We start from the raw sequence: 57,671 nt of genomic DNA on the forward strand, positions 1-57,671 counted from the left end.
ACAAATCCATGTTCAGTTACTGCGCAGTTTATGGATACTGTGTTCTACAGAAAAAACGCATCGGGATTCGGGCATCCGATGCGTTTTACTCTATAACGGTAATTCTTTCTTTTGCTGATGTTCTCGGAACTGGAGATAGGTTTTTGGCTGGATAACCTACCTGAATTTGTCCAACTACTCTTTCATCCTCTTTTAAGCCAATCAATTCTGCTGTTTCTTCACAGAAGGCTAGTTTTCCTGTTTTCCAAAAAGTACTTAATCCTTGTTCCCATGCTAGTAAACTAAAGTTCTGAATTAAGCAACTAGAAGAAGCATAATCCTCTTCTCTTAACTTTTCTTGTGGGTGTATGGTATTAACGACAAAAAAGATAAATGGTACATTCATAATTTTATGATAAGCATTATCGCTTACTATTTTTAACTCTTCATCTGAATTACTAGTTGTTTTGGAGACTGCTACTTGCCGGTTAATGGTTGCCAGTTTTTCTTTAGCCTCTCCTTGAATAAATACAAAGCGCCATGGTTCGGTCATTTTATGATTAGGAACCCAAATAGCTGTTTCTAATAGTTCTTCGATCAAACTTTGTGAAACCTCTTTATCTTGATAAACAGCTATCGATCGACGTCCTTTAATAAGTTGATGTAAGTTCATGGAGATATCCTCCTTGTTATTGATAATCATTTTCAACTAACTTTTATAATATCATACTTATAAGATCAGTCAAGTTATCCCGGACATCTTATACCATTATTTTCAAAATGCACTTGAAATTGGTTTGTCGTTGTTGTAAACTACTAACAAATGTTACTAACTAAATAGCTATTTCTTATCCAGAGAGGTGGAGGGACTGGCCCTACGATACCTCAGCAACCGTCATTCATTGACAAGGTGCTAATTCCAGCAAGCATGATGTGCTTGAAAGATGAGAGTCTTTTTCCAATAAATCTCCGTCTTTCTATAGCCGGAGATTTTTTTATTTTATGCAGAAGAGAGGTGAACGTTTATGTCCAACTTAATTAGTCATTTGCAAAACAAGTTAGTGGTCGCTGATGGAGCAATGGGAACGTTACTATACTCTCATGGTGTAGATCGATGTTTCGAATCTTACAACACTACCCATCCCGATGAAATCCTTCATGTTCATCAAACCTATCTTGATGCTGGAGCAGAAATCATTCAAACCAACACATACGGGGCAAATTATATCAAATTAACACGTTTTGGTTTAGAAGATCAAGTACATCAATTGAATACCAAAGCAGTTCAACTCGCTAATACTGCTGCCAAAGACCGGGCATTTGTGTTGGGAACGATTGGTGGAATTAGAGGAGTTCAAAAAATTGTAGCTTCTAAAAAGGAGATTATCCGTAGCTTTAAAGAACAACTCTTTTCACTATTACTAGAAGGTGTGGATGGCATATTACTAGAAACATACTATGACTTCGAAGAAATCAAACAAGTCTTAGAGATTGCTAGACAAGAAACAGATCTACCTATCATAGCGAATGTATCCATGCATGAACCTGGTGTGATGGAAAACGGCATCCAACTTCCCTTAGCACTCCAAACACTAGAAAATATTGGGGCAGATGTTGTAGGAGTGAATTGTCATTTAGGTCCTCACTATATGATCAAAGCATTAGAATCAGTTCCACTTCTAGAAAAGGCATTTTTGGCAGCCTATCCTAATGCAAGTCTTCCAGCTTATCAAAACGGGAAGCTAGTGTACAACCAGCATAGTCACTATTTCGAACGATGCGCGAAGGAATTCCGTGATCAAGGTGTCCGGTTAATAGGGGGATGTTGTGGTACTACACCGGAGCACATTCGTGCCCTTAAAGAAGGTGTGACAGGCTTAGAACCTATTACGGAAAAAGAAATCAAGCAAGTAACATTTACCAAAAATACCACAGAACAGCAACCCCCACTACGAACAACACTTGCAGATAAGGCTCGAAAACGACATACCGTTATTGTCGAATTAGACGCACCAAAACATTTGGATATAGCTCCCTTCATGAATGGTGTATTTGCTTTAGAAAAGGCTGGGGTTGACGCAATTACATTAGCAGATAATTCCTTAGCTACTCCACGTATTAGCAATCTAGCAATGGCTGTAAAAATGAAGCAAGCAGGTTGTCACGCAACTCCACTTATCCACTTGACATGTCGTGACCGTAACCTAATCGGACTTCAATCCCATCTAATGGGACTGCATACATTAGGACTGCATGAAATTCTAGCTATTACGGGTGATCCAACTCGTATTGGCGGTTTCCCGGGAGCATCATCGGTCTTTGATGTCACATCTTTGGAATTAACAAAACTGATTAAACAGTCTAACCAAGGGCTTTCATTTTCTGGTAGTTCTCTGAAAACAAACACTCATTTTCAGGTAGCTGCTGCATTTAATCCTAATGTAGCTAATCTCGAAAAAGCAGTAAAGAGAATGGAGCGAAAAATAAAGCATGGTGCGGACTACTTTTTGACACAGCCGATATTCAACCATGAGCAAATTATCCTATTACATCGAATGACTAAACATATTGATCAACCTATTTTCATTGGCATCATGCCACTTACCTCTCACCGAAATGCAGAATTTCTTCATCATGAAGTGCCAGGCATGAAGCTGTCTGACGAAGTACGAACAAGAATGCAGCGTCATGATAACCGCCAAGACAGTTTACAAGAGGGAATACAAATCGCCAAGGAGTTAATTACAACGGCTATGAATTATTTTAATGGTATTTATATTATTACGCCGTTTATGCATTATCCGTTAACAGTGGAACTCACGAAGTATGTTCATCAGCAAGCTAAGATAGTAACAAAAATATAAATGAAAAGGAGTTTTTACACAATGACAACAATTCTTAGTGCCAATTTAGGTTATCCGCGGATAGGGGAAAAAAGAGAATGGAAAAAAGCAATCGAAGCATTCTGGCAAGGAGACATTAGTGAACAATCACTAAAAGCACAAACCAAAAATTTACGACTTAACAACTTAAAAAAGCAAAAAGAACAAGGAATTGATCTTATTCCTACTGGGGATTTTTCATTTTATGACCATGTATTAGATACAGCTGTTGCCTTTAACATTATTCCAGAGCGATTTCAGCATCATGACCCAACAGACTTAGCTAGCTATTTTGCGATTGCTCGTGGTGAAACTAATGCTGTGGCAGCAGAAATGACAAAATGGTTCAACACCAATTACCACTATATAGTGCCAGAACTAAGCGGAACATCACCAAAATTAATCGAGAACCGAGCATTATATTATTATCAGGAAGCAAAAGAAGAATTGGACATTGACGGCAAGCCTGTCATTGTCGGACCAGTCACATTTGTCAAATTAGCAAAAGGCTATCAAGAAGATGAATTAGAAAGTTGGCTTAATCGCTTGCTTCCATTATACGAGCAAGTTCTTAACGAATTAGCAGCAGCGGGAGCAAGTTGGGTACAGATAGATGAACCAATTTTGGGTACTAACCTTTCTGAAAAGGAAATACAACTTGTGGAGCAAGTGTATCAATCGATCGACAACAATGTATCAGGAATTCAAATCATTTTACAAACCTACTTTGAGACGGTTCAACATTATCAACGTATTACTGCTCTACCAGTAAAAGGAATTGGATTGGATTTTGTACATGGTGACCACTTAGAGTTGATCCAAAAGTTTGGCTTCCCTTCTGATAAAGTTTTAGGTGCTGGTATTATTAATGGACGAAATGTTTGGCGTGCTAATTTAGAGGAAAAATATCAGTTTTTACAAAATATCCAACAAGCAGCAAACCCAGAAACATTAATTGTGCAACCTTCCTGTTCCTTATTGCATGTGCCTGTCACGAAGCATTTAGAAGAAAAGCTAGATACTGTTGTTAAAGACGGATTAAGCTTTGCTAATGAAAAGTTAGAAGAACTGCAAATCTTAACAACTGCTTTACAAGCAGGAAAACAGTCTGTTGCTGACGCATTTAAAGCAAGCCAACAAGCAATAGCAAAATTGGATCAATCGGAGTACCGCAGTCAAACACCTACTATTGCAAAACATAAAGCGAAACGGGAGATCTCTTTTGCGGAGAGAAAGAAACTTCAACAAGCATCATTAAACCTACCGTTGTTACCGACAACAACAATTGGAAGTTTGCCGCAAACACCTCAAGTAAAGCGAACAAGAACAAAATGGCGTAAAGGTGAAATCTCTGATCAAGCGTATGAAGAATTTATTGGATCAGAGACGAGAAGGTGGATTCAAATTCAGGAAGACTTAGATTTAGATGTACTCGTTCACGGTGAATTTGAACGAAACGATATGGTTGAGTATTTTGGTGAAAAATTAAAAGGCTTCGCGGTAACTGAATTTGGCTGGGTTCAATCCTACGGTTCACGTTGTGTTAAACCACCTTTATTAGCTGGAAATGTTGAGTGGGAAAAAGCGATTACTGTCAAAGAAATAGCCTATGCACAATCTTTAACGGATCGACCTGTCAAAGGTATGCTAACTGGACCTGTTACAATCTTAAATTGGTCATTTGTTCATGAAGAATTACCTCGATTCACCGTACAAGATCAAATTGCTTTAGCATTGGAAAAGGAAGTATTAGCACTTGAAGAAGCAGGAATAAACATCATTCAAGTAGATGAACCTGCATTACGGGAAGGATTACCATTAGATCGTTTAAAATGGCCAGCCTATTTTGATGCAGCTGTCAATGCTTTTCAACTTGCAACGGCAACAGTCAAATCTGAAACTCAAATTCACACGCATATGTGCTATTCTGAATTCGGTGAAATATATGAAGCTATCGATGGATTAGACGTTGATGTGATTTCTATCGAAACTTCTCGGAGTCACGGAGAAATGGTGGAAACTTTTGAGAAAAATGATTATAAGAAGGATATTGGGCTTGGTGTTTATGATATTCATAGCCCACGTGTTCCAACATTACAAGAGCTTGAAGTAAACATTAAACGTGCCTTGGAAACCATTGATGTCGAACAATTCTGGATTAATCCAGACTGCGGGCTGAAAACAAGAAGAGAAACGGAAACCATTGCCGCTCTGGAAAAAATGGTGGAAGCAGCTAAAAAAATAAGAGAGCAGTATACTACTATTAAGCAACAGTAAGATTAAATAAGAAAAACCGGGAAAGCCCACCCGGTCCTGTCCAAAGTAGTTATTTTGACATGAATAATAGGCGTAACAACCGCTGCGGCTTGCCCACTTCGCTTTCCGTGGGGCGGGCCTTCAGCTAACTTTTGTAAAGAAGTTCGCTTTACAAAAGTTAGCTTAGGCGAGAATCCGTGGAAAGGGAAGTGGAAGACAAATACCTGAATTTTATACTTTCTTACCTTACAGGAATAAAGGCTACATTCAAGATGCTGAATGTAGCCTTTTTTCATTTCCTTATAAGTTTAATTTTCTTTTGCGAATCAGCAATAATAACCCTAATGCGATTATGACGACACCTGCTACCACGTAGTTAAACATAGATGTAGCTGTATCTGGCAGCTCATTCTTTTCCGTTGATGTGTCCTCTGATGTCTCTTGATCTTCTGATCCATTGGAGTTCTCATCGTTATCATTTGAATCTCCATCGTTGTTATTGTTTTCACCATCGTCATTATTTCCATCATCGTTATTGGTATCATCATCTTCATTGTTTCCACCATTATTATTGGTATCATCATCTTCATTGTTTCCACCATTGTTATTGGTATCATCATTATCATTATTTTCATCATCTTCACTAGCTTCCATTACAGTAAAGATTGAGAAGTGAGTAGTTGTTGCTGTCACAATACCGTCTTGATACTCACCGCCAATTTCTACCCATTCATCTGTTTCCTCATTTAGGTAGAATACTTTCAAAAGGTCTGAGTTTTCCACATTTTCGTCATGGATGTTAAAGGCTAATTGAACACCTTCTGTTTCAGAAAAGTCACTTATTACAGTTTCACCTTCCACAAGGGTAAAATCATAAACAGCACTTTTCGCACCTTCTACATCTGCAAGCTTTTCGATAATAATTGTAGCATCCTGTTCCCCACTAAACACTGTTGCTGGAAACTCTAGTGTCACATCATTTTTTTTCACAGCTAAAACCGCATCTTTCTCTTTTAATTTAGTTAATTGCGATTTAGTTACTGTAATTTCTAATGGTTGATTTTCGTCAATATCCTCTACTTCAGTAAAGTCAACAATAGCTTTGCCCTTTGCTGCTACATGATCAAAAATAACATCCTTTACTTCCGCCTTATTATTTACAACATCTGGCAATGTCACTTTCGGTACCGTAGAGATACGACCCTCTGTACCATATAACAGTGGGTTGTCCTCTGTTGTTTCTAACGAAATAATATAATTCTCAAGCGCCTCTACATCAACAGGTCCTTCTTCTCGCTCAGAATCGATGGATGCGAATATACCTCTTGATGCTAAATAGCTATTGGTTGTTAAGGTATAGGTATCATTCTTTTTCACTTTCTTGCCGTTTGGAAGTGTTATAGATATCACTTTATTTGCAGCCTTATTATAGCGATATTGGAAACCAGATACACTATAATCAGAACCATTCTCAGAAAGCTGTGCATTTAAAATATCTTCTAATTCAGCACCTGTCACTTCCATTTTCACTAATGTATTGCCATGCGCTAGGATTTTTTCTAACGAAGATGTCGTGATCGGTCCAGCTAATAAGGAAGAACCAATTCCTCCACCATTTGTGACAGCAAAATCACTGTCCATTTCAAATCTCATACTGTCGGTAATTAAATTACCTAAGCCATGATCAATCCCATTCGTGTAAGTCCCAACTAAATCTTGTGCATTATAGCCAATCATTTCTCCTTCATCATCTATATCAGGAATTTCATCTGTTTGCGCAATACGCCCCTCTGGTCCGATCACTAATGGGTTTTCTTCAGACGTATCTAGAAACTTGATATAATCTACCGCAGCATCAACATCGACAGGTCCCATGATTGGATTCTCACCTAGATTTTTAATTGGCCCATCCTGTGTACCAATATAATTGTTCGTTGCCAATACATATGTTTCATCTGGATCAATCGGAGATCCGTCTGGGAAGGTAATATCTACTACATGCTGATAATCATAATTATATGTGTAGTGTAATCCGGACACACTATAATCGGATCCATAACTTGATAAATTGTCATTTAGAATAGGAATTAAATCTTTCCCTTTGATTTCCACCGACATCACATTATTAGCAAAAGGTAGAATATTAAACACTTCACCCCAAGTAATTGGACCCACATTTAAGGAGTCACGGATACCACCACCATTGTGCATCGCAAAGTCAGCATCCATCGCCCATTTCATACCATCTGCAATTAAATTACCTAAACCATGATCGCCATCATTCGTATATTGACCAGTTAATTCCTGTGCATTATAGCCAATTTCTTCATTTACAATGGACTCGATCTCAGCTTCATACTTATTAAGAATACTTTCAACAGCTGGTTCAGGCTGGTAATCGTCTTGCTTCACAAACACGACTTCTGATTCTACATCTACAATATCTTTTGTTTCACGATCAATTTGAATATCGACATCAGCAAAAGCTTTTCCATATTCCGATGCTTGAATAATCCATTTTTCATCTACAACAGCATCTACTACCTGGTGGTTATGGGCTGCAAATATAATGTCTACTGCATCGTCAGTATTTTTGGCTAAATCTGCAGCTGCTCCTGTAGCAGTTGATCCAGATTGTGTCGCTGGCATGTGTGCAAGCACAACAATAGCTTCGACACCTTGTTCCTGTAATTCATCAACTGCATCATTAACTGCTTCTGTTTCATCCGTAAATGCTACATTTTCTAAAGAAGACGGCATAACCATGTTCATTGTTTCTTGTGTATTCACACCGATAAAACCAATTTCTACACCGTCAACTTCCTGAATCGCATATGGTGGTAAATAGGTTTCACCTGTATCTTCTTGAATACAGTTGGCACAAAGCATATCAAAGTTCATTCCTTCGTAACCTTCTGTACCTAGTCCCTCAGGGTGATCGCCACCATTTACCATACGTTTCAATTCGTCTAATCCTTCATCAAATTCATGGTTTCCTACTGTACCTACATCAAAGCCCATTTCATTCATAATTTCTACGGTTGGCTCATCTTGAAGCAATCCAGAGATAGGTGAACTTCCACCAATCATATCCCCAGCATGTACAAGTAAGGTGTTCTCATTTTCTTGTTCTCGTTCTTTAATCGCTTGTGCTGTATAATCCATACGACCATAAACCGCATCTTCGCCATCAACATCTAATACATATTCCTGATCAATCTTACCGTGTAAGTCATTCATACCTAATAGTTGTACTTCCAATATGTCATCAGATGGTTCTTCACCTGTTGTTACTGGCGTATAGCCTTGTTCTTCTGCTTCTTCCGCGCTTGCAAAGAAGATACGTTTCTCTACGGGAACTTCTGCATATTCGGTTGGTTCTACATATTCTTTCGTGTCGGAGTTTCCTACATAACGATGGAAATCTCCACCTTCAGTAATGGCACGGTACGCAAATGGTAACTCTGTTAATGGGTTTTCAGGATTCCAAATACCACGTTCATTATCTATCGCTTCTTTGACTGTATCCTGATAAAGCTGATAATTATCTTCATCACCAATCGGCCAGATAAAATAGGTTGTTGCGAATCCTTCTTTAACTAATTCCAGGTTCGTATTTACGCCATCTTCATTGATGACTTCCGCTAGCAATCTACCATATTGATCAGTAGGTTCTTCACCAATTTTTAATGTTACGGTTGAACCTTCTGGTAATAATTCTTTCAAGCGCTCTGTTGCATATTGACCATGTTCTTTTTGATTTTCCTCATCTACACCATTTGCTCCATTCACATTTGTTTCAGGTGTATCAATATTAACAAAACGTACTCGATCAGACCCTAAAACTGGTGTTGTTAACCGAATGGTGTCACCATCCGAAACATACTCAACAGTGGATGTGTATTCTCCACCAGCATCTGGCGCGTCCGGTTGCTCCTCCGCTAATGATAGATCACTAGCTTTTCTAGGTAATAGTTGATAGCTGTTGTATTGACTTAAAACAGCTGTAATATCATACCATTTTCCTTCTTCTAGATCAGCAACATCCAACGTACCTTCCATCACTCTTAATGTCGTACTATTAAAGTCACTATCGATTAAAGAAATATTATATCCTCCACCAGCTGGATCAGATGGAATACTTTGAATATATCCGGAAACAGAAACTAGTTGACCTTCTAAAGGCTCTGCTACTGCTTCATCGTTTAGGTCTGCTATTGTGATAGCTGTTGGTGATGGTAGCGATTCATCATTAGAAATTACTTCTAGTTCACTAGGGATAATTTCTGTTAAACCGTTATAAGTAGCAATTTCTCCTGTTACTTGAACTCGATCTCCTTCATTTAATGTTGGAAAAGAAGATCCATCAAATGTAAAAAGATTAATACCTGCTGTTTCATCTTGGATGTATGTCGATAATTGACTGCTATTTGGATTTGCAAGATTACTAGAAGTTACCACACCTTCAATGGTTACGACACTTCCATTGCTTTGTTGACGCGCTTCTGAAATCGATAGGTTAGACGGAACCGGGTCTTCATCCTCTATTGCATCACCATCAGCAAATGTAATACTTGTTACATCTTCAATGGATTCCTGATTGGAATAAAGGTCCCTTGTACCTGTCACAATAATTTTCTGTCCTAATGCTGCTTCATTTAACTGTGGACTAAATTGATCACGTTGATCTGATTCCAACTTAACAATAATAGACGTAGCTTCAGCATTATTCTCTTCTGCTACTTTAATGGCATAGTGATTATTAAAAGGGGCTACTATATACCCTTCCATTGTCACTTCTGTATCATGGTCTTCTGCCAATGCATCAGATACAGAAATAGCCTCCGTCTCTTGTTCTTGGGCATTTACTTCTACTATAGGTATAAATGCTGTTGAGAGTTGAGTAAATACAAGTAAAAATGCCAAAAATATGCTAGATATTTTTAAGCTTGAATGTCGCTCCATTCTCTCTCCTCCTCTATTATTTTGACTATCTTCCACCCCTGATTCTATCTAATCAAGATTGATATTAATTAAACTCTGCGTAAAGTGTTTGTTAACTTTTCTAAAGATAACTAATGAGCACTAAGGTTCATTCCAATTTATGTGAAGTCTTTATAAATGACTGTTCACTTCAATCAATTATTTACATTTTTAGTCTTGTATCTGATGATGAAATCACGTACAATATAGTTAATAAATTAATTTAATTAAGTCGACAAAATATTTCAAAGGGTGAAAATGAAAATGGATGTAAACAGATTAGTTGCCAAGTTTCAAGATATGTTCCAAACAACTGAACAGCCAAGAGCATTTTTTGCACCGGGTAGAATTAATTTAATCGGAGAACACACAGATTATAACGGAGGGCATGTCTTCCCTGCTGCAATTTCCTTTGGTACGTATGCGTTAGCAGTACCAAGACAGGATCGAAAAGTACGACTCTATTCGGATAATTTTCCTGATAAAGGAATAATCGACGTTTCACTAGATGACCTTTCCTACAAAAAAGAAGACGATTGGACCAATTTTCCGAAAGGGATGATGCTTTACTTCCAAGAAGAAGGATTTAACATTGATAAAGGATTTGACGTATTATTCTACGGAAATATTCCTAACGGTGCAGGGCTCTCCTCCTCTGCTTCGATTGAACTTGTAACTGGGGTTTTATTGGAAAACCTTTACCGACTCGAGATAGATCGTATTCTGATGGTCCAACTTGGACAAAAAGTTGAAAACGATTATATTGGTGTCAACAGCGGCATTATGGATCAATTTGCAATCGGCATGGGCAAAGCAGATCACGCGATGTTATTAGACTGTGATACATTAAATTATCAATATGCACCAATAAAATTGGAAAATCATGATATCATTATCATTAACACGAACAAAAGACGTGAACTCGCTGATTCCAAATATAATGAGCGTCGCAGCCAATGTGAAGCAGCACTTGCCGACCTGCAAAAAGAACTTTCTATTAACAGTCTTGGCGAATTAACACCGGAACAATTCGAGGAAAGCCGTTCATTAATCAGTGATGAAACAAACCAAAAACGGGCAAAACATGCTGTATATGAAAATGCTAGAACGATCGATGCTTTGAAAAAGTTAAATGCTGGCGACCTCGAAGAATTTGGTCAATTAGTGAACCAATCGCATGTTTCATTACGCGATGATTATGAAGTTACAGGTATGGAGCTTGATACCATTGCCGAAACCGCCTGGCAACAAAAAGGTGTTCTTGGTGCCCGAATGACAGGTGCTGGATTTGGCGGATGTGCGATTGCTATCGTAGAAAAGACAATGGTTGAAGCTGTCAAAGCAGCCATTGGTAAAGCCTATCAAGAAAAAGTAGGTTACGCACCAACCTTTTACGTAGCAGCAATCGGAGACGGCGCTAAGGAAATAGCAATTTAGGATCAGCTGATACAAACTGGGAAGTAGCTTAGTTGCAAAGTTAACAGGACTTCTCTTCCGGGGATATCTCTCGCTGTTCCGAGGATACCTCTTTCCCTTCCCTGGATATCCTTTGCTGTTCCGGGGATATGCCCTTCTCTTCCCTGGAAATAGTCGTTTATCCTCGGAAGAGAAGAACTTTTCCTTGGAAGAGAAGCCTTTTTCCTCGGAACAGATTGGCGCTTCCGGGGATATCTCTTTTCCAAATCTATGTTACTTCACAGTTTATGAATTTTGTGAATGGTTACTATTTTAATATTTTTTAAGTTAGAAAGGATGATGACAAATGCGTATTTTAGTTTTAGGCGGAGCTGGTTATATCGGTTCACACGCTGTATACCAATTAATTGATCAAGGATATGAAGTAGTAGTGATTGATAATTTATTGACAGGACATGCGGGAGCAGTTCACCCTGACGCAACATTTTATAATGGCGATATTCGTGATATCGAATTCTTGCGCGAAGTATTTACACACGAAAAGATTGAAGGAGTACTTCATTTTTCTGCAAACTCTCTAGTAGGAGAATCAATGGAAGACCCTCTCAAATATTTTGATAACAATGTGTACGGAACCCAAGTATTACTGCAAGCAATGACAGAATTCGATATCAAACATATTGTCTTCTCTTCCACTGCAGCAACATACGGTGAACCAGAACAAGTACCAATTACCGAAACAATGCCAACAAAACCTACTAATACCTATGGTGAAACAAAATTAACGATGGAAAAAATGATGAAATGGACCGAAGCAGCTCATGGTATCCGTTTTGTATCACTTCGTTACTTTAATGTTGCCGGCGCACGAAGTACAGGTGAAATTGGTGAGGACCACCGACCTGAAACACACTTAATTCCAATTGTATTGCAAGTAGCGTTAGGTCAAAGAGAGCATATCTCTATTTTTGGTGATGACTACAATACTGCAGATGGAACCTGTATCCGTGACTACATTCATGTTGAAGATTTGATCGATGCTCATATACTAGCACTTAAATATTTAAAAGAAGGCGGAGAAAGCAATGTCTTTAACTTAGGAAGTAGCCAAGGTTTCTCTGTAAAAGAAATCATCGATGCCGCACGCAAAGTAACAAATCATGCGATTCCGGCAGAAGTAGCACCAAGAAGAGCAGGAGATCCTAGTACATTAATTGCTGCATCAGATAAGGCAAAGCGTATTCTTGGTTGGAATCCGACCAGAACTGATATTGATCGCATTATTACCGATGCATGGAATTGGCATCAGGCAAATCCAACAGGCTACAAGGAGGATTAACATGGCCAATATCTCAAGCTTAGTGAACACATTAGTCAACAAAGCTATTGAGAAAGAATTGATTCAGACCAGTGACGGAATTTATGCACGTAATCAAGTGTTAGGCCTGCTTAATGAAGCAAGTTATCAAGATGACGCGGAACTGCTAAATCTGGACATTCCAGATATTTTAGAAGAATTAGCGGAGCTAGCAGTAAACAAAGGATTAATCGAGGGTTTACTTGATGAAAGAGAACAATTAACGGCGAAAATTATGGACGTTTTTATCTCAAAACCTTCAGAAATAAACCAAACCTTTTATTTGAAATATCAAGCGTCACCAGAGCAAGCAACCGACTATTTCTATCAATTGAGTAAAGATAGTAATTACATTCAAACGAAACGGATTGCAAATAACATTCATTTCAAAACAGCATCAGATTATGGAGATTTAGACATTACGATCAACCTGTCAAAACCAGAAAAGGATCCCGAACAAATTAAGCGTGAAAAAGAAATGAAACAGGATATCGCTTATCCAAAATGTTTATTATGTGCGGAAAATGAGGGCTATGTAGGACGGATCGGCCACCCGGCACGTTCTAATCACCGGGTTATTGAAGTTCCCTTAGAAGGGGAGGATTGGTTTCTACAATATTCTCCTTATGTCTATTACAATGAACACAGTATACTCTTCGCAAAAGAACACCGGCCAATGAAAATTAATCGAGATTCTTTTGCTAGACTTACTGCTTTTGTTGAAAAATTTCCTCATTACTTCATTGGATCAAATGCTGACTTACCGATTGTTGGTGGCAGTATTTTATCACATGATCACTATCAAGGTGGTCATTATACCTTTGCGATGACAAATGCTGAAGAGGAATTCAGCTTTACATTGGACGATTTTTCCGATGTGGAAGCGATGGTGGTCAAATGGCCATTATCAGTGATTCGCTTACGCCATACTGATCGCAACACATTAGTGGATGCATCTGATTACATTTTACAAAAATGGCGAGAATATAGTGATCCTGCTGCAGATATTCTTGCTTATACAGATGATACGCCACATAACACGATCACACCAATCGCCCGCAAACGTGGCAAATTATACGAGATCGACTTGGTATTACGTAACAATCGTACAACAGATGAACACCCGATGGGCCTCTTCCATCCACATGAGGATGTTCACCATATTAAGAAAGAAAACATAGGACTTATTGAGGTGATGGGGCTTGCAGTACTTCCTCCCCGTTTAAAAGAGGAAATGGAGACAATCAAAAAACACCTGCTTGGCGAAAAGGTAACGGTTGCAGAATACCATCATGATTGGGTACAATCTATTGAAGATAGATATTCACCTATAACAAAAGACAACGTTAACAAAATTGTAGAAGATGCACTAGGACAAAAATTCGCGCGTGTCTTGGAAAATGCCGGGGTGTATAAAACAAACCAGACCGGAAGAGATGCGTTTAAACGATTTTTGTCACACTTAAATGAAAGATAACTAGGAGGAACGGGTAATGGAAGTAAAAACAGATGTAGTCCAAGTAAAAGACCAGCAATGGAAAGAGTTTACCTTAATCAATGATAATCAAATGGCTGTTTCTATCCTCAATTTTGGTGGTATCATTACAAAAATACTTGCACCAGATCGTGACGGAAAGCTGGAAAATGTCGTAATTGGCTTTGAAAACTATGAAGACTATCTTGACAATCCTGGGTTCTTTGGAGCGTTAATTGGTCGTGTAGCCGGACGAATTGAAAAGGCGCAATTTGAAGTGGATGGTAAGACATTTACACTACCGAAAAATGAAGGAGAACATCACTTGCATGGCGGTGAACCAGGATTTCATAAATCAATTTGGAAGGTCGTTCCTTTTGAAAATAATGATGAAGTAGGACTAACGCTGACATTAAAAAGCGAAGATGGTGAAAACGGCTATCCAGGGAATTTGTGGATGACAGTGACTTATACTTTGAATAATGATAATGCTTTTACGATTACCTATGAAGGTGTAGTTGATCATAAAACGGTTCTAACCAGTACTAACCATTCTTATTTTAACCTTAGCGGTAATTTGAAATCCGATATTCAAAATCATGAGATTACATTGGACAGCAGTCAATTTGTTGAATTAGATGAAGAATTAATTCCAACTGGTAATATTTTGGAAGTAGATAATACTGTCTATGATTTCCGAAATGGCCGTCTGATGAAAGATGGTGTGACATCCGATTATAAGCAAAATTTGGTGGCAAATCATGGCTATGATCACTACTTTATCTTTGACCATTCCAAACAGGAAAGTGCTGTTGTTCGTGAGAAAGAAAGTGGTCGTCAACTAACGGTGATAACCGACCAGCCTGGTGTGGTGATGTATACATCTAATAATCTGCCAGAAGGATTAGGATTACGTGAACGAGAGTCAGTACAATATTTAGGACTCTGCCTTGAAACACAAGGATCACCGGCATCAGTACATCATGAAGGATTCCCTTCCATTTGGTTAGATAAAGATGAAAAATATTTTGCCAAAACTACTTTTATTTTTGATATAATAGACTAAGGAAAAGACACTCTTTTGCCTAAGAGAGTGTCTTTTTTACGCTTTTCAATATATAGTATACATTTTTGTAAAAAAACACTATATATTGAGAAAACGTGTCGATTTTGATACGATATAATAGATTTAATTTAGTTATCATTTTCACATATATAGATAAAGGAGGCGACTACCCAATGCAATCGACGAAAGACCGGTCATTGGCAATCAATGTGGAACAGCTGAATGAGGATATTAAGGAATTTCCTCAAGTTCACCCGATTACACCTGATATGCATACCACACATAAAGGTGTATCACGACTTGTTATGCTCGACCGATACGCATTTAAAGATACAAAGAAAAAGACATTAAAAAAAGGTGACTTTGTCGTTTTAACGATTAAGGAAGACCCGAAATTCCCTGCAAGAGGTACTGGTTTCATCTTAGAAATTAATGAAACAAATGGTAAAGCCCGTATTCAGGTAGAGGAAGATTATGTTCACGTATTAGAGAAAGATGAAGAGCGTGAAACTGGCGTAATCGAACGCTCCTTAAGCACAATCGATAAACCATTAGAAGTATATTACGAACAAATTGCCAAACGTAATGCAACAGGTCTAGCAGCAGTGGAAACAACAAAAGAAAAACAAGATGAATCGTTCGAACATTTTTATCAAGAACTATCTAGCATGAATTTCGTGCCAGCCGGACGTGTCCTTTACGGTGCAGGATCTGATACCGATGTAACATACTTCAACTGTTATGTGATGCCTTTTGTAAAAGATTCACGTGAAGGTATTAGTGATCATCGCAAACAAGTAATGGAAATCATGTCACGCGGTGGTGGTGTTGGTACTAACGGATCGACACTTCGACCTCGAAACGCTCTAGCTAGAGGGGTCAATGGTAAATCATCTGGTTCTGTCTCTTGGTTAGACGATATCGCTAAATTGACACATCTAGTTGAACAAGGTGGGTCAAGACGTGGTGCTCAAATGATTATGCTAAACGATTGGCATCCTGATGTGATTGAATTCATCATCTCGAAGATGCAAAACCCGAGAATTTTACGTTATTTAATGGAAAATACCGAAGACGAAACCATTCAGCAATTAGCTAGTGACAAATTAAAGTTCACACCTCTGTCTGCTGATGAAGTACAACTATACCAAGGTGTAGTTAACTTCAAAAATATGCCTGGTCAAGGTGGATTCACTGACGCCAATATCGAAAAAGCAGAAGCAGAATTACGCGATGGCGGTTCTTACTCTGTTCACAACCCTGACTTTTTAACAGGTGCAAACATTTCGGTTTGTATTACCGATGAATTTATGGAAGCTGTTGAAAATGATCTGGAGTACGATTTACGTTTCCCTGATGTTGAAAATTACAATGCTGAGGAAATGGAATACTACAACAAGCATTGGCATGAAGTTGGCGACGTTAGAGAATGGGAAAAACTAGGTTTCGGTGTAAAAGTTTATAAACGCATCAAAGCAAAGGAATTGTGGGACTTAATTAACGTCTGTGCCACTTACTCTGCTGAACCAGGTATTTTCTTCCTAGACAATGCCAATAAGAAAACAAACGCCACTGCATATGGACAAAAAGTAGTAGCGACAAATCCATGTGGTAAAATAGCATAGTTTGCCTCATGTAAAACACTGCGGAATGAAGCGGGGAGGCTGTGATGCTAACCCGAACCGAAGGCTAAGGTAAAAAATTGGTCAGGGGCAACGCATACTCGGTGATCCTACTTTAGTAGACTATAATCCGGGCAAGAGGCCGCAGCATTGTACACAACTGCCTTATATAATTAAATGAATTTATATAGAGGTAAAAAAATGAATAGAGGGTATGCAGGGTTTTATAAAGGATATTATTTAAGAAGCTCCTATGAATATGCATATGCCAGATACCTTGACTATCAAAAGATAAGCTGGAAATACGAAGTTAGATCCTTTGATATAGGGTACAAAATTTATAAACCAGATTTCTTTTTATACGATCAAAACGGTTTGCTTATAGAAATTGTAGAAATAAAATCCCGAAATAAAGAAGCAAAAGAAACCGCAAATACATCCCTATCTCCACTTTTAAAGGAAATATATGAGCGTTTTGATGTAAAAGACTTTCGGGTAATATCTAAGGCAGTCTTTGGTGAAGATCGTGGAAGAAAAGAATTATTAAAATTCATGAAAAAGGTGTGCAATGAAAAGGTATGCTGAACTTACACGAAAGTGAAGTGTAAGAACTAAAGGATAAAAAGCCTTTAGGATAACAATATTGGAACAACCCCTCGCTCCGTATTCTGTATGCAATTTAGCAGCAGTTAACTTAGCGAATGTAGCGGACAAAGAGAAGAAAGCACCCGACTTTGATAAACTAAAACAAACGGTCGAAATCGGTGTACGGATGCAAGATAATGTGATTGACTCCACACCTTACTTCCTAGAAGAAAACCGTGTACAAGCTCTAGGTGAGCGACGTGTTGGTTTAGGTGTGATGGGACTTCATGACTTACTAATTTACTGTGAATCAGAGTACGGTTCCAAAGAAGGTAATGAATTAGTAGATAAAATATTCGAAACCATTGCGACAACCGCTTATCGCACATCTATCGAATTAGCAAAAGAAAAAGGAAGCTTCCCATTCTTAGTTGGTGAAACAGAAGAAGAAACGAGAAACTTACGTGAAAACTTTGTCTCTACCGGTTATATGCAAGATATGCCGGAAGATATTCGTGAAGGTGTCTTAAAATACGGTATTCGCAACTCACACTTATTAACTGTTGCACCTACAGGATCAACTGGTACGATGGTTGGTGTTTCTACCGGACTTGAACCTTACTTCTCTTTCACCTACTATCGTAGCGGAAGATTAGGGAAATTTATCGAAGTGAACGCAGATATCGTTCAGGAATATTTAGACAACAATCCAGAACAAGATCCAGATCATTTACCGAAGTGGTTCGTAACAGCAATGACCTTATCACCAGAAGCACATGCTGATACGCAATGCGTAATTCAACGTTGGGTAGATAGCTCTATTTCTAAGACGGTCAATGCACCCAAAGGATATAAAGTCGAACAAGTAGAGCAAGTGTATCGTCGTCTATACCGTGGTGGTGCAAAAGGTGGCACGGTTTATGTAGATGGAAGCCGTGATTCCCAAGTCTTAACATTAAAAGCAGAAGAAAATAACTTCTCAGAACAAACCGAACTATTTGAAGATGAAGAAAAGAAAGTAGTTATCGTTGATACAGTAAACGAATTAGACAAAACAGACATGTCCATCGGATCAGAAGTTGGTGACACATGCCCTGTCTGCCGTAAAGGTAGTGTCGAAGATATCGGTGGCTGTAATACATGTACAAACTGTGGTGCTCAACTTAAATGTGGATTGTAAATAGGAAACCCGCTTCGATCTGAAGCGGGTTTTTGTGATAGTGTCCAGTAAACCTCAAAAAGTGTCCAGTAAATGCTTAAAAGTGTCCAATAAACTTCTGAAAGTGTCCAGTAAATGCCCTAAAGTGTCCAATAAATCTCCAAAAGTGTCCAATAAAATTTATAAGCTATTTGACAATATCGTTTTGACTAGATGGCTGGGATCCTCATTAGATGAAAAAGGGATAAAGCGAACAGTAAACGCAAAGTCCTCTGCACGTAATTGATATTTATCTAAAACATCTGGACCACAGCTGGCGGAACCTAAGCCATGCTGTTTATAGTCAATATTTAACGTAAGATTCTCCTGTCTGATCAGCTCATATGTATGTCTTGCTTGATCAATATTTTCCATATCATAACGATGGACACTAAAATCAAAGGTTGGCTTTCCTGTCACCAAAAGTCCACTTCCAGATTCACGATATAGAGACATCCATTTTACTTGATGGCGATTGCCATTCTCTTGTGGGACAGCATAATTCGTAAATAGCTGATCGACTGTACTTTTCCAAACACCGAAACGATTAGCCTCTTTACTATCAACATAAGCTTCACCAGGCCCTCTGCCATCCCATTGCACATGATCAAGCGCGTCTGGCACTTTCATTTGCAAGCCAATTCTGGGGAGAGTATCTGGAGTATCTCCTTCAAATTGGCCAGTAACCGTAACTTGAACATCTCCACTGGCATAGACATCATAGGTATAAGTTGTTAAGATCGCCCATGCTAATTTAGGTGGGGCGATTCTTACTTTTGCTATTATCTGTACTTGTTTATTATCATCTGCAGTTCGATAGCTAAAATCATCAAGTCGATGCTGTAACCAATGTAAACCATATTTCTGCCAGTACGCTTTATTGCTGACAGGCTTCCACTGGTTTGTTTCGTAAATATCATTATCTATTAACGCACGCCAAAAATTTAATTTCGGGGCGCATTCAATAACTTTCTCCCCAAGATAATTCCATCCTTCGACAAGACCTGTAATCTTGCTGAAAGAAACGTCGAATTCATTTCCTTGAACATGTAATTGGTTATGTCCATCCACTATAACAAGTCTACCTGATTGCAGTCGCTCCACTGCTGGCTGTGTTACTTTAACAGGTATCTCAAATTGGGACCAGGCAACCTCATAGCCTACACTCGCCCATTCGGTATCCTTCGCTAATACTGCTTTTACATGAAATATATACTTGGTATGAACGAATACATTTTCAGGTGTAGAAAAATCGATCTGGACCTCTTCCTTAACTTCTGGCATAATTCCAGAAAGAGCTACTGATCCACTTTCGACAATGTTGCCATCTGCTTCAACTGTCCATACTAATTGCAGATGACTTAAATCGATGAAGTCATATCGATTGGTTACGGTTACTGTTTTGCCCAGCCAGTCAACAGCACTTATCTTCACCGGTTCTAATATTTTTTTATACTCATGTAATGCTGGTGATGGTGTATGATCAGACATGACTAAGCCATCGATTACAAAGTTGGAGTCATTCGGCTCGTCTCCAAAATCTCCACCATAAGCAAAATATTCTTCTCCCACTTCCGTTGTTTTGCGGATGCCGTGGTCCATCCATTCCCATACAAAGCCACCTTGGAGTCTAGGATAACGATAGAATGTTTCCCAGTACTCTTTTAGTGCACCAGGACTGTTCCCCATCGCATGGGCATACTCACAAAGAATATGCGGTGTTTGCAGAAAATCCTTTTTTCCTAACCGTTCTAAAATATCGATATCGGTATACATTGTCGTAAAAACGTCAGAAGATACCGGGTCTTTTTCCGGGTCCATATTACTGCCATTCATAATGGTGCGACATTCACCTTCGTAATGGACAAGACGTGACGGATCGCGCTCTTTTGTCCATTGATACATGGCATCATGATTCTGACCGTAGCCTGATTCATTTCCTAACGACCACATAATGATCGATGGATGGTTTTTATCGCGCTCCACCATCCGAATTATCCGATCAAGGTAGGCTTCCTGCCATTCTGGATCATCACTAATCAAATGAGGCTGCCCAATATATTCGAAGCCGTGACACTCTAAATCTGCTTCGTCAATGACATACAATCCATACTGATCACACAATGCGTAAAAACGCGTATCATTTGGATAATGGGCTGTTCTCACAGCATTGATATGATGGCGTTTCATCATTTTAACATCTTCAACCATCCAGTCATATGGGACAGCTTTACCGAAATCAGGATGATGATCATGGCGGTTAACTCCTTTTAATTTAATTGCTCTCCCGTTAACTAGTAACAAACCATCTTTTAATTCAATAGAGCGAAAGCCGACTTTTACCGGAATAACCTCGATGATTTGATCATCTTTTTTTAATATAATGAACAACTGGTATAAGGATGGAGTTTCTGCACTCCATTTCAATGGGGCTTCTACTTCAATTGTTTGTACACTTTTCTGTTGATCAATAGTTGCTTCTGCCTGCTTTACTAATGACCGTTCTGGATGATATAACTGATATTCTATGTTGTAGTTTTCAGTCGGCAACTCATTCAGTACTGTTTCGATGTTTAACTTCGCATGATGGTAGTCTTGATCCAACTCCGTTTCTACAAAAAAGTCTTGCACATAACAGGATGGACGAGCTAGTAAATAAACATCACGGAAAATGCCGCTCAGCCACCACATGTCCTGATCTTCGATGTAGCTGGCATCTGACCATTGGTATACTTTCACGGCAATCGAATTCTGACCAGTTTGGACGTAATCCGTCACATTAAACTCTGCAGGAATACGACTTCCTTGACTGTATCCAACTTCCTTGCCATTGATAAAAAGGTGAAAAGCACTGTCTACTCCTTCAAAGCGGAAAAAGATATGTTGGTTCTCCCAATCTGGATCTATATAAAAATAGCGACGATAAATACCAGTCGGATTTTCCGTCGGAATTCTCGGTGGATCAATCGGGAATGGATACTGCTTGTTCGTATAATGTGGAATCCCATAACCTTTCATTTGCCAGTTAGACGGTACAAATAACTCATCCCAATCACTTGCATCCCTTTCGCAAACATCCTCAGGTACTTGTTGAGTTGTTTCAAAATAGGCGAATTTCCAGGTGCCATTAAGTAGCTGAAAGCGATCGGAATGGCTTCTTTGATTGGTCCAGGCTGATGCTTGATTTGCATAAGGAATATAATATGACCTGGCATTTTCTCGGTTTCGTTGTAAGACGGACAGGGTCTCCCAGTCTTTCGTCATCTTGTTCACTCCATTCCTCTAAACTTTTGCCACAAATTGTTTTGCTCTTTGTGTTAACGCTTGTAAATCCTCTTTAGAATATGTCCGTTGTTTTTTCACTAAGGAACTGCCTAATCCTGCTGCCACTGCGCCTCCCTGAAAATAAGCAGATATATTATTAAGGTTGACCCCACCTGTCGGCATTAACGGAATATGTGGTAATGGCCCTTTTATGTCTTTGATATAGGTTGGCCCTAACACTGTTGCAGGAAAGACTTTGATAAGATCCGCACCATTTTCATAGGCGGTTAAAATTTCTGTTGGGGTCATGGCTCCCGGAATACTGACAATTCCGTACCTTTTCGTTAACTTAATCGTATCTATGTCAACGGTTGGAGAAAAAATGAATTGCGCGCCTGCCATAATTGCTGCCCGAGCCGTTTCCGGATCTAAAACGGTTCCCGCACCAATGATGAGCTCTTGATCAAATTCTTTACTTACCTGTTCTATAGCATCTAATACATTCGGCGTATCGACCGTAATCTCTAATGTTCTAATTCCTCCTTGATGAAGTGCATGTGCTACATCAAGAATATGTTCTGGTGGTACTCCGCGAAGTATTGCGACTAATTTATGCTGATATATACTTTGCAAGACATCCATTAACCATGAACTCCTTTCGTATTACCTGCTCACATCTGCTTTTGTATCCTGAACAAACCGTTCCATTTCTTCGATATCGGGCAATCCTTCTACATCACCATTCACCATCGTTACCATTGCACCTATGGCATTAGCCCTGGCTAGCGTCTTTTCAAGCGGTAGTTTTTCCAGTAGTCCAGAAATCACTCCTGCGGCAAATCCATCCCCTGCGCCAATGGGATCAACGACACGTTCGATCGGATAACCAGGAACAAAACCCTGTTCCTCTTTTGTAAAAAAAGAGGCTCCTTTACTACCTTGTTTAAGGATGACAACCTCCGCACCGTTTTCAAGAAAAAGACTACCATACTGCTCAAGTTCATGTTGACCAAATAAATACGCTGCTTCACTTACTCCAGGTAGAACAATATCGACTTCCGCTGCAATCTCTAATAACACTTGTCTTGCTTTTTCTTTCGATCCCCATAATTTCTCGCGAATATTTGGATCAAATATAATCGTTATGTTATGTTTCTTAGCGTATTCAATCGCTTGTTTGACTGCCTGATAGCAGCTTTCACTCAATGCTGGCGTAATCCCGGTCAAATGAAGATACTTTGCACTGGCAATATAATCTTCATTGATATCAGTTGGACTTAATTTACTGGCAGCAGATCCAGCACGATAGTAATAGACACGGACATCTTGTTCACTTCTTAGTTCTTTAAAATAAAGGCCAGTCTGTGTTTGCGAATCAATTTTCACTTGTGAAGTATCTATCCCTTCTCCTCGAACAAAAGAAATAAGTGCTTTCCCTAATTCATCATCGCCTACACGACTTATCCAACCAGCTTGTAAGCCAAGACGGGTAACACCGATTGCGACATTTGTTTCTGCTCCAGCAAATTTGCGAGAAAATTGCGAAGCATAGCGCATTTTCCCTGTTGTATCAGGTGTAAAAAGAGCCATTGCTTCCCCGATCGTTACAACGTCCATGAGCTCCCTCCTTACCATTCTGCTACCGTTCCATCTTGATGACGCCACACAGGATTTCGCCATCTGTGTCCTTCTTTTGCCATTTCCTTTACTTTTTCTTCATTGATTTCAATACCAAGACCTGGTCCTTGAGGAATTTTGACGTGTCCGTCTTGGTAATCAAATACGGTTTTGTCTGTGATATAATCTAGTAAATCATTCCCTTGGTTATAATGAATGCCTAGACTTTGTTCCTGAATAAACGCGTTGTGAGCGGTTGCATCCATTTGTAAACAAGCAGCTAAAGCAATCGGACCTAGTGGACAATGTGGTGCAACAGCAATATCATACGCTTCTGCCATCGAAGCAATCTTTTTCACTTCTGTAATTCCGCCTGCATGAGATAAATCTGGCTGAATAATATCTGCGTAACCGGATTCAAATAACGGTTTGAAATCCCAACGAGAATACATTCTCTCACCAGTCGCAATCGGAATGCTTGTATGTTTCGTTATTTCTGCTAATGCTTCATTATTTTCTGGCAAAACGGGCTCTTCGATAAACATCGGACGAAATGGCTCCAGTTCTTTTGCCAATATTTTAGCCATTGGTTTATGAACACGCCCATGAAAGTCAATACCGATACCGATATAATCTCCGACCGCCTCACGTACAGATGCAATTCGTTCGATAACGCTATCAATTTTTTCATAACTGTCTACATATTGTAGTTCTTCTGTTCCATTCATTTTTACAGCAGTAAAACCTGCTTCCACTACTTTTTTGGCAGCCGCCCCTACATCACTCGGGCGATCCCCGCCAATCCAGGAATAAACACGAATCGAGTCACGACAGGCACCACCTAACAGTTGATAGGCTGGAGCTTTAAAGTATTTCCCTTTAATATCCCATAATGCTTGATCAAGGCCAGCAATCGCACTCATTAAAATCGGACCACCACGGTAAAAACCAGCGCGGTACATCACATTCCAGTGGTCCTCAATTTTTAGAGGGTCCTTTCCTATGAGAAAGTCAGCCAATTCAAGTACTGCTGCTTCCACTGTTGCAGCCTTTCCCTCAACTACAGGCTCTCCCCAACCTGCAATACCTTCATCTGTTTCCACTTTGACAAAACACCATCTTGGTGCTACAACAAATGTTTCGATATTGGTAATTTTCACTCTCCAACACACCTTTCAGCTATTTTTTTATATAACCTAATTTTGCGGATATCTGTTTACTTTGCGTTAAAATAGCTTGTGCTAAATCCTCTTTAATCCTTTCGTTTGTTACTCGATCAGCAGGTCCTGCAATACTGATAGCAGCAACAACATTACCATCATGATCATAAATCGGAGCTGCAATACAACGAATACCTTTTTCATGTTCCTGTTCATCGATTGCATATCCTCTATCTCGAATTTCCCTTAATTCTTTTTGCAGATTGGCTTTATTGGTAATCGTGGTCTCTGTAAATTTCGCCAGTCTTTTTTCTGCAATTAAATGATCTATTTGCTCTTCTGTGAAGCCTGAAAGTAGTGCTTTTCCTACCCCTGTACAATGCATTAATGCTCTTCTTCCAATTTGGGAATACATTCTTAATGTGTGATCACTTTCCACTTTATCGATGTAAACGACTTCATTACGATCATGAATACATAGGTGCACTACTTCACCTGAACTTTTAGCTAGAATGTGTAATGCTTCTTTCGCAACCTTCCGGATATCCAGTTGATTTAACAAGGAACTCGCTAAAACGAGACATTGAATACCAAGCCTATAATGACCTGTCTGTTCATCTTGTTGTACATAGCCATTTGTCATTAATGTGCTTAACAGGCGATGTACAGTGCTTTTTGCTAGTGATAATTCTTTGGATAGATTCGCGATACTTAAACCTTCCGGATATGCTGATAATATTTCTAAAATAGAAAGCGTTCGTTCAACTGATTGAACTTGGGACATAAATACTTCTCCTTTTAATTTGTTTCGTATTATGGAACGGTATTCTTTCTTGTGGAACACTTTAATTCTACCTGTTTATATGTAGATTCGTCAAGTGGCTAATCGCAAGGGCAAAATGCTGTTCTCATGAATAGTTATTCTTCCGTGCTCCTAATGGTACGTTTAGTCAAAAAATGTTGGAGCTTTTTTAGTTGAAATAATATTGATAGATTTTGTCAAAACACTTATTGCTTCATTGTTTTTAAGGTATGATGAAAACAGTTTCATAATAGGAGGGGAACATTATGTATAAAAAAATAGACGCTGACGAGCACTAAAATAGTAAGCGAATTCATTGCTGATGAAGATTATTTTACCTACCATGGCTGTAAAAAAACAGATGAATAGTATTATCAATTTACCCAAAGAGTTGGTGAACAATGTATAACAGAAAAGTTAGATATGAGTACATTTCAATGGAAGAATCATTCCCTTTATTCGTGGAGAGTATAGGCTACAACCCATATGAACAGGATTTTAATAGACCTGAGGGTTACCCCTACTATCACTGGCTGCAAACAGTTGAGGGCAATGGGCGTTTTTCATTTCATGGTCAAGATTATCTCTTATCTAAAGGCAAAGGAATTTTATTAAAGCCATATACACCTCATATGTATTATTCATTAGGAAAAAAGTGGTCTACCATTTATATTACTTTCGGCGGAAAATCAGCTGGGTCTATATTGGACGCTTTAAATATGAACCATTCTAGTATATATACAGAATTAAGGGAATTACAGGTAGAAATCATGATGCAAGATATGCTACAGAAAATGAAGCTAGATTCAGAGTTTTCTAAGATAGATTTATCAATCTACCTGTATAAATTTTTACTGAATTTAAAAAAGTATGGAAGGATGAATAGCCAATCTTCCTTATCTTATCTTTATGATAAAGTAAGGAAAATTGTAGATTGGCTTGAAATTCACTATGCTGAGGATATTACTTTAGATGAAATGGCAATGCAATTAAATGTAAGCTCCCAATATTTAAACAAATTGTTTCAAAAGACGTTTCAAATAAGTCCCTATACATTTTTAATCCAGCTAAGAATTAGAAAAGCAAAGGAAATATTGCTACAGAACCCTGAAGTACCTGTAAAAAATGTCGCTATCCTTGTGGGATTCAATAATCTTAGTTACTTTATTTCTACCTTCAAAAAGAGAGAAGGCGTCACCCCTAAGAAATATAAAGATATGTACGGAAAAAACAATAGGATGACCGTAAAATAATAAGAAGTAGTTTTTAAATTTATCTGCAATCATTCTAAAAAATAGTATTTAATAGGAGTGTATCGCTCTAAAATATAGTCAGAATGTTAAGTGGATATAGAATAATAAAGAAATGTACCGTATGCCCATATTAAAGGCCAACTTTCGCGAATGGAAAGTTGGTCTTTTTATTGTTTTTCATAAGCCTCATCCGTGCAATAGCAATTAAGTAATTTCGTAAGTTTCATATATTTATATTTCGTGTAGAACATCGTTGTACACCATAATAAAAAAATAATATAGATTAATAACAACTTCTTCTAGTTTTCTATTTTTTTATAAAAGTATAACCTTTTTCTTTGCAGCATAAGCAAAACTACACTACGTCTACCATCTTTCATTAAACTTAATTTGTTACTATGAGAAACTCGCAGGAAAACATTTGCTATTAAAGCTAGTTAAAGAATTCTAGCTTTAATATACCCTAAACAAAGGGAGAAAACATAGTTTCCATTAAAGACGGAAAGGAGGCTGTAGGATCCGTACTTTATGTAATGTCCTGCATTAAAGATGTCAATAACATAGCAGATTATCTCACTTTTGTAGTTTAGCTTTTATGATTCCTTGATAAAAATAGGAGGTTACATGCAATGAAAAAATACTCATTTGTAAAGAAAGCAACGGTACTCACCATGGCTGTAATGCTAGTTGGGTCAATTTTTTTTAGTATGCCCACTGCTGCGTATTATGGAAATGCAGATATTTCACCAGCATATACTAACTTAGCAACGAAGAACTGGGTATCTACTGATTCAGGAACAGGAGATGCTAGTTTAGCTGTTGATCAAGAGGAAGCTACTTATTGGGATGCTGGCTCCGTGTCCGAAGACAGTTGGATACAGATCGATCTAGGTGGAACTTATCCGGGGATGAAAAAAGTGGAGGTTGTTTTCCCAACACTGGCTGGTGAATATAACTATAAGCTTGAAGGATCTAGTGATGGAGAGCAGTGGATTACGCTTTCCGATCATTCTGAAGAGCCAATAACAGGAGGAGAAGACGTTCTTATTCAAAATACTCTAGAAGTAAGATATTTGAAAGCAACACTATTAAATGTTTCAGATGATGCCATTGCGGGAATTTCAGAGATTCGCGCAAATAATTATCTTCTAAAGGACAATTTTACGGTTGGAGCAGATTTATCTTGGGATACGGCTTTTTTAAATAATACGTATACTACAGATAGTAATACAGATGTACCATCATCTGACGGTCGCATGATTGGTACGATGCAGGAAACAGGAATGACATCTGCTAGATTCCGAGTTTGGAATGAACCAAGATCCGAAAATACAGGGGAACCAGTGACACAAGTTGACGGAAGTATGAACCCAGAGGATACACTAAACAAGTCTTTATACGCAGATGAACTTGGTATGAACGTAGGAATTGACTTTCACTATTCGGACAGTTGGGCAGACCCAGGAAAACAGATAAAGCCAAAAGCTTGGAAGGACTTGCCGTTTGATCAGCTAGTAGAAGCAGTGTATGATTTCACCTATGAAGTGACAGCGGATCATGTAGCCGCAGGAGTTACTCCCTATTATGTCCAGGTGGGAAATGAAATTATTAACGGAACACTTTGGGGTGCGGAAAAGGTTCCAACAGGACTTGAACCAAGGTATGCGAAAGAAGACCCTACTTATACTGCTCAACCAGGTGGTGAACTGTTATGGGAGTATTGGGGGTCAGATGATCCAGAAGAACAAGCCGCCTATGATGAGGCGTGGGACCGATTCACAGCAATCGTGGATGCTGGCTTACGCGCTACTCAAGATGCATCTCCTGAATCAAAGACTAAAATCCATGTGATTGTTGGTACAAATCGATTAGCAAAAACACAAGAGTTTTGGCGCCAGCTAACGACAAGACTGAAGGATGATTATCAGAATAATTTTGATATCATGTCCATTTCTTATTATCCTGAATGGCATGGTACGATGGCAGATTTAAGTAATAACTTACATGCGTTTGCAACAGAGTTTCCTTCATATGAATTAGCAGTGTCAGAAACTTCTCATAGAGCGTCTGGAGGTCCTTCAGATTCTGGATATCCTAACTCCATACAAGGTCAAGCAGACTTCATGATCGATGTGATGCGGACTGCCAATGATACGATTAATAATGCCGTGTCCACTATATTAGTGTGGGAACCAGCGATTTGGCAATCCATGTTTACTCCAAAAGGTGATGGGTGGTACGAAGCAAATGATTCAACACGGGTGTTCCATGCAGCATTCAATGATTTTATTTTGAAAACGAATGACTATCTCTTGACCTCACTATACGAGGTGCCAGCATTGCCGGATACTATCGAGGTATTAGATATTGAAAACGACACACTCGTGGATACTGATGTGATATGGGAGGTAGTCGAAGAAGAAGATTATTCCACTCTTGGATCTTTCACTGTTCAAGGTACAACAGAACATGGTGATGTTACTGCACATGTTGCTGTAGTGATGACAGTGGAGGTATTGCAGCGTTTAACAAATGAAAAGATAGAATCAGGCGACCTATCCGGACCATTAGTACAACAATTAGAAAATGCATTAAAGCAAGTAACACATCACTTAGAAAAAGGGTCAAATAAAAAGGCTAGTAAATTCTTAGAAAACTATTTATCTCATCTGAACCGTAAGGCAAATAAAAGAAATGTTTCTCCAGAGGCAAAGCGAGTTCTTACGGAACATGCGGAGTTAATGCTACAAACCTTGAAATAACAGTTACTTCTCTATAAAAATTGTGATGCCAATGGTTCTCCTATAATAAAGAGCCTGGGACAAAAGAGTAATCAAATAGGAGAAGTCCGAACATTGATGTCTGAGTCCACGTAACGCTTCTGCAAAAAGCGGCGCGGACTCAGTTAACTGTGTAAAAAAGGAAACTTCACACGATTGATCTTCTGAGAATTTCACAGGAGTCTGTATATGTTGTCTACACTTTATTTAGGTTGTTCGGATTCTCGTTCTACCTATTTAGCTATGTCTCATCCTCTTTAAACTCGTTTTATTTTTTCAATACTTTAACACCGAACCCATCCAACGAGACAGTTCCTAGTACTTCAGTGTTTGTAAGCAAATCTCGATAAGTCTGACCACTCAAGTTAATATCTTTTATCTGATTTGAAAAGTTCATTAAGAACAAGAATTCGTTTGTACCATCTGTACGAACCTGAGCGCTAACGTCTTTTGGTAATAAGCCACCAGTCGCTCGTTTCAATGATAGCTGATCTGCTAACTTTTCAAAAAAAGCTCGATGGAATGTCTGATCATTTCTCGAAGCAATATAATAGGCTTTTCCATCACCATATTGATTCACTGTAAGTGCAGGTCTTCCTGCATAAAAATCACTGCCATACTGCGCTAATGCTTCCGCGCCTTCTAAATGGATTAAATCACACAATTCTTTTGCTTCAAATTCACCACGTAAGTTTAATTCATTATTGCCTACTACTTTAATGCGATTAGTTTCGCCATCATATAAACCATCGATTTCTTCAGACCAGATTCCTAATGTTTTACGTAATGGACCTGGGAAGCCACCAAGGAAACAAAGGTCATTTTCATCGACAATCCCGGACCAGTAAGTCGTAACAAAAGTCCCGCCATTTTGGACAAATTTTTCAATATTTTCTCCGACTCCAGATCTGACCATATAGAGCATTGGTGCAACCACTAATTTGTATTTAGAAAGATCTTTCGCCGAATCAATGACATCAACGGCGATACCTTGCTCCCAAAATGCCTGGTAATGCTCTGTCACGGTACGTTCATAATGAACACCTGCATTACGTGGTCCTTGGGCATCTTTGACTGCCCAACGATTTTCGGTATCAAAGATAATTGCCACTTCTGCATCAACCGTTGTCCCTACTACTTCATCTAATTTAGCTAGGCCATCGCCAAGCTCTTTCACCTCTTGGAAGACACGAGTATGCTCATGCCCTGCATGGTCGACTACCGCACCGTGGAACTTCTCACTGGAGCCACGGCTTTTACGCCATTGGAAGTATTGAACGGAATCAGAGCCATGTGCTACCGCTTGTAATGATGATAAAACATGCATACCTGGCTTTTTCAGCTTACTGATCGGCTGCCAATTCGTTAAACTTGGCGTGCTCTCCATTAATAAAAATGGCTTGCCATCTTTTAAAGAACGGAACCAGTCATGGTTCATCGCTGTATAAGCAGCAAGATAGGACGCATCTTGCTGATCATGCCATGTTGGATAAGAATCCCATGAGATCACATCGATATCATCAACAAATTTTGCGTAGTTTAATCCTTCAAATGTTTCCATAAAGTTTGCTGTTGCTGGCATATCAGGTTTAACTGCTTTTAATGGCTTTACTTCATGACGATAAAAATCTAATGTTTGATCCGTGACAAAACGTTTCCAATCAAGGTTTTGGCCATGAACCATTGTTTCTCCGTGTGGTGCAGGAGATTCCACTTGAGACCAACTCGAATAAGTATGACTCCAAAACGTTGTCCACCATGCATCATTTAATGCATCTAATGTTTGATACTTTTTCTTGAGCCATTCACGAAACGCATCTTGACAATAATCACAATGGCACTCCCCACCATATTCGTTGGACACATGCCAGCCGATTACTGCTGGGTGATCAGCATAGCGTTCTGCCAATTTACTATTCATTACCTCTACTTTTTCTCGATATACAGGTGATGTAAAGCAATGATTATGGCGCATTCCGTGCAGATTTCGTACACGGTTAGCCCCTACTCGTAATACTTCTGGATACTTTTCCGACATCCATGCTGGTCTTGCACCACTCGGTGTCGCTAAAAATGCATAAATCCCATTTTCGTGAAAAGTATCCAGTAATTTATCCATCCACTCAAACGTAAATCTTCCTTCTTCAGGCTCTAATTTCGCCCAGGAAAAGATCCCAACGGACATCACGTTACAATTAGCAAGCTTCATTAAGCGAATGTCTTCTGCTAATACTTCAGGATATTTCTCCCATTGCTCCGGATTATAATCTGCACCATGGAGCATTTTTGGTATTTTGTCGCTTACCGGGTTAAATTTCATTTGTTCTCACCTAACTTTCTATGTTGTTAATACCATTAGTCATTTTTATGAAATTTTACATTATCAATATTCATCCAATTGCCAGCATTTGCATACGAGATTATGCCAATTTCACACTGGCCATTTGTAACTGTAATGTTTTCTATTTCCACTTTCACCCATTCATCAGTACTAACGGGTAAATTCTGTTGAAGTTCATTATCTCCATAATTCTTTGCATAAATATATACATCATCTTGACCACCACTATTTAATATCCATGCTGAAAAAGTATACTCTCCATCTTCAAGTTCATTTAGGGTTTGATATGTTGAAACAGTGTAGTCATTATCACTCCAATGTGTAAGTTTATAATCACCATTAATACCAGGGCCTTCTACAAATACTGCATCACTATCACTGCTATCTTCTGCCCATACCCCCCAATTTGTTGGTGTATTCGTCCACCCATCCTGTTCGAAATCATGATTTTGAACTAAATTAGTTGGAACACTATTATTAAAAATGGATACACTTTCTAATAGGTTTCCATTAAAGTCAAATAATGTTTGATTATCCCACGGGTTTGACAGTAAACCATTGTCATCATTATATAACTTACCTGCTTCTGTCCCCCAATGCGCTCCTTCTACCGGGATCCAAGTAGGCTCCCACCAAAATATACCTCTGCCTCTATCCTCAGGGATATCCTCAACTATTTCTCTTAAATCTTTCATATATTCAATTTGCCCTTGTGGCGTGGCTGGATACCCTCCTATACTTTCTTCTGCCTCATAAAAGGAATTTCCTAAACCGTCACCATCAGCAAGTGTAAATCCATATGCAGTTTCTACAATCATGACGTCTTTATCATATCTTTTACTAATATCATTCATGTTATTGCAACTCACCCATCGTCCCATGCCAAAATGGATAATAGGATAGTCCGATTATATCAAAATCAACTCCCAAATCAGTTATTTCGTCGAACCACCATCTATATAAACTATTGTCCCCTCCATGATCAAGGTGCAACACTATTTCTATATCTTCATCACTACTTAATGCATCATTTATTCCAGAAACCCCTGCAGAAAAGAGCTCAGCTAGCTGAGTGAAATCATTATTATCTGTTCCTACTTTTCCATCATCCCATAAAATTCCTGAAGTCGTTTCATTACCTACCTGAACGATTTGCGGCATCACATTCTCCTGTTTAAATGCTTCTATAACACTTTTTGAATAGTTATATACCTCCCCTTTCAATTCACTATAAGATAAATTTTGCCAAGCTTTCGGTTTAGTCTGTGTACCCGGATCTGCCCAAAAATCACTATAGTGAATATCAAGTAATATCTCCATCCCTTGAGCCTTCGCACGCTTTGCTAATGAAAGAGTCGTTTGCAAATATTTGTTCCTCCACCATAAGGATTACCTTGTGCATCATAAGGATCAACCCACAATCTCAGTCGAACATAATTCATACCATTTGAGCTTAAAATTTCAAGTGCATCCTTTTCGACACCATTTTCATAAAAAACTCCTCCAAGCTCTTCAACTTCATGTAACATGGATACATCTCCACCCATGATAAAATCACTATCATTAGTTGCTGCACGAAGGTTAGAATTATTCTCTTCTGCAATCATAATACTTTCTACAAATAACCCTAGGAACAGTGCCCCTGTAACAATAAAAAATTTGATTTTCCTCATAAAAAGAACCTCCTTAAGTTATTTAAAATGATTTAAATATATCTAAAGATTCTAAAGCATTTCCCTCAAAATCAAATAACCCTTGGTTTGCCCAATGATTTCCTATATTCCCAAGATCATTTCCGTATTTCATCCCCTCTACACTTGCCCAACTTGTTTGTTTGACGGGTAGCCATGCTGGTTCCCAATACACAATCCCTAATCCTTTATAAGCATCTGCGTGAAGCTCTTTGACTAAATTCAAAAGATCAATTAAGAAAGTTTGCTGTCCTTTTATAGTAGGAGGGTATCCTGCAATGTCAGATAATTCTTTATTAAATATACTATCTTCTCCTTGAGGTGCTTCATCTGTAAATGCATAAGCTGTCTCTACAATCAATAGATCTTTTTCGAATCTATCACCTATATCCTTTAAATTAAATTTCAAATCTTCTAAACTACCGTGCCAATATGGATAATACGACAAACCTATGATGTCGAAATCCACACCTCTTTTACTAATTTCATCAAACCAAATTCGATACAATTTATTTGCACCACCAAAATCTAGATGTAAAATGATCTTCATCTCATCAGTGGTATAATTTTCCCTCACCGCTAAAACCCCGGCCTTCAACAAATCAGCTAGTCTATCATATGCTGTATTTCTTTCTTTTTCTTCCCAAACCTCAAATTCTTTCTCTTCAAATAGGAATTTTGGTGTTTGACCATCTGGCCATAGCATGCCATTTGTAATTTCGTTACCTATTTGTATATACTCAGGTACCAGACTCTCTCTCTTAAAAACTTGTAATATTCCTTTCGTATAGTTATATACTTCATTTACTAATGCCATCCCACTCAAGTCTTCCCACTCTTTAGGTTTTTGTTGTTTTTTTGGGTCTGTCCAAAAATCGCTATAATGTAAATTAAGCATAAATCTCATACCTTCAGCTTTAGCTCTTCTAGCTAATCGGACAGTTGTTTTTAAATCATTTGTTCCTCCTAAATAGGGATTACCTTGCGAATCAAATGGATTAACCCATAATCTAAGTCTTATCGTATTGATACCTTTTGATTTTAATATTTTAAATAAATCTTTTTTCTGATTATCTACAAAAAATTCTCCCCCAAATTTTTCAACTTCGTCTAAAATTGAAATATCTACACCTTTTATAAATTCTTGTTTCAAGATATCATTTCCCTCCAAATAGTTGTTGTTCATCATCTTTATAGTGTATGATTAGCCTTTTGTCCCACCCGCAGTTAGTCCAGATATCAAATATCTTTGTAGAAATAAATATAAAATCGCAACAGGAGCTGCAATCAAAATTGCGCCAGCAGCAAAGCGAGTGAAATTATTTGAAAACTGGTCATTAATAAAGTTAAATAAACCCAAGGCTAATGTATAATTCTCAGAACTTTGTAAAATAATTGATGGCAAAAGAAAATCAAATAAAGGATTCATAAAATTGAATAATGCAACTACAGCTAGAATGGGTTTAGCTAAAGGCATAATAATTCTTAAAAATACGGTTAAATGCCCGGCGCCATCTATACGGGCTGATTCATCTAGCTCTCGAGGAATTGTATCTAAATAACCCTTTACAAGCCAAGCATTGAATGGTATTTGACCTCCAACATAAATTAGAATTAACCCAGTTAATGTATCCAATAAGCCAACAAGATTCAATAAAATGTACAGAGCAACCATTGCCATCATTGCTGGGAACATTTGCAAAATTAGAAAAGTATATAATCCTGATTTTTTCCCTACAAAGTTATATCTCGAAAAAGCATAAGCTACTAATGATGTCATGATGACAGAAAAAATGGCAGATGCACCAGATACTATCATGCTATTTTTATACCAATTGAGATAATCACTGTTAGGATCAGTAAATAGCCATTTATAATGATCAAGAGACCAGTTTTCAGGAATAATAGAAGACGAGTAAAAACTGGTACTAGAGTTCAATGACATTCCAATAGCCCAAATGATCGGATATACAATAATTATGGTCATAATACCAAAAACAAGATATATCCCCGCTACTTCTAAGTTTGATTTTAATCTGGCATTCATTAAATTTTACCCTCCTGCTTAAAAGAACTGGTTCGACGGAATTGTAAAATGGCAAAGATAGAAATCAAAATACCAATTATCAAGGAAATCGCTGCTGCCATACTGTAATTATTCGTTTCAAAAGTTAATTTATATACCCAAGATATTAATATGTCTGTCCCGCCTGCATTTTGCCCTTGAACGGCAGGCCCACCTTCATTAAATAAATAAATGACATTAAAGTTATTAAAATTAGTAGTATATTGAATAATTAATAAAGGAGCTGTTGCAAATAACACGTGTGGAAGTGTAATATTTTTGAATTTTTGCCATCTCGTAGCCCCATCTACCTCTGCAGCTTCATACCAGTCTTTTGACACACTTTGCAGAACTCCAGAAAATAATGCAAACACAAATGGATAGCCTAACCATGTTTGAATAAGTATGAGAACTATCCTTGTATAGAACGGATCTGATAGCCAAGGAATTCCTTCTCCACCAAAGAGAGGTATAATAATATCACGATTAATTGTCCCGAATTCATTATTAAACATTGCAGCAAAAATTAAGATAGAAACGAAGCCTGGTACTGCCCATGGTAAAATTAAGATTGTTCTTATAACTTTCTTGAATTTAATTCTGCTGTCATTAGCTAACAACGCTAAAAATAATCCTAATACAATTTGAAAAGTGGTTGCCACCAGTGTCCACATAATCGTCCATGCAAAAACACTAACAAATGTATCTTTCCACAGTGGTGCAGTGATTAGCTTACCGAAGTTTTCAAAACCTACCCAGTCTAATAAGTTTTTCGGAGGAGAATTATATAGATCATAATTCGTAAAAGCTAATGAAACCGCGAACAGTAAAGGTAATAAAACAGAAAAAATTAGCAATACAAATCCAGGTATAGTCAATAGATACACAAAGGATTTGTCATATGCAATTTTAATTGATTCCCTTATGCTTGGTGCTTTCCAACCTTGGGCTATGAGCTTTGCTTGTTTTCTAGCATCTTTTACATTTAAAACATAGAAAATAATCGCAAATACTATTAAAATTAACGAAATTAAACCATACACCAATAAAAAGATAGAATGGTCCACTCCCGGCATTGTCCCTAAAGTTCTGATTCCCCATAGACCTAAGTTAATGAAATCAGCACATGTTATAATAAAGGAAACTTCCAGTAAAATCAGGATTAAGCCTTTGAGAAACCTTTTATTATATAATTGTCCTAATCCTGCAAAAATAAGAGATAATATTGTTGCAATATTTGGATTGTGATTATTTTTCTTATCCTGAAAATTACTAGAATAATTTTCATTCTTAGGCATTACAATCATCCTTTGTTTATATTTAGAGTGAAAAGGGAACCTTCCCACTCTAATGAACTACTATTCTGAAAGTTGTATCTTTTCTTTTATATTACTTACAACATCTTTTAAGTTTTCTTCAACATCTCCGCCGTTTACAATTAACTCTATTGCATCATCCATATCCCACACTGTGGACATTTCAGGAATATTTGGCATTGTTGTACCATTTGGAATTTGTGCTGTGTATCCATCATAAATAGGATCTTCAATACTATCTAAAATCTCTGGTCGTGGAGGAATTTCTCCTGTTAGATCATAATAAAGCTGAGAATTTTCATCATTTGTCATATATTTTGCTAAATCCATAGCCCATTCAGGATGCTCCGAATAAGAGGATACTAGCCATGATTTTACTCCAACAAATGAAGGTGCAACTTCCCCGTTTATTTTGGGAAGTGGAGCAGTAGCCAAATCTTCACCGATAGCATCCTGATAGACAGGAATATTCCATGGCCCACTAACAGCCATTCCTACCTTACCTTCTGTAAATAAACCGTCAATGACATCAACTGTTAAGCTTTTAGGCAAAATACCATCATCAACAAATTTCTTATATTCTTCTAAACCAGTAATTGATCCCTCATTATCTAATCCTATATCTGATGTATCATAAACTCCATCTTCCTCTCCGAAAATGTACCCACCATGTGCATTCATAAAAGAGTATAAATAATAAAACTCAGGAGAAATTAAAAATCCATATTGATCTTTCTCAGGATCTGTTAATTCTTTTGAAATCTCATACACTTCCTCAATTGTTTCAGGCGGTGAATCTATCATACTTTTGTTGTAATAAACAAAATAAGTATCAATAGTTACTGGTGAACCGTATAATTCTCCTTCATAAGTAAATGCTTCTGTGGCAGCATCACTATATCCATTTAACTCCTCTTCCGAATACTCAAAAGGTACCGCTAACCCTTGAGCAACCACATCTCCTAATCTATCCTGTGGTTGGAAAAATAAATCTGGGCCGTCTCCCGTTGGACCAGCAAGACTAAGCTTTTGTAGTTGATCAGGCATTGGAACTTTTTCAAAAACAACTTCTATACCTGTTTCTTCTGTATAATTATTAAACATTTCTTCAGCTGCCTCAATTGCTTCTTCCTCATCATTCACCCAAACTTTCAATTCTTCAGGTTTCTCTTCTTTTTGATTCTCCTCCGCTACTTCTTCATTTCCTTCAGATTGTGAAACTTCTTCACGTTCTGGTGCACAAGCAACCAAAGTAAAAACAAATACTACTAAAAATAAGCCCCATAAATTCTTAATTGTTTTCAATTAAGCGACCTCCTTAATAAATTAATTTAATTATCTTTACATATTTTATTATAAAGCGATTTCATTTTTATTGATATATCAAATTATTCTATATTACTTTCAAATAATGAAACACAGAAGTTCAAACCAAAAAATTAGTTGTATGTTATAGCCTTTAAAATCAAAAACCTGCACCACTATTGATGCAGGTTCCGGTAAGTGGAAGGTGTGATACCTTCGCGCTTTTTAAATGTTGTAACAAAATGGCTGACACCGTTGAAACCAACTTGTTTGGCTATTTCTTTCAAAGATAAATCCGGTGTAGTGATCAAGATGCGTTTGGCCTCCCTGATCCTTAATTGTACAAGAAAAGAATAAGGGCTTATCCCAAATGTATCATGAAACATCGTATTTAAATGTTGAGAACTAACTTGTGCTTTTTCCGACATTTCTAATAAACCAATGTCTTGTGGATAAACTTGCTCCAGCCATTCGACAACCCCTCTTATCTTCTCGAAAGACTCTAAAACAGACAGTTTATTATTCATTTGACCATATTTTTTTAACCGCATTAAAAATTGATAGAGATCAGCTGAAATTTCATGGGCTAAATGATGCGGATCCTGATAGCCTTCCAGTTTCCCTATAATTTTTTCCACATGTCTAGTAAAAGAAATATTTTCATTCTCCTCGTAAAAAGCAGAATAGTTCATATCTAACGCATTTAAAATTGAGTCTATCGCTGCTCCTGTAAAGGTAATATAGTACGTTTCCCAATACACATTTGCCTCATGATCGGAATAATATTTATGGGGTGTGTATGGCGTCAACAGAATAGCTTTGCCTCGTGGTAAAGAAAAAGATTTATTGGCTAATTCAATGATTCCTTCTCCCTTCACTGTTTGCAACCAATGATAATAAGGATATCCTTCGGGTCGGTTAAAATCTAATTCATTTGGATTATAACCAATACTCTCAATATATAAGGGTAAAGGGTTTTCAGAAACGGAAAAAGTAAATCGTTTTTTCTCAGCCACTTTATCACAACTTTCTTCACAAATAGTCCATTTCAACCACCATTATAAAGTAAAATAGTAATAATGAATACTCCTACTCTACTACCGGCTCAAACAATTCACTTAAAATTAGTGCGACTGCCCCGAGTGAAGAACCATATTCTCCTAATTTAGATAAATAGACTGGTGTTGTCTGTGCTCTTTCCGAGATCGCTCTTGTTTTAATCGTGTCAATAACTGGATCCAGAATATAGGAGTCAGCATTTGAAACCCCGCCACCAATAATAATGGTACTAGGGTTACAAACGTGTATTAAATTGGTCAGTGCAATCCCTAAATAAGTTCCCGCTTCCTTTAACACATCCTGGGCTAATCGATCTCCCTCCAGCGCCGCTTGATGTACTACTTCCGCTGTTATTGTTTCACGATACAGCAATAAGCTACTTGCATTACCTTGCTCTAATAATTCGATTGCTTTCTCTGCAATGGCAGGCCCTGAAGCAACCGTTTGTAAACAACCTTCATTTCCGCACGAACACTTTTTACCATATAAATCGACTGTCATATGGCCAATTTCACCAGCAATGCCATGTTCTCCACTATATAACTTGCCATCAATTACAAGACCGGCACCAATTCCTCGTCCGACATTTACCGCAATCATGCTTTTGTTAGCCATTTGATTCTCAAACCATGCTTCTCCTAAAGCTAATGCTTTCGCATCATTTTCAACTTTTACATCCATCTCAAATGCTGCTTCTAAATGATCTTTGATTGGTATATGTCTTAAGTTTAAATTAGGTGCAAAGATTGAAATGCCTTGCTCAGAGTCTACAACACCATGCATCGCCACACCAATCCCGATATATTGTAAGGAAGACTGCTTCGTTATTAATTGTTCAACGCCACTAGTAAGCATGTTTAGAAAACTATCTTTAGTTAATGCTTGTGCTATTTCTTGTTCTACTTCATCCACGATTTCCCCAGCCAAGTCTGAAATAATAAAACGAATATCACTTGGACCTACGTCAATGCCAATAATATGAAAACCATTCGTATTAAGCACTAACATCGTTGGTTTTCTTCCACCCTGTGAAATACCGAGCTGACTTTCTTTGATTAGCCCTTGTTCCAACAGTTCTTTTACGATGCTTCCAACAGTTGGTGGTGTTAACTGGGTCTCTTTAGCAATTTGCGCACGTGAAATAGTGCCTGCTGTCCGAATTTTATTTAAAATAATAGATTTATTGATTGATTTCATCCATTGAAAGCTACCACGTTGCATCTTCTTCCCCCAACTTTCTTAATATACTTTAATAAGTATACCACATTATTTATTGGTCATTAAATGATTCTCGTATACTACATCATACAGATCTTTATAAGCAACATGCTTCTCTCTTAATTGTGTTGGGGATTCTAAACCTGCCGCTGCCGCTATATTATAAAGCCCTTCCCTAATCGATATCACATAATTCGTTACGCGATAAGATTTCTCTTCTATATCCAATCCTCTTTGCAGCTTCGGATCGGTTGTTGCTACACCTACAGGACAATGATTCGTATGACAAACTTGTGCCATAATACATCCTGCTGTGATCATAAATGCTCTCGCAACCTGAACTAGATCTGCCCCTAGCGCTAAAGCAAAAGCAATTCGATCCGGTGTAAACAATTTACCTGATGCAATAATTTTCACTCGATCACGAACTCCTGCCTGAACTAATGCATTATGAAGGATCGGAATCGCCGACTTAATCGGAAGTCCGACACTATCCGTTAGCTCCTGGAAAGTAGCTCCTGTGCCACCTTCTCCCCCATCGACAGAAATAAAATCTGGTTTCTTACCTGTTTCTTTCATAGCTTCTGCTAATTGATAAACATCCTTTTCTTGCCCGACAACTATTTTTATGCCAACCGGTTTTTCAGTTACCTCACGTATTTGTTCAACAAAATCTAGCAAACCATGAACATCTGAAAATTGCTGGAACCGATTCGGACTGTCATTCGATTGAAATGGCACAATACCTCGATCCCTAGCAATTTCTTCCGTTACTTTTTCCGCCTCAAGATGTCCACCACGTGTCTTTGCACCTTGGGCAAGCTTCAATTCAAAGGCTTTTATTTGATCAATAGTAGACTTCTTTTTTAGTTGTTCCCAAGACATTTCTCCATCAGGTGTGCGCACACCGTATAAACCAGGGCCAATTTGCAAGACTAAATCTACATTCCCTTTTAGATGATAGGAAGATAGACCACCTTCTCCCGTATTCATCCACGTACCACCAGCACGTCCAAGTCCAATAGAAAGTGCAGTAATAGCTCTTTCACCAAGCGCACCATAACTCATGCCAGCCATACCGATTAATCCTCGCACATGAAAAGGATTTGCTGTTTCCGGACCAATTACAATTTCATGCTCCCTACCTAACAAATAAGGGGACACTTTCTGTGCCTGACGATGTTCTTTTCTGGCAAAAAGATTCTCCTTATCAATGTGATATATTTTGGTATCCACTTTAGGTTCGTGGTCAATCGATAGTTCTTCTTTCAACTTTGGGAACATTGTGTTTTTAATATAATAGCCTGGTTGATCAAAGTCCCGCTTCGAACCAAAACCTTCTAATCTTTTTTTATACTTTGCCGGCATGACTATATGGAGATAATCTTTTCTAGAAAATGGCTTCCCTGTATCATCTTCGGTAAACAGGTATTGTCTTAGCTCAGGGCCGATATTTTCCAGAAAATAACGAACTCTCCCTATGAGTGGATAATTTCGTAAGACTGCGTGTCTTTTTTGGTTTCGGTCTTTCCAAAACCATAGAATCATAAGTGCGCCAGGAATAATTAAAATCACCAATACAATTGCCAATAAAATAACGGAAGCAATATCCGCCATATTCCCCCTCCATTCTATAACTCTCTTTTAGTTATGATGCTTTTTAGAAAAAACCCTTACTACTGCTCACATTATGAATAGTCAAATTAGGAAAAATAGATTTGTTGTGGATTCTCGAAGAAGTTGCTGCTTGTGCATCTTTAGACATGCATTAGAAACTTTTCAGGCACCAATTTTATTACTTTCCTAACATATGAAAAGGTATGGAAAACTTCCATACCTTCATTGTATTAATAGGGACCACGAATATGATCGTGTACTTCATTTTTATAAAAGCTGCGTATTTTTTCTAACTCTTGGTCGGAGAACGCGGGAACGTTAACTGCTGCCAAGTTATCTTCGACTTGTTTTACTGTTTTAAAACCTGGAATCACGGAAGAAACGGCTTCATGGCTTAAGATCCATTTCAATGCTGCTCTTGTCATATTGTCTCTTCCCTCTGCAATCCATTCTAATTGCTTACTTAACTCTACCCCTTTAGTAAAAGGCAGACCAGCAAAAGTTTCACCGACATTAAATGCTTCACCATTTTGATTAAACTTACGGTGATCATCATCTTCGAACTCGTGATTTGTCGAAAATTTACCAGTTAATAACCCACTTGCTAACGGCACTCGAGCTAATATACCGACATTCTTCTCCTGTGCAACTGGGAATAACTCTGTGATTGGCTTTTGGCGGAACATGTTAAAAATCACTTGTAAAGCAGCTACATTCGGATTTTTCATTGCAAGCAACCCTTCTTCAACTGTCTCGACACTTACACCATAGTGGCGAATTTTTCCTTGTTGCTGTAATTTATCCAACACTTCAAATACCGCTCCATCTCGAATGATTTCAATTGGTGGACAATGAATTTGAATCAGATCTAATTGTTCGCGTTGTAATCTGCGCAAACTGTTTTCTACATAATTGGTAACGGATTCTTCTGAGTATGTTGCAGGATCATGAATATCTCCAGCACGACAAAATTTGGTTGCGATATAAATCTTATCTTCTTTTCCTTTCGTTGCTTTCGCAAGTAACTCCTCACTATGACCATCGCCATATACATCAGCAGTATCAAAGAAGTTTACCCCGGCATCCATTGCTCTTGCCAATCCATTTAATGCTTCTTCATCATTTGTTTGGCCCCATGCACCACCTATTGCCCAAGTGCCAAAGCTCAACTCACTTATTTTCATATCAGTTTTGCCAAATTGACGATATTGCATAAAGTATCTCTCCTCTTATTGATTGTTTGCTTTTACATAATCACGCCAGTTATGAACAGGTTGCCAACCTAACACTTCTTTTGCTTTTTTATTACTTAGTAAAGTTTCATATCCCTCTAACGGCTCACGAAAATCGGCTACATTAGGAAAGGACTTCTCCATTAGCTCTTTGCTTGTGATATCCATACTGGAGTTGTCAGCAGCAAGGTTAAGGGTTACTGTTCCTAGCCCATCCTTTTCAACTGCTAATCGATAGGCTGCTCCAGCATCACGTGCATCAATATAACTCCATAGAATCGGTTTACGTACTTCGGGTTTATGTATAAACGCTGGGAAATTCTCATACATATGTGGAGCAATAACATTACCTACCCGCATCGATACAACTTGCATACCTGTATGCTGATGTATCATGTCAGCTGTTTTTTCGTTAACGATTTTAGAAAGACCATAACTATCCTCTGGCATTTGCGGATGCTCCTCATCGACAGGTACATATAAAGGTTGTAGGTCCTGTTTACTAAAGACAAGCCCATAGGATGATTCACTAGAAGTAATCACTGCTTTTTGGATTCCCAGTGTACCTGCTGCTTCTAAAATATTATAAGTTGACATGACGTTATTTTGAAATGTCACTTCATTTGGATGAGAATACGCTACCGGTATTGCTGCTAAGTGAACGACAGCATCAGCACCTTCAAGCACTCCGTACACTTCACCAAGATTAGTTAAGTCTGTAATAATTGTTTTACATTTAGGATTTTCTAGGTGTTTTTGATCGACATTAACTACCTCATAATCATGATCCAAAAATTCTTGAATAACAGAAGGTCCTAATAAACCACTCCCACCTGTAATCACTACCTTTGTCATACCGGTGCCACCTTTCCCTTCTTTGTTTGCGTTTTCACAGATTATTATACGTGCTTTTTCCAAAGAATAAAAAGAATCCGCTCAACCTTGCATTTTTATCTAATTCGTAGTAGATACAAACTGCGAAGTAGCTTAGTTACAGAGTTAACAGGACTTCTCTTCCGGGGATATCTCTTTCTCTTCCGAGGATACCTCTTTCTCTTCCCTGGATATAGTCGTTTATCCTCGGAAGAGAAGATCTTTTCCCTGGAAGAGAAGCCTTTTTCCTCGGAACAGATCGGCGCTTCCGGGGATATCTCTTTTCCATATCCTACGTTACTTCGCAGTTTATAGATTATACACATCACTTCTAAAGGTAGAGTTGGCTTTCTTTTCTGTTTCGGTTATCGATCAATGTTTTATTGTCTGATATGATAGAAAATATAATCGTTAACTAAATGGGTAAGATATGATCAAATCCTTACAAAAGGAGGACTCTGGCATTAATGAAAGAATTTTATAAAGTTCTGATTGTCGATGATGAAATGCTAATAAGGCAAGGAATTATAAATTATATCGAATGGGAAAGTGAAGGATACAAAATTATTGGTGAAGCTTCAAATGGTGAAGAAGCGCTACATTTGATGGAATTATATCACCCACATATTATGATTACCGATATCGTTATGCCAGGAATGGATGGCATTGAATTAGTAAAGAACGTAAAAGAAAACTACCCTGAAACAGAAGTTATTGTATTAAGTAGCTTTGAAGATTTTGATTACGTAAGACAAACGTTTCAAAGCGGAGTAGCTGATTATATTCTGAAACCAAAATTAAACACAAAAGAGTTATTAGATACCTTAAATCGTGTCACTCAAAAGCAAAAAAAGGCTGCGAATGTAAGCAATAGCCAATCATCAATGGGGGAAATATGCAAAAAGATCATAGAGGGCTATCAATCCATACGTGAAATGGATTTTGCACGAAAACAATTTACATATGATACCTTCACTCTAATTGAGGCGCTTTGGAATAAAAAAGAAACTAGTACATTATCTATTACTACTATAAAAAAGCAACTAGAGAAACAGCTCTCAAAGGTAGAAGCGCACCATATTCCATTACAGGAGCATAGTATCTTATTTCTAGTGAATTTCAATTCCGATGACTTGCCACAAGTAAAAGATGCTATTTATACATGTGAGAAGGATATGGATTCCACGAATCTAAAATGGATTATCAGCACACCTTTTCAGACAATCGATACACTAAAAAACACCTATGAAACAAACCATCTAACCATACAGCAATATCATTTTTATTTGCCGGATCGCACGTTCCTTTTCTACGATGACTTGCCTGAAGCAGCAGATACAAAAGCAGTGTTTGACTTGAATCATCTGATATATTTATTTAAGCATAAGCAATTCCAGGAAGCTTTTATCTATCTGAATGAACATATAGGATTACTTTCCAATCAATATGAAACAGATGTTTTTGAATTTAAATCATGGCTAGAAAACATAATGTTTAATATTATCGTTCTACTCGGAAACATGAAGTATGATATCGATGAGCTCGAGGCAGAAAAATATCACTATTTCTCAGAAATCAATGAAGCCTTTCATGTACGAGAAGCCATATCAATATTTGATACATTTTTAGCGAAAGTAGAGAAAAAAGTACGGCCTACAAGTACCGAGACAACTTCCAACATCCAGTTGTTATTAGATTATATAGAGGAGCATTATGACAGTCATTTAACATTGAGTACGTTAGCTGACCATTTCCATTTTAACCCTTCCTATTTATCGAGCTATTTTAGTAAACATCACCGCGAAGGGTTTAGTGAATACTTGAACCATGTTCGTATCAAGAATGCGAGGAAATTGTTGAAGGAAACGGATAAGCCTATTTCGGCAATTAGTGAAGCAGTGGGTTATTCTGATCACAGTTATTTTACAAAAGTTTTTAAAAAACTGACGGGTAAATCGCCAAGTACTTACCGCAAAGAAAACAAACTGACGAATTGAGGCTGTTTCTAATGAGGAAGTTTATCCGTATTATACAGGCAAATAATCTATTTATGAAGATTTTCTTAGTCATGGCAATCAGTATCATCGCCGTATCGTTATCGATCACCTACAGCAGCATTCGTATGTCGAGTAATTTATTTATCGATACATTCAGCATCACCAATTCTAAAATTATGAATCAAATCACCGAAAGAATTAATTCTTTTACGGATTCGATTGTGTCAGCCTCACTGGAGGTCGATACAAATGGAACCATCAAACAATTGCTTCAGGAAGAGCAGGAAAATGCTATTGACAAATCCATATTCTATTATCATATGACTAAGGAAATGGATCGGATTTATGCGGAAGTAGATCCTAATGATGCTAATATGATTATTATGAGCAACAATCAGGACATTTTTAATATGAGATACGTTAAATGGCAAGTTGATGGAGAAAAATTAGCTAATCATGAAATGATAGATCGTGTAGAAGCTAGTCCTAATGACATCGTGTATCAATTTGAAGAATCAGAGGTTACCAATGGTGTTCCGATGATCATTGCTTCCAAAGCCTTAAAATTACGATCAGACTATATATATGGTTATTTATTTTTTTCACTAACGGAAAGAGACTTGAAGAAATTCTATGAAAGTTATACAGGTGCTGGAAATAACGTAATGTTAGTATCACCAAGTGGCCAAATTATCTCTAGTAACCAAGAAAAAATGATCGGTGAATCATCTCCAGAATTGTTAGACTATGCGAAGAGTTTTGACGATAAAAATTCAGAATACCGAAGAGTAGATATTTTTGATCAGAACTACATTCTCCTTTCCGAGTATATACCTAGCCTTGATATTTATCTTGTCAATTTGATTGATCAGGAAATCATTGCTGAAAATGTCATCGATACTAGTGAAATTGTCTTGATTAGCATCGCTATTGTCAGTTTGGCAGTTCTTGTTGCCTTCTTAATATTGCGTAAGATGACCGTATCCATTAGTCAACTTGTTCATCAAATTTCAGATATGGCCAGGTATCAATTTAATAAACCATTAAAAGAAACAGGCGGATATGAAACAAGAAAAATAGCAAAGGCCTTCAATTATATGTTAAATGAACTGCAAGATTATGTTCAAATTTTGATGAATACACAAGAGAAACAAAGAAAAGCAGAATTAGAAACTTTGCAGCATCAAATTAATCCGCATTTTATCTATAATACATTAGCTTCTATTAAATTTATGATTCGACAAGAGAAAAAGGAAAAAGCAGCTGAAACCATTGATTCCTTTATTGCATTGATTCAAAACTCTTTAAGCAATATCGAGGAAACGATAACTGTTGAACAGGAATTAGTGAACCTCAAAAATTATGTGCAAATTAATCAAGCAAGATATGGTGATCGAATACAGGTCAATTATTTGGTAGCACCTAACTGTCTGCATCTTTATTTACCTAAGCTAGTTATTCAACCGTTTATCGAGAATGCTTTCTTTCATGCGTTTACAAAGAAAAAAACTGGTTTCATTCAAATACTAATTGCACAAAAAGAAGATTCGCTTATATGTGAAATTATTGATAATGGTGATGGCATGATACCAGAGCGGTTAGACAACAAAACCATCAAATCAAAACAGAAAAGACAACTGTTCAGTGGTATAGGTGTAAAAAATGTGCATGAGAGAATTCAATTATTGTATGGAAAAGATTATGGCGTAGAAATAGAAAGTGAGCCAGCAAAAGGAACAAAAGTAAACATTAAGCTACCTGTTAGAGAATTATAATCCAAAAACCATCTACCTAAAAAAATTACAAAATCTAAAATAATTTATAATAAAATTCGTGGAAATTATTCATTCTAAAAATAGTTTCATTTTTTGCTAAAGATCTTTCAAGAGGTCTTTAGTCTTTTTTTGGTACACTTACATTACATCGTTGAAAGCGATTTCAACAATACACAAATTTTGAGGGGGTTTTAAAATGAGAGAAAAATTATCTGCAAAGTTTTGGCTATTAATCATGGCAATTTTAACAGCTATGGTGTTAGCAGCATGCTCTGGTGGTGATGACGGAGGCGGCGATGAAACGACGGAAGGGAATGCTGAAGGCATCACTGCATGGGCATGGGATGTAAATTTTAATATTGCGGCTTTAGAACTTGCTTTGGAACATTATGATAATGAAGATTTCGATATGGAGATTATCGAAAATGCACAAGATGATATTGTACAACGACTTAATACCGGCTTAAGTTCCGGAACGATGAATGGTATGCCAAACATCGTATTAATCGAAGACCAACGTGCACAAAGCTTTTTGCAATCTTATCCAGATGCTTTCTATCCGATAGGTGATTATTTTAATACAGAAGATTTTGCTGACTACAAATTAGCTCCAACAAGCTTTGATGGCAAACAATATGGGCTTCCATTTGATACAGGTGTAACAGGTTTCTTCTATCGTACCGATTATCTTGAAGAAGCAGGATATACACATGATGATCTAGTAGATATCACTTGGCAAGAATATGTGGAAATTGCTAAAGATGTAAAAGACAAAACTGGGCAAGCAATGCTTTCTCTTGACCCTAATGATTTAGGTATTTTACGTGTGATGATGCAAAGCACAGGCACATGGTACACAACAGAAGATGGAACCATTCAACTTGAAGGTAATGAACCATTAAAAATGGCTTTAGAAAACTATAAAGAATTAATGGATAATGATGTTGTTAAATTAAACTCTGACTGGAGTCAATACCTAGCAGCATTTAACAGCGGTGATGTTGCATCTGTTCCTGCTGGTAACTGGATTGCACCTAGTATTGAAGCTGAGGAATCACAGGCAGGACTGTGGCGAGTAGCACCTACACCTCGTTTAGACATGGAAGGTGCAGTAAATGCATCAAACCAAGGTGGTAGTTCATTCTACGTATTAAATATCGATGGTAAAGAAGAAGCCGCTGAATTCTTAGGTGAAACGTTTGGTTCTGACGTTGAATTCTATCAAGACTTAGTCCAAGAAATTGGAGCAATCGGTACATTCATTCCGGCTTCTGAAGGGGATGCATACCAATTCGAAAATGAATTCTTTAATAATCAACAAGTAGTATATGATTTCTCTCAATGGATGGAGGAAATTCCACAAGTTGATTACGGAATGAACACGTACGGTATTGAAGATATCTTATCAGCAGAAATTCAACAATACTTGGATGGTAAAAGTCTAGAAGACGTACTATCAGATGCACAAGCACAAGCTGAAAATCAGTTTAAATAAGTAGAGTAAAGCCTTGGGAATCAGCTCGTCCCTTATTACCCAAGGCTTTCTTTTTCCTTATGAATAGTAGTATCAAAGACTCGTTATGAGGAGGGGGATAATTATGAGTCAAGCTTCTAGTCCAACATATCAAAGAACATTTACTCAGCGATTGAGAAAAAATTATATCGGTTGGCTTTTTATCATTTTATCCGTATTAGGAATTTCTCTTTTCTATTTTTACCCAATGGTTCAAGCATTTTTGTTGTCCTTGCAATCAGGTATGGGCTCGACCTTGGAATACGTTGGTTTCGATAACTATGTAAGATTATTTAATGATCCGACTTTTATTACTGCTTTAACTAATACCATATTATACTTGTTGGTACAAGTCCCTTTAATGATTGTTTTAGCTTTAGTATTTTCCGTGTTATTAAATGACCCTACATTGAAATTCAAAGGCTTTTTTCGTACTGCGATCTTTCTACCAGCTGTTACTTCCCTTGTAGCATATGCGGTTATTTTTAAATATTTATTCGGTAATGATGGATTAGTGAACGATTTCCTCTTAAGTATGAATATAATTTCGTCTCCTATCGCATGGTTGTCTGATCCGTTTTGGGCGAAAATAACCATCATCTTAGCCATCACTTGGAGATGGACTGGTTACAATATGATTTTCTATCTATCTGCTCTGCAGAATGTAGATAAATCCATGTATGAAGCAGCCAAAATTGATGGTGCGTCTGCTATGCAACAGTTTTTCTTTATAACAATACCTCTATTAAAACCAATCATTTTGTTTACTTCTATCGTATCAACCATTGGGACTTTGCAATTGTTTGATGAGGTAATGAATATAACAAGTGGCGGACCTGGTAACTCCACTATGACGATTTCCATGTATATTTATAACTTATCCTTTGAATATACACCAGACTTTGGATATGCAGCTACTGTTTCATACGTCGTTTTGATCTTAGTTGTCATCCTATCCTTTATTCAATTTAGAGTGGCAGGTGATCGAGATTGAAAAAGTTAAAACGAGTTTTCACTTATCTATTTTTAAGTGTTGCAGCAATTGTGTCTATTTTCCCTTTCTTATGGATGTTAGTAAGTATGACGAACAAGTCAGTTGATGTAACAGCTGGGCGGTTAATTCCTGGTACTCATTTTATTGAGAACTTAAAAAACCTCCTTGATCAGACACAAATTGGTATAGCCTTATGGAATTCATTTGTGATCGCCATTATTACAACGGTTTTAACACTATTAATCGGCTCATTAGCTGGTTATGGTTTTGAAATTTTTCGATCAAAAGGTAAAGACATCGTTTTTAATATTTTGGTTTTATCGATGATGATTCCCTTTGCTGCGATTATGATTCCGTTGTACCGTTTGTTTGGAAGGATTTCTGCTGATGCACCGCTGATCGGTTTGGATACGTTAGCAGCAGCTTTCCTACCGACGATTATTACAGCCTTTTTCATTTTCTTCTTTAGACAGAATACGAAAATGTTTGCGAGAGAGTTGGTAGAGGCAGGAAGAATTGATGGTTTGAGTGAATGGGGTATCTTTTTCCGAATTTATATGCCGACAATGAAAACAACGTATGCGGCAGCAGCGATTATCGCATTTATGAATAGCTGGAATAACTATCTTTGGCCATTAGTTGTGCTTCAATCTCCGAATAAGCAAACTATACCATTGTTAATCTCCAACCTTGGATCAGGGTACACACCTGACTATGGAGTAATCATGACAGCGATCGTTATTGCAACACTCCCTACGGCACTTGTATTCTTCCTCATGCAGAGACACTTTGTTGCTGGTATGATGGGGTCTGTGAAAGGATAAAGAAAAATTCAAAGTTTGATAAAACCCTGTATTAATACAGGGTTTTTCTTTTAGCCTCTAAACCTCAGTTGTATCATTCAAATTTTGATTAAAGAGGAAAGGCTATAAAGCAATCCAGGAGAAATTCCTAAGAAACATATGTGATAAAATTTGGCCAATAGGGGGTTTGAGCTATGAAAATCCATAGAATAGATCATGTGGGTATAATTGTAAATGATCTTCCTGCCACTAAAGCCTTTTTTCTTGACCTTGGACTTGAAGTACCAGGGGAAACAGAAGTCAATGGCGAGTGGGTGGAACGAATAATTGGGCTTAATGACGTTAGAGAGACGGTTGTAATGTTAGGGATGCCAGAAGGACAAGCAACGGTGGAACTGGTCAAATTCCATACGCCGACAGATGAGAAAGGAATTCAACAATCTTCTGCAAACATCTTGGGGATACGGCATATTGCATTTGCTGTTGAAGATATTGAAGCTGTTGTTGCCAAATTAAAAAAGAATGGTGCGGAACTTGTTGGTGAAATACAAAACTACAAAAACGCTTATGAACCTCTCATCACTAAAGTGACGAGTTTCTAATGTATCAACTTCAACCGATGCTTAACATTAGTGGGCGGGACACGACGCCCTCTATCCCCTCGGCAAAAGCGTTAGGGACTACTTTTCTTATGATATTTCCCGCTGCGTTCACATCAGCGTGGATGCAAGTGTTCTCTTTGGTCCGATATAACCCTCGTTTTACTCTGCGACCACAAAATCTAACCTTCGCTGGAACACCCTTTTCATAGGTGGGTAATTCATCCATGTCTACCAAACTTGCTTTTGATGTGTAACTTTCTTCTTGTCGGTGCACCTGGATGCCGTACGCTTCCGCTTTGTACTCTATCATACGAATCAGCATGGTATGGGGGAGCGTTTGAAAGTGTTGCTTGTCCTGCTTACGAAGGCTCACTTTCTGCTTCCATCCCTTATTTACCCCGATGACAATCGTGCTGACTTTGCGGGCCAGTGCTAACTGAACGATTTGGAAACTTGCTTTATGGAAGGCGTCTTTTATCTTAAAGAAACGTTTTTGGTCTAGTCGCTGCAATCGTTTACTTTGGAAGGAACCTTCTTTTGGTCCCTGCCCGTGTCGTAAAACACGGTAATAATGGGCACGTTGCTTGTTATAATATTGGTTGATACTTTTCACTGTTTGGCCCTTGATAATGACAGGTGAGGAACCTGTATTATCGACAATGGTTGCCAAACCATGAATACCGAGGTCTATACCCATGATATGTTGTTCTTCCAGCTCTACAAACTCTTTGTCTTTCTCTTCCTCTTTCTTGATCACCAATTCTACCGTATACTCGCCATAGCTCGGAATAATTCTAACTTGTTGTAATGGCCCTTTAAGACCCAATTTTCCGATATTTAGTCTTTCTTTCGTTTGAGGAAACCGGAGGTATTTATCGTCCTTCACCTTACATACCTGATTGGAAAAAATACAAGCTATTCTTCCATTCTTCGGGGCATACTTAGGGATTTTTGGTCTTCCGATATATTGGTGAGGATGGACTTGATAATCTTTCAGACTGGCAAAATAAGCCTTCCAATTTTGATACACCAGTCTCATGACTTGTTGATTGACTTGACCAGGTAATGCCAGGTAATCCTCATTCTCTGACACTTTAAATAAGCTGTCTAAAAAGGCATAAGAGGGCCATTTTTGTTGGGCACATGGAAACTCAAATAACACAGCATCTTGGATCTCTTTGCGTTGCTCCACGGGCTTTTTTAATTCTTTTTGCCGTTTCTTCTCTACCGTTTTTCTTTTGATGGCATTCATTTGTGGAAGGTGTTGGTCGATGAGGTCAAAAACTTCTTGTTGTAGTGGTTGAAGGTTTTTTCCTTCACCAAAAGCGGTAAAAATTTGACGGATGTGAAAGTTAGTGGCATTGTAAAGATTTTTCGCTAAAAAAGTGAGTTGGTCACAATAAGTATAGAGCCGATGCCCTTTTTTAATGCGAATCTGTTGCGTACGGTACATATACCTCACCTCTCCTTTTTTTTAGAAGCACCCAACAAACGCACACGTATGTTCTCTGTTTATTATTATATACCAGAACAAATGATCTGTCAAAACCGTTCACCATTCATCTCATCACTAAAGTAACAAGTTTTCTGGTGAACATTTATAAATTATGCTACGTTCGTGGGCCGGAGGGAATTATTTTAGAGTTAGCGGAACAACTCAAATAAATTTTCAAGAGCACTCTGTAAAACAAACTGGTGCAATTATGGAAAATTACAAGGGTTCAATGCAATAATATGCAGCCAGTTTATTGGCTGCATATCTATTTTCATTGATTATTGATCTACGCTACAACTGGTACGATATCAAGTTTCTGATCCCTTAACTACTTCTATTAATTCAAATTTCGTAACATCAACTAGTCCACGATTGGAGATTCTGACTTCCGGAATTACTGGTAAAGCAATCAGTGAAAAGGTCATAAATGGAGCATTAATAGTACAACCTAATTGTTGCCATGCTTTTTCTAATGCTCTCACTTGTTCGACTACGGTTTCTATTGGCTGATCAGACATCAAGCCTGCGATTGGCATTGGAACATGTGCCAGTACTTCGCCATCTTCCACAACAATCATGCCACCACCAGATTCAGCTAATTTGTTGGCTGCGATAGCCATATCTTCCTGATTGACTCCCATTACTAATAAATTATGGCTATCATGTGCTACTGTGGAGGCAACAGCACCCGATTTCAACCCAAAACCTTGAGTAAAGCCTAATGAAATTTGACCAGTCCCTTTATGACGTTCAATACATGCTAACTGTATAATATCCTGTTCCAGGTCGATTTTGACTACACCGTCATCTACAGGCAAAGTTGCGGTCATTTTTTCCGTTCTTGCACTATTTTCAATTATTCGAATACCATTGACTTCTACGCGCCCTTGTTGATCTGTAGGGAGCATAAAATCTTCAGGCTGTAATACTCTTTGTAATTTTACCGTGTCTTTCGCATGAGCAGGATAATCATACCCAGGGATTTCTTTGACAAGCTCTCGGTCGGAAACTATCACTTCACCATTAGTAATTACTGTAGACGATTCAACATGTGTTAGATCGTCCAACAAAATGATATCAGCTATTTTGCCTGGGGATATGCTGCCATACTGCTTATCGATTTGAAAATACCGGGCAACATTGATCGTAGCCATTTGAATGGCCTCGACAGGATCAACACCTTCTTCGATTGCGCGGCGAACAACATGATTGAGCTGTCCTTTTTCTACTAATGTTTCTGGATAAATATCATCTGTTACTAACGAAACATTAGCAGAATCGATTCTGTCTTCCGTGATGATTTTGATTACTTCTTTCACATCTTGCCAAGCAGAACCTTCGCGAATCATAATATGCATGCCTAATCTTGCTTTCTCTAACGCCTGTTCTTTTGCAACCGTTTCATGGCAGGAATCGACACCAGAGGCAATATAAGCTTGCAGCATGCCATTAGTTCCATCGGGAAAGTGGCCAGTAACTGTTTTGCCTGCAGCAATCGTTGCTTCTATTTCATTAATCATTTTAGGGTCATTATAAACGACACCGGGAAAGTTCATTACTTCACCTAAACCGATAACACCGTCCCATTTTAACCCTTCTTCAATATCCTTTTCATTTAAATTTGCACCAGCATCTTCGAGGTCATTCGTGGCAGGAACACAGGAAGGAAACGTAGTAAATACCTTTAATGGTAGGCTTCTTCCTTCTTCATGCATCAGTTTTACACCTTCCGTGCCTAGTACATTAGCGATTTCATGCGGATCCATAAATATTGCCGTTGTTCCTTTCTTCAAGGCTGCTTTCGCAAATTCAGTAACAGAAAGCATCGTACTTTCAACATGCATATGTCCGTCCATAAACCCTGGTGACACGTATTTACCTGTAGCATCCACTACTTTTGTTTCCGGTCCAATTAAATGGTCCGCCTTCCCAATCGATGCAATACGTTTTGCTTTTATCGCAATATCTACATCATGCTGTAACTCTCTTGTCATGACATTGACTAATGTTCCATTTTGAATAACTAGGTCTGCAGCTGTTTCACCTAAAGCTACCTTTCTTAGTAATGCTCTGCTCATTATAAATTCTCCTCTCGATATTTTTACATGCTATATGGAGGAGTTACCTCACACATAGTTTAGCGATTTACGGTCGCTAAGTAGAAACGCTTATGCCATATTCCTAAGCTTATACATGTTTTCACTATATTACGTCTGAAACCGTTTTACAGTCAATGTTTTTCTTTGCTGAACAGTATGGTAAAATATAAAGTAAGACTATGATGCTAGGGGAATAAGTATGCGCAACTCACTATTTGCAGCAACAGAATGGATCACCAGGTTTGCTTATGTTAATATTTTATGGATGGCTTTTATATTAGTTGGGCTGATTATTTTTGGTATCTTTCCCGCAACTGTTGCAATGTTTACCTTAATAAGGCAATGGATAATGGGAAATATGGAAAGCCCAGTTTTTAAAACTTTTTGGAATACATATAAAAAGGAATTTTTGAGAAGTAACCTATTTGGATTAGTTTTTTATCTGATTAGTCTGTTATTCTATATAAACCTCCAATTTATGGAGATCAATCAGGGTGGTTTTTATGACATTGTCAAAATTCCTTTATACATTTTTATGTTAGCGATCTCCATAACATTGATTTACGTTATCCCAACTTATGTTCACTTTGAATTACGATTTATTGATGTTTGGAAGAATGCGTTTCTAGTAATGCTAATCCATCCATTGCATAATATATCGATGGTAATCGGATCTGCCGCGGTCTTATACGTCATGTGGATGTTTCCCGGGTCTTTATTTTTCTTTGGTGGAAGTTTAGTGGGCTATATTATGATGGGTACATGTTATCATGCCTTCAAAAGAGTTGCAGCAAAAAAAGAGAAATTAGCAGAAAACAATTGACCGTTTTATCGTCAATTGTTTTTTTATAGAAATGTTTATCATGATACAGATAATCCATAAACTGCGAAGTAAAGTTTCTCTCTTCCATTCTTCCCTTGTAGAGTGCTGACAAACCGCTCCGGCAGAATACTGCGCTTTCCGTGGGCTCCGCTTCAGCTAACTTTGCAAAGAAAATCACTTTGCAAAGTGGATCTTCAGCTCTCGCTGTCCCACAGGAGTCTCCGTATTCTGCCTACGCTATTTTTGTTCTCTGATTATAGAAAGAAATGAACTCATGGCTTTTAGTGCTAATCGGTTGTAAATGGCTCTTTAGCATAGTCGTACCCTCTATGCTACAAATGGAGGGGAAATCGACGGTTGTTTTCACATTAGTGTTGCGGAGCATATCTTAACGAAGGCCGCCCACTTTCACTCCTGTGGGAATTGTTTGACCTGAAGATCCACTTTTTCGAGCGGTTTTGGCTCGAAAAAGTTAGCTGAAGGGCAAACCCCACGGAAAGGGAAGTGGGCAGCCGGAGTGGTAGTTATCATCACGATATATTTCAAAATTATCGCTTAGGTGAACGTACATCTAATTACCACATTACTTCGCAGTATTGTATCAAGTACGAATAAGACCGGTCGATTATGACCGGTCTTTAGGGCGATTATTGTAATTCTGTATACTCTGAAATGTCTTCCAATGCTTGTCCTGCTGCCTCGTCTGACATTTTATCTAATGATAAGTCTCCCAATGATATGATTCCTGTTAATTGACCATTTGTTACGACAGGGAGACGACGAATTTGATGTTCAGCCATTGTTTGGCTTGCTTCCTGAAGGCTAACATCAGGAGATATATAATACAAATGTTCACTCATTACTTCCTGTACGCTTGCTGAACCATCTTTGTTATCAGCATAGCCTCTAATAACTAAATCACGGTCCGTTACCATTCCTAATAATTCCTTATTATCACCGCAAACAGGAATAGCCCCCACATTTCGTTGTTTCATCAATTCTGCCGCTTGGGCTAATGAATCATCCGGTTTACAGAATGATACATTCTGTTCCATAATGTCTCTTACTGTTTTCAATCAGAAAACCTCCTTTGTAATAAGTCATCATGGAGTAGTATTACCATCTTTATTAAATAATTGCACAAAAAGTTATACTTTTT

General features: G+C 37.9%; 37 protein-coding genes, 3 pseudogenes and 2 riboswitches. Of the genes and pseudogenes, 18 read left to right on the plus strand and 22 right to left on the minus strand.

What is annotated here, in order from left to right; translation table 11 throughout:
* Positions 1 to 85: 85 nt before the first annotated feature.
* Positions 86 to 652, minus strand: coding sequence for a nitroreductase family protein (locus tag GH715_RS00005; RefSeq protein ID WP_163578360.1), 567 nt, complete (start codon positions 650 to 652; stop codon positions 86 to 88).
* A gap of 172 nt (positions 653 to 824) precedes the next feature.
* Positions 825 to 930, plus strand: a riboswitch (SAM riboswitch).
* A 74-nt stretch (positions 931 to 1,004) separates the two neighbouring features.
* Here GH715_RS00005 and GH715_RS00010 point away from each other — a divergent pair.
* On the plus strand, positions 1,005 to 2,843 hold the full coding sequence (locus tag GH715_RS00010) for a bifunctional homocysteine S-methyltransferase/methylenetetrahydrofolate reductase (RefSeq protein WP_153833875.1): 1,839 nt from the start codon (positions 1,005 to 1,007) through the stop codon (positions 2,841 to 2,843).
* Positions 2,844 to 2,864: 21 nt separating this feature from the next.
* On the plus strand, positions 2,865 to 5,138 hold the full coding sequence (metE, locus tag GH715_RS00015; protein WP_153833874.1) for a 5-methyltetrahydropteroyltriglutamate--homocysteine S-methyltransferase: 2,274 nt from the start codon (positions 2,865 to 2,867) through the stop codon (positions 5,136 to 5,138).
* Positions 5,139 to 5,417: 279 nt separating this feature from the next.
* Here metE and GH715_RS00020 read toward each other — a convergent pair whose 3' ends face one another.
* A complete protein-coding gene (locus tag GH715_RS00020) occupies positions 5,418 to 10,082 on the minus strand; it encodes a 5'-nucleotidase C-terminal domain-containing protein (RefSeq protein WP_153833873.1) in 4,665 nt (1,554 codons plus the stop codon).
* Positions 10,083 to 10,364: 282 nt separating this feature from the next.
* On the opposite strand from GH715_RS00020, the gene GH715_RS00025 reads away from it, so the two are divergent.
* The 7 genes and pseudogenes from GH715_RS00025 to GH715_RS00055 form a co-directional block, all read left to right on the plus strand.
* Positions 10,365 to 11,537, plus strand: coding sequence for a galactokinase (locus tag GH715_RS00025; RefSeq protein WP_153833872.1), 1,173 nt, complete (start codon positions 10,365 to 10,367; stop codon positions 11,535 to 11,537).
* A gap of 325 nt (positions 11,538 to 11,862) precedes the next feature.
* Entirely contained in the window at positions 11,863 to 12,855 is a 993-nt protein-coding gene (galE, locus tag GH715_RS00030; RefSeq protein WP_153833871.1) for a UDP-glucose 4-epimerase GalE, read from the plus strand.
* Between the two features lies 1 nt (position 12,856).
* Positions 12,857 to 14,350 (plus strand): UDP-glucose--hexose-1-phosphate uridylyltransferase, encoded by a 1,494-nt coding sequence (galT, locus tag GH715_RS00035; RefSeq protein ID WP_153833870.1) that lies wholly within the window; start codon positions 12,857 to 12,859, stop codon positions 14,348 to 14,350.
* 16 nt (positions 14,351 to 14,366) lie between these two features.
* A complete protein-coding gene (locus GH715_RS00040) occupies positions 14,367 to 15,413 on the plus strand; it encodes an aldose epimerase family protein (protein WP_153833869.1) in 1,047 nt (348 codons plus the stop codon).
* Between the two features lie 173 nt (positions 15,414 to 15,586).
* Positions 15,587 to 17,029: pseudogene (locus tag GH715_RS00045) on the plus strand (vitamin B12-dependent ribonucleotide reductase); the annotation flags it as partial.
* A gap of 183 nt (positions 17,030 to 17,212) precedes the next feature.
* Positions 17,213 to 17,620, plus strand: coding sequence for a PDDEXK family nuclease (locus GH715_RS00050; protein WP_240469325.1), 408 nt, complete (start codon positions 17,213 to 17,215; stop codon positions 17,618 to 17,620).
* Between the two features lie 61 nt (positions 17,621 to 17,681).
* Positions 17,682 to 18,800 (plus strand): annotated as a pseudogene (locus GH715_RS00055) (ribonucleoside-diphosphate reductase); the annotation flags it as partial.
* Between the two features lie 159 nt (positions 18,801 to 18,959).
* Here the strand turns inward: GH715_RS00055 and lacZ are convergent.
* The 5 genes from lacZ to GH715_RS00080 are packed head-to-tail and all read right to left on the minus strand — an operon-like array spanning position 18,960 to position 25,643.
* Positions 18,960 to 22,082: a beta-galactosidase, LacZ type gene (gene lacZ / locus GH715_RS00060; RefSeq protein ID WP_153833865.1), complete on the minus strand. Its 3,123-nt coding sequence runs from the start codon at positions 22,080 to 22,082 to the stop codon at positions 18,960 to 18,962.
* 18 nt (positions 22,083 to 22,100) lie between these two features.
* Positions 22,101 to 22,724, minus strand: coding sequence for a bifunctional 4-hydroxy-2-oxoglutarate aldolase/2-dehydro-3-deoxy-phosphogluconate aldolase (locus GH715_RS00065; RefSeq protein WP_153833864.1), 624 nt, complete (start codon positions 22,722 to 22,724; stop codon positions 22,101 to 22,103).
* A gap of 21 nt (positions 22,725 to 22,745) precedes the next feature.
* Positions 22,746 to 23,699 carry a sugar kinase gene (locus GH715_RS00070; protein ID WP_153833863.1) on the minus strand — a complete coding sequence of 318 codons (954 nt, stop codon included), beginning with the start codon at positions 23,697 to 23,699 and terminating at the stop codon, positions 22,746 to 22,748.
* A gap of 11 nt (positions 23,700 to 23,710) precedes the next feature.
* Entirely contained in the window at positions 23,711 to 24,859 is a 1,149-nt protein-coding gene (dgoD, locus tag GH715_RS00075) for a galactonate dehydratase (protein WP_163578361.1), read from the minus strand.
* Between the two features lie 19 nt (positions 24,860 to 24,878).
* Positions 24,879 to 25,643, minus strand: a complete 765-nt coding sequence (locus GH715_RS00080; RefSeq protein WP_153833862.1) for an IclR family transcriptional regulator — start codon at positions 25,641 to 25,643, stop codon at positions 24,879 to 24,881.
* Between the two features lie 419 nt (positions 25,644 to 26,062).
* On the opposite strand from GH715_RS00080, the gene GH715_RS00085 reads away from it, so the two are divergent.
* Both GH715_RS00085 and GH715_RS00090 read left to right on the plus strand, forming a co-directional pair.
* On the plus strand, positions 26,063 to 26,914 hold the full coding sequence (locus GH715_RS00085) for an AraC family transcriptional regulator (protein ID WP_153833861.1): 852 nt from the start codon (positions 26,063 to 26,065) through the stop codon (positions 26,912 to 26,914).
* Positions 26,915 to 27,543: 629 nt separating this feature from the next.
* On the plus strand, positions 27,544 to 29,676 hold the full coding sequence (locus GH715_RS00090; protein ID WP_153833860.1) for a glycosyl hydrolase 53 family protein: 2,133 nt from the start codon (positions 27,544 to 27,546) through the stop codon (positions 29,674 to 29,676).
* Between the two features lie 286 nt (positions 29,677 to 29,962).
* Here the strand turns inward: GH715_RS00090 and GH715_RS00095 are convergent, their stop codons facing one another.
* From GH715_RS00095 to GH715_RS00145, 12 genes and pseudogenes are all read right to left on the minus strand, one after another.
* Complete coding sequence (locus tag GH715_RS00095; protein WP_153833859.1) at positions 29,963 to 32,014, minus strand: beta-galactosidase; 2,052 nt, start codon at positions 32,012 to 32,014, stop codon at positions 29,963 to 29,965.
* A gap of 35 nt (positions 32,015 to 32,049) precedes the next feature.
* A pseudogene (locus GH715_RS00100) lies at positions 32,050 to 33,355 on the minus strand (glycosyl hydrolase 53 family protein).
* A gap of 23 nt (positions 33,356 to 33,378) precedes the next feature.
* Positions 33,379 to 33,708, minus strand: a complete 330-nt coding sequence (locus tag GH715_RS21705) for a glycosyl hydrolase 53 family protein (protein ID WP_267463665.1) — start codon at positions 33,706 to 33,708, stop codon at positions 33,379 to 33,381.
* Between the two features lie 22 nt (positions 33,709 to 33,730).
* Positions 33,731 to 34,915, minus strand: coding sequence for a glycoside hydrolase family 53 protein (locus tag GH715_RS00105; protein WP_240469326.1), 1,185 nt, complete (start codon positions 34,913 to 34,915; stop codon positions 33,731 to 33,733).
* A 15-nt stretch (positions 34,916 to 34,930) separates the two neighbouring features.
* Entirely contained in the window at positions 34,931 to 35,773 is an 843-nt protein-coding gene (locus GH715_RS00110; RefSeq protein ID WP_153833857.1) for a sugar ABC transporter permease, read from the minus strand.
* Positions 35,773 to 37,089: a carbohydrate ABC transporter permease gene (locus GH715_RS00115; RefSeq protein WP_153833856.1), complete on the minus strand. Its 1,317-nt coding sequence runs from the start codon at positions 37,087 to 37,089 to the stop codon at positions 35,773 to 35,775. Before GH715_RS00115 ends, GH715_RS00110 begins: the two co-directional genes overlap by 1 nt.
* 60 nt (positions 37,090 to 37,149) lie before the next feature.
* Positions 37,150 to 38,412: a sugar ABC transporter substrate-binding protein gene (locus GH715_RS00120; protein WP_153833855.1), complete on the minus strand. Its 1,263-nt coding sequence runs from the start codon at positions 38,410 to 38,412 to the stop codon at positions 37,150 to 37,152.
* Positions 38,413 to 38,588: 176 nt separating this feature from the next.
* The gene (locus GH715_RS00125; RefSeq protein ID WP_240469327.1) at positions 38,589 to 39,428 is read right to left on the minus strand and encodes an AraC family transcriptional regulator; all 840 of its coding nucleotides are present in this window, start codon (positions 39,426 to 39,428) and stop codon (positions 38,589 to 38,591) included.
* A gap of 73 nt (positions 39,429 to 39,501) precedes the next feature.
* Complete coding sequence (locus GH715_RS00130) at positions 39,502 to 40,692, minus strand: ROK family transcriptional regulator (protein ID WP_153833853.1); 1,191 nt, start codon at positions 40,690 to 40,692, stop codon at positions 39,502 to 39,504.
* A gap of 45 nt (positions 40,693 to 40,737) precedes the next feature.
* Complete coding sequence (locus tag GH715_RS00135; protein ID WP_153833852.1) at positions 40,738 to 42,306, minus strand: FMN-binding glutamate synthase family protein; 1,569 nt, start codon at positions 42,304 to 42,306, stop codon at positions 40,738 to 40,740.
* A 230-nt stretch (positions 42,307 to 42,536) separates the two neighbouring features.
* Entirely contained in the window at positions 42,537 to 43,520 is a 984-nt protein-coding gene (locus GH715_RS00140; protein ID WP_153833851.1) for an aldo/keto reductase, read from the minus strand.
* Positions 43,521 to 43,535: 15 nt separating this feature from the next.
* The gene (locus tag GH715_RS00145; protein ID WP_153833850.1) at positions 43,536 to 44,393 is read right to left on the minus strand and encodes an NAD-dependent epimerase/dehydratase family protein; all 858 of its coding nucleotides are present in this window, start codon (positions 44,391 to 44,393) and stop codon (positions 43,536 to 43,538) included.
* A gap of 485 nt (positions 44,394 to 44,878) precedes the next feature.
* Here GH715_RS00145 and GH715_RS00150 point away from each other — a divergent pair, with 485 nt between their 5' ends.
* The 6 genes from GH715_RS00150 (at position 44,879) to GH715_RS00175 (ending at position 52,095) form a co-directional block, all read left to right on the plus strand.
* Positions 44,879 to 46,408, plus strand: a complete 1,530-nt coding sequence (locus GH715_RS00150; protein WP_153833849.1) for a response regulator transcription factor — start codon at positions 44,879 to 44,881, stop codon at positions 46,406 to 46,408.
* A gap of 11 nt (positions 46,409 to 46,419) precedes the next feature.
* The gene (locus GH715_RS00155) at positions 46,420 to 48,183 is read left to right on the plus strand and encodes a cache domain-containing sensor histidine kinase (protein WP_153833848.1); all 1,764 of its coding nucleotides are present in this window, start codon (positions 46,420 to 46,422) and stop codon (positions 48,181 to 48,183) included.
* 196 nt (positions 48,184 to 48,379) lie between these two features.
* The gene (locus tag GH715_RS00160) at positions 48,380 to 49,678 is read left to right on the plus strand and encodes an ABC transporter substrate-binding protein (protein WP_153833847.1); all 1,299 of its coding nucleotides are present in this window, start codon (positions 48,380 to 48,382) and stop codon (positions 49,676 to 49,678) included.
* Between the two features lie 103 nt (positions 49,679 to 49,781).
* Positions 49,782 to 50,690, plus strand: a complete 909-nt coding sequence (locus GH715_RS00165; RefSeq protein ID WP_153833846.1) for a carbohydrate ABC transporter permease — start codon at positions 49,782 to 49,784, stop codon at positions 50,688 to 50,690.
* On the plus strand, positions 50,687 to 51,514 hold the full coding sequence (locus GH715_RS00170; protein WP_153833845.1) for a carbohydrate ABC transporter permease: 828 nt from the start codon (positions 50,687 to 50,689) through the stop codon (positions 51,512 to 51,514). Before GH715_RS00165 ends, GH715_RS00170 begins: the two co-directional genes overlap by 4 nt.
* A 173-nt stretch (positions 51,515 to 51,687) precedes the next feature.
* Positions 51,688 to 52,095, plus strand: coding sequence for a VOC family protein (locus GH715_RS00175; protein WP_153833844.1), 408 nt, complete (start codon positions 51,688 to 51,690; stop codon positions 52,093 to 52,095).
* A gap of 10 nt (positions 52,096 to 52,105) precedes the next feature.
* Here the strand turns inward: GH715_RS00175 and GH715_RS00180 are convergent, their stop codons facing one another.
* A complete protein-coding gene (locus GH715_RS00180) occupies positions 52,106 to 53,548 on the minus strand; it encodes an RNA-guided endonuclease InsQ/TnpB family protein (RefSeq protein ID WP_153833843.1) in 1,443 nt (480 codons plus the stop codon).
* Positions 53,549 to 53,898: 350 nt separating this feature from the next.
* A complete protein-coding gene (ade, locus tag GH715_RS00190) occupies positions 53,899 to 55,668 on the minus strand; it encodes an adenine deaminase (RefSeq protein WP_153833842.1) in 1,770 nt (589 codons plus the stop codon).
* Positions 55,669 to 55,703: 35 nt separating this feature from the next.
* Positions 55,704 to 55,805: riboswitch (purine riboswitch) on the minus strand.
* A gap of 83 nt (positions 55,806 to 55,888) precedes the next feature.
* Here ade and GH715_RS00195 point away from each other — a divergent pair.
* A complete protein-coding gene (locus tag GH715_RS00195) occupies positions 55,889 to 56,512 on the plus strand; it encodes a YesL family protein (protein WP_153833841.1) in 624 nt (207 codons plus the stop codon).
* Between the two features lie 647 nt (positions 56,513 to 57,159).
* Here GH715_RS00195 and GH715_RS00200 read toward each other — a convergent pair.
* Positions 57,160 to 57,588 carry a CBS domain-containing protein gene (locus GH715_RS00200; protein WP_153833840.1) on the minus strand — a complete coding sequence of 143 codons (429 nt, stop codon included), beginning with the start codon at positions 57,586 to 57,588 and terminating at the stop codon, positions 57,160 to 57,162.
* Between the last annotated feature and the right edge of the window lie 83 nt (positions 57,589 to 57,671).

This window comes from Gracilibacillus thailandensis (assembly GCF_010994055.1).
Taxonomy (GTDB): domain Bacteria; phylum Bacillota; class Bacilli; order Bacillales; family Amphibacillaceae; genus Gracilibacillus; species Gracilibacillus lacisalsi.

What these genes read in the sequence shown, in the direction of transcription:
- GH715_RS00150 (WP_153833849.1), top strand. Translation starts at nt 44,879, where the DNA reads ATGAAAGAATTTTATAAAGTTCTGATTGTCGATGATGAAATGCTAATA.
- GH715_RS00165 (WP_153833846.1), top strand. Translation starts at nt 49,782, where the DNA reads ATGAGTCAAGCTTCTAGTCCAACATATCAAAGAACATTTACTCAGCGA.
- ade (WP_153833842.1), bottom strand. Translation starts at nt 55,668, where the DNA reads ATGAGCAGAGCATTACTAAGAAAGGTAGCTTTAGGTGAAACAGCTGCA.
- lacZ (WP_153833865.1), bottom strand. Translation starts at nt 22,082, where the DNA reads ATGACGAAAGACTGGGAGACCCTGTCCGTCTTACAACGAAACCGAGAA.
- GH715_RS00105 (WP_240469326.1), bottom strand. Translation starts at nt 34,915, where the DNA reads ATGATGAACAACAACTATTTGGAGGGAAATGATATCTTGAAACAAGAA.
- GH715_RS00070 (WP_153833863.1), bottom strand. Translation starts at nt 23,699, where the DNA reads ATGGACGTTGTAACGATCGGGGAAGCAATGGCTCTTTTTACACCTGAT.
- GH715_RS00155 (WP_153833848.1), top strand. Translation starts at nt 46,420, where the DNA reads ATGAGGAAGTTTATCCGTATTATACAGGCAAATAATCTATTTATGAAG.
- GH715_RS00110 (WP_153833857.1), bottom strand. Translation starts at nt 35,773, where the DNA reads ATGAATGCCAGATTAAAATCAAACTTAGAAGTAGCGGGGATATATCTT.
- GH715_RS00065 (WP_153833864.1), bottom strand. Translation starts at nt 22,724, where the DNA reads ATGGATGTCTTGCAAAGTATATATCAGCATAAATTAGTCGCAATACTT.
- GH715_RS00095 (WP_153833859.1), bottom strand. Translation starts at nt 32,014, where the DNA reads ATGAAATTTAACCCGGTAAGCGACAAAATACCAAAAATGCTCCATGGT.
- galE (WP_153833871.1), top strand. Translation starts at nt 11,863, where the DNA reads ATGCGTATTTTAGTTTTAGGCGGAGCTGGTTATATCGGTTCACACGCT.
- GH715_RS00160 (WP_153833847.1), top strand. Translation starts at nt 48,380, where the DNA reads ATGAGAGAAAAATTATCTGCAAAGTTTTGGCTATTAATCATGGCAATT.
- GH715_RS00080 (WP_153833862.1), bottom strand. Translation starts at nt 25,643, where the DNA reads ATGTCCCAAGTTCAATCAGTTGAACGAACGCTTTCTATTTTAGAAATA.
- GH715_RS00085 (WP_153833861.1), top strand. Translation starts at nt 26,063, where the DNA reads ATGTATAACAGAAAAGTTAGATATGAGTACATTTCAATGGAAGAATCA.
- metE (WP_153833874.1), top strand. Translation starts at nt 2,865, where the DNA reads ATGACAACAATTCTTAGTGCCAATTTAGGTTATCCGCGGATAGGGGAA.
- GH715_RS00090 (WP_153833860.1), top strand. Translation starts at nt 27,544, where the DNA reads ATGAAAAAATACTCATTTGTAAAGAAAGCAACGGTACTCACCATGGCT.
- GH715_RS00010 (WP_153833875.1), top strand. Translation starts at nt 1,005, where the DNA reads ATGTCCAACTTAATTAGTCATTTGCAAAACAAGTTAGTGGTCGCTGAT.
- GH715_RS00130 (WP_153833853.1), bottom strand. Translation starts at nt 40,692, where the DNA reads ATGCAACGTGGTAGCTTTCAATGGATGAAATCAATCAATAAATCTATT.
- GH715_RS00115 (WP_153833856.1), bottom strand. Translation starts at nt 37,089, where the DNA reads ATGCCTAAGAATGAAAATTATTCTAGTAATTTTCAGGATAAGAAAAAT.
- GH715_RS00195 (WP_153833841.1), top strand. Translation starts at nt 55,889, where the DNA reads ATGCGCAACTCACTATTTGCAGCAACAGAATGGATCACCAGGTTTGCT.
- galT (WP_153833870.1), top strand. Translation starts at nt 12,857, where the DNA reads ATGGCCAATATCTCAAGCTTAGTGAACACATTAGTCAACAAAGCTATT.
- GH715_RS00140 (WP_153833851.1), bottom strand. Translation starts at nt 43,520, where the DNA reads ATGCAATATCGTCAATTTGGCAAAACTGATATGAAAATAAGTGAGTTG.
- GH715_RS00145 (WP_153833850.1), bottom strand. Translation starts at nt 44,393, where the DNA reads ATGACAAAGGTAGTGATTACAGGTGGGAGTGGTTTATTAGGACCTTCT.
- GH715_RS00020 (WP_153833873.1), bottom strand. Translation starts at nt 10,082, where the DNA reads ATGGAGCGACATTCAAGCTTAAAAATATCTAGCATATTTTTGGCATTT.
- GH715_RS00005 (WP_163578360.1), bottom strand. Translation starts at nt 652, where the DNA reads ATGAACTTACATCAACTTATTAAAGGACGTCGATCGATAGCTGTTTAT.
- GH715_RS21705 (WP_267463665.1), bottom strand. Translation starts at nt 33,708, where the DNA reads ATGAGGAAAATCAAATTTTTTATTGTTACAGGGGCACTGTTCCTAGGG.
- GH715_RS00175 (WP_153833844.1), top strand. Translation starts at nt 51,688, where the DNA reads ATGAAAATCCATAGAATAGATCATGTGGGTATAATTGTAAATGATCTT.
- GH715_RS00050 (WP_240469325.1), top strand. Translation starts at nt 17,213, where the DNA reads ATGAATTTATATAGAGGTAAAAAAATGAATAGAGGGTATGCAGGGTTT.
- GH715_RS00025 (WP_153833872.1), top strand. Translation starts at nt 10,365, where the DNA reads ATGGATGTAAACAGATTAGTTGCCAAGTTTCAAGATATGTTCCAAACA.
- GH715_RS00040 (WP_153833869.1), top strand. Translation starts at nt 14,367, where the DNA reads ATGGAAGTAAAAACAGATGTAGTCCAAGTAAAAGACCAGCAATGGAAA.
- GH715_RS00180 (WP_153833843.1), bottom strand. Translation starts at nt 53,548, where the DNA reads ATGTACCGTACGCAACAGATTCGCATTAAAAAAGGGCATCGGCTCTAT.
- GH715_RS00135 (WP_153833852.1), bottom strand. Translation starts at nt 42,306, where the DNA reads ATGGCGGATATTGCTTCCGTTATTTTATTGGCAATTGTATTGGTGATT.